59 protein-coding genes and 2 pseudogenes (1 of these 61 only partly in view) are annotated in these 55500 nt (G+C 64.3%); 39 read left to right on the top strand and 22 right to left on the bottom strand.

All coding sequences use genetic code 11. The features are described from left to right. The 4 genes from CG471_RS11310 to CG471_RS11295 form a co-directional block, all read right to left on the bottom strand. Positions 1-307 carry the start of an efflux RND transporter periplasmic adaptor subunit gene (locus tag CG471_RS11310; protein WP_037512039.1) on the bottom strand. It extends 1184 nt beyond the left edge of the window, so 307 of the gene's 1491 nt are visible here — the first part of the coding sequence; it begins with the start codon at positions 305-307; the stop codon falls past the left edge of the window. Beyond that, entirely contained in the window at positions 304-1566 is a 1263-nt protein-coding gene (locus tag CG471_RS11305) for a TolC family protein (RefSeq protein ID WP_029548875.1), read from the bottom strand. Before CG471_RS11305 ends, CG471_RS11310 begins: the two co-directional genes overlap by 4 nt. A 63-nt stretch (positions 1567-1629) precedes the next feature. Beyond that, entirely contained in the window at positions 1630-1887 is a 258-nt protein-coding gene (locus CG471_RS11300; RefSeq protein WP_007683334.1) for a hypothetical protein, read from the bottom strand. Positions 1888-1964: 77 nt separating this feature from the next. Then, entirely contained in the window at positions 1965-2327 is a 363-nt protein-coding gene (locus tag CG471_RS11295; RefSeq protein WP_007406428.1) for a hypothetical protein, read from the bottom strand. Positions 2328-2570: 243 nt separating this feature from the next. Here CG471_RS11295 and CG471_RS11290 point away from each other — a divergent pair, with 243 nt between their 5' ends. The 20 genes from CG471_RS11290 (at position 2571) to hutC (ending at position 19859) form a co-directional block, all read left to right on the top strand. Further along, positions 2571-2927 carry a hypothetical protein gene (locus CG471_RS11290; protein WP_004212653.1) on the top strand — a complete coding sequence of 119 codons (357 nt, stop codon included), beginning with the start codon at positions 2571-2573 and terminating at the stop codon, positions 2925-2927. A gap of 140 nt (positions 2928-3067) precedes the next feature. Next, positions 3068-3547, top strand: a complete 480-nt coding sequence (locus CG471_RS11285; protein WP_037512042.1) for a heavy metal-responsive transcriptional regulator — start codon at positions 3068-3070, stop codon at positions 3545-3547. Further along, entirely contained in the window at positions 3544-3765 is a 222-nt protein-coding gene (locus CG471_RS11280) for a hypothetical protein (RefSeq protein WP_037512045.1), read from the top strand. The genes CG471_RS11285 and CG471_RS11280 overlap by 4 nt, the downstream gene beginning before the upstream one ends. Before the next feature lie 58 nt (positions 3766-3823). Beyond that, positions 3824-4144 (top strand): hypothetical protein, encoded by a 321-nt coding sequence (locus CG471_RS11275; protein WP_037512048.1) that lies wholly within the window; start codon positions 3824-3826, stop codon positions 4142-4144. A gap of 23 nt (positions 4145-4167) precedes the next feature. Continuing rightward, positions 4168-6093, top strand: a complete 1926-nt coding sequence (locus CG471_RS11270; protein WP_037512074.1) for a 2Fe-2S iron-sulfur cluster-binding protein — start codon at positions 4168-4170, stop codon at positions 6091-6093. Then, positions 6093-6821 (top strand): hypothetical protein, encoded by a 729-nt coding sequence (locus CG471_RS11265; protein ID WP_007406424.1) that lies wholly within the window; start codon positions 6093-6095, stop codon positions 6819-6821. The genes CG471_RS11270 and CG471_RS11265 overlap by 1 nt, the downstream gene beginning before the upstream one ends. Then, entirely contained in the window at positions 6818-7540 is a 723-nt protein-coding gene (locus CG471_RS11260) for a hypothetical protein (RefSeq protein ID WP_007406380.1), read from the top strand. The genes CG471_RS11265 and CG471_RS11260 overlap by 4 nt, the downstream gene beginning before the upstream one ends. Beyond that, a complete protein-coding gene (locus CG471_RS11255; RefSeq protein WP_007406411.1) occupies positions 7527-7970 on the top strand; it encodes a DUF1622 domain-containing protein in 444 nt (147 codons plus the stop codon). Before CG471_RS11260 ends, CG471_RS11255 begins: the two co-directional genes overlap by 14 nt. A 14-nt stretch (positions 7971-7984) precedes the next feature. After that, on the top strand, positions 7985-8425 hold the full coding sequence (locus CG471_RS11250; RefSeq protein WP_015449267.1) for a four-helix bundle copper-binding protein: 441 nt from the start codon (positions 7985-7987) through the stop codon (positions 8423-8425). Between the two features lie 332 nt (positions 8426-8757). After that, a complete protein-coding gene (locus tag CG471_RS11245) occupies positions 8758-9981 on the top strand; it encodes a glycoside hydrolase family 130 protein (protein ID WP_016743863.1) in 1224 nt (407 codons plus the stop codon). A 228-nt stretch (positions 9982-10209) separates the two neighbouring features. Then, positions 10210-10500 carry a hypothetical protein gene (locus CG471_RS11240; protein ID WP_007406388.1) on the top strand — a complete coding sequence of 97 codons (291 nt, stop codon included), beginning with the start codon at positions 10210-10212 and terminating at the stop codon, positions 10498-10500. Between the two features lie 318 nt (positions 10501-10818). Next, positions 10819-11220, top strand: coding sequence for a hypothetical protein (locus CG471_RS30600; protein WP_015449265.1), 402 nt, complete (start codon positions 10819-10821; stop codon positions 11218-11220). 147 nt (positions 11221-11367) lie between these two features. Beyond that, positions 11368-11697 carry a hypothetical protein gene (locus CG471_RS11230; RefSeq protein WP_004212674.1) on the top strand — a complete coding sequence of 110 codons (330 nt, stop codon included), beginning with the start codon at positions 11368-11370 and terminating at the stop codon, positions 11695-11697. 252 nt (positions 11698-11949) lie between these two features. After that, on the top strand, positions 11950-13470 hold the full coding sequence (locus CG471_RS11225; RefSeq protein ID WP_015449264.1) for an aldehyde dehydrogenase family protein: 1521 nt from the start codon (positions 11950-11952) through the stop codon (positions 13468-13470). A 26-nt stretch (positions 13471-13496) separates the two neighbouring features. Then, on the top strand, positions 13497-14522 hold the full coding sequence (gene adhP / locus CG471_RS11220; RefSeq protein ID WP_004212676.1) for an alcohol dehydrogenase AdhP: 1026 nt from the start codon (positions 13497-13499) through the stop codon (positions 14520-14522). 25 nt (positions 14523-14547) lie between these two features. After that, positions 14548-16254: a copper resistance system multicopper oxidase gene (locus tag CG471_RS11215; RefSeq protein ID WP_015449263.1), complete on the top strand. Its 1707-nt coding sequence runs from the start codon at positions 14548-14550 to the stop codon at positions 16252-16254. Beyond that, entirely contained in the window at positions 16251-17237 is a 987-nt protein-coding gene (locus tag CG471_RS11210; protein ID WP_180275672.1) for a copper resistance protein B, read from the top strand. The genes CG471_RS11215 and CG471_RS11210 overlap by 4 nt, the downstream gene beginning before the upstream one ends. After that, positions 17231-18472: an MFS transporter gene (locus CG471_RS11205; RefSeq protein WP_015449261.1), complete on the top strand. Its 1242-nt coding sequence runs from the start codon at positions 17231-17233 to the stop codon at positions 18470-18472. Before CG471_RS11210 ends, CG471_RS11205 begins: the two co-directional genes overlap by 7 nt. Before the next feature lie 68 nt (positions 18473-18540). Continuing rightward, entirely contained in the window at positions 18541-18978 is a 438-nt protein-coding gene (locus CG471_RS11200; RefSeq protein WP_004213035.1) for a DUF411 domain-containing protein, read from the top strand. Between the two features lie 191 nt (positions 18979-19169). After that, positions 19170-19859, top strand: a complete 690-nt coding sequence (gene hutC / locus CG471_RS11195; RefSeq protein WP_230588639.1) for a histidine utilization repressor — start codon at positions 19170-19172, stop codon at positions 19857-19859. A gap of 3 nt (positions 19860-19862) precedes the next feature. On the opposite strand, the gene CG471_RS11190 is transcribed toward hutC, so the two are convergent. From CG471_RS11190 to CG471_RS11175, 4 genes are all read right to left on the bottom strand, one after another. Beyond that, a complete protein-coding gene (locus tag CG471_RS11190; protein ID WP_004213137.1) occupies positions 19863-20597 on the bottom strand; it encodes a PepSY domain-containing protein in 735 nt (244 codons plus the stop codon). Further along, entirely contained in the window at positions 20594-21298 is a 705-nt protein-coding gene (locus CG471_RS11185; protein WP_004213138.1) for a PepSY domain-containing protein, read from the bottom strand. Before CG471_RS11185 ends, CG471_RS11190 begins: the two co-directional genes overlap by 4 nt. 10 nt (positions 21299-21308) lie before the next feature. After that, positions 21309-24011: a TonB-dependent receptor domain-containing protein gene (locus CG471_RS11180; protein WP_004213139.1), complete on the bottom strand. Its 2703-nt coding sequence runs from the start codon at positions 24009-24011 to the stop codon at positions 21309-21311. A 738-nt stretch (positions 24012-24749) separates the two neighbouring features. Continuing rightward, positions 24750-25316: a TetR family transcriptional regulator gene (locus CG471_RS11175; RefSeq protein WP_015449258.1), complete on the bottom strand. Its 567-nt coding sequence runs from the start codon at positions 25314-25316 to the stop codon at positions 24750-24752. Positions 25317-25385: 69 nt separating this feature from the next. On the opposite strand from CG471_RS11175, the gene CG471_RS11170 reads away from it, so the two are divergent. Beyond that, complete coding sequence (locus CG471_RS11170; RefSeq protein WP_037512051.1) at positions 25386-26216, top strand: SDR family oxidoreductase; 831 nt, start codon at positions 25386-25388, stop codon at positions 26214-26216. Between the two features lie 622 nt (positions 26217-26838). Then, positions 26839-27129, top strand: a pseudogene (locus tag CG471_RS31770) (CorA family divalent cation transporter); the annotation flags it as partial. Positions 27130-27191: 62 nt separating this feature from the next. Here CG471_RS31770 and CG471_RS11160 read toward each other — a convergent pair. From CG471_RS11160 to CG471_RS11120, 9 genes are all read right to left on the bottom strand, one after another. Next, positions 27192-27599, bottom strand: a complete 408-nt coding sequence (locus CG471_RS11160) for a response regulator (RefSeq protein WP_007683354.1) — start codon at positions 27597-27599, stop codon at positions 27192-27194. Between the two features lie 81 nt (positions 27600-27680). Then, on the bottom strand, positions 27681-28304 hold the full coding sequence (locus CG471_RS11155) for a response regulator transcription factor (protein WP_007683357.1): 624 nt from the start codon (positions 28302-28304) through the stop codon (positions 27681-27683). Next, the gene (locus CG471_RS11150; RefSeq protein ID WP_037512054.1) at positions 28294-29829 is read right to left on the bottom strand and encodes a PAS domain S-box protein; all 1536 of its coding nucleotides are present in this window, start codon (positions 29827-29829) and stop codon (positions 28294-28296) included. The genes CG471_RS11155 and CG471_RS11150 overlap by 11 nt, the downstream gene beginning before the upstream one ends. Positions 29830-29888: 59 nt before the next feature. Beyond that, positions 29889-30362 (bottom strand): DUF305 domain-containing protein, encoded by a 474-nt coding sequence (locus tag CG471_RS11145; protein ID WP_004212732.1) that lies wholly within the window; start codon positions 30360-30362, stop codon positions 29889-29891. Positions 30363-30452: 90 nt separating this feature from the next. After that, complete coding sequence (locus CG471_RS11140) at positions 30453-31619, bottom strand: copper resistance protein B (RefSeq protein WP_037512056.1); 1167 nt, start codon at positions 31617-31619, stop codon at positions 30453-30455. After that, positions 31619-33544: a copper resistance system multicopper oxidase gene (locus CG471_RS11135; RefSeq protein ID WP_007683365.1), complete on the bottom strand. Its 1926-nt coding sequence runs from the start codon at positions 33542-33544 to the stop codon at positions 31619-31621. The genes CG471_RS11140 and CG471_RS11135 overlap by 1 nt, the downstream gene beginning before the upstream one ends. A gap of 66 nt (positions 33545-33610) precedes the next feature. Then, positions 33611-34177: an RNA polymerase sigma factor gene (locus CG471_RS11130; protein ID WP_007683367.1), complete on the bottom strand. Its 567-nt coding sequence runs from the start codon at positions 34175-34177 to the stop codon at positions 33611-33613. Continuing rightward, the gene (locus tag CG471_RS11125) at positions 34174-34614 is read right to left on the bottom strand and encodes a periplasmic heavy metal sensor (protein ID WP_007683368.1); all 441 of its coding nucleotides are present in this window, start codon (positions 34612-34614) and stop codon (positions 34174-34176) included. The genes CG471_RS11130 and CG471_RS11125 overlap by 4 nt, the downstream gene beginning before the upstream one ends. After that, positions 34614-34886: a hypothetical protein gene (locus CG471_RS11120; RefSeq protein ID WP_004212738.1), complete on the bottom strand. Its 273-nt coding sequence runs from the start codon at positions 34884-34886 to the stop codon at positions 34614-34616. The genes CG471_RS11125 and CG471_RS11120 overlap by 1 nt, the downstream gene beginning before the upstream one ends. A 133-nt stretch (positions 34887-35019) precedes the next feature. On the opposite strand from CG471_RS11120, the gene copC reads away from it, so the two are divergent. The 4 genes from copC (at position 35020) to cueR (ending at position 39494) form a co-directional block, all read left to right on the top strand. Next, positions 35020-35397: a copper homeostasis periplasmic binding protein CopC gene (gene copC / locus CG471_RS11115; protein WP_007683372.1), complete on the top strand. Its 378-nt coding sequence runs from the start codon at positions 35020-35022 to the stop codon at positions 35395-35397. 4 nt (positions 35398-35401) lie between these two features. Then, positions 35402-36346: a copper homeostasis membrane protein CopD gene (copD, locus tag CG471_RS11110; RefSeq protein ID WP_020820523.1), complete on the top strand. Its 945-nt coding sequence runs from the start codon at positions 35402-35404 to the stop codon at positions 36344-36346. A 395-nt stretch (positions 36347-36741) separates the two neighbouring features. Continuing rightward, positions 36742-39099 (top strand): heavy metal translocating P-type ATPase, encoded by a 2358-nt coding sequence (locus CG471_RS11100; RefSeq protein WP_037512059.1) that lies wholly within the window; start codon positions 36742-36744, stop codon positions 39097-39099. Then, positions 39096-39494 (top strand): Cu(I)-responsive transcriptional regulator, encoded by a 399-nt coding sequence (gene cueR / locus CG471_RS11095; protein ID WP_004212744.1) that lies wholly within the window; start codon positions 39096-39098, stop codon positions 39492-39494. Before CG471_RS11100 ends, cueR begins: the two co-directional genes overlap by 4 nt. A 26-nt stretch (positions 39495-39520) precedes the next feature. On the opposite strand, the gene CG471_RS11090 is transcribed toward cueR, so the two are convergent. From CG471_RS11090 to CG471_RS11070, 4 genes are all read right to left on the bottom strand, one after another. Continuing rightward, a complete protein-coding gene (locus CG471_RS11090) occupies positions 39521-40156 on the bottom strand; it encodes a response regulator transcription factor (protein ID WP_004212746.1) in 636 nt (211 codons plus the stop codon). A gap of 562 nt (positions 40157-40718) precedes the next feature. After that, complete coding sequence (locus tag CG471_RS11080) at positions 40719-41627, bottom strand: ribose-phosphate pyrophosphokinase (RefSeq protein WP_004212748.1); 909 nt, start codon at positions 41625-41627, stop codon at positions 40719-40721. Continuing rightward, the gene (locus tag CG471_RS11075) at positions 41624-43162 is read right to left on the bottom strand and encodes a thymidine phosphorylase family protein (protein WP_004212749.1); all 1539 of its coding nucleotides are present in this window, start codon (positions 43160-43162) and stop codon (positions 41624-41626) included. Before CG471_RS11075 ends, CG471_RS11080 begins: the two co-directional genes overlap by 4 nt. Further along, positions 43159-44607, bottom strand: coding sequence for an MBL fold metallo-hydrolase RNA specificity domain-containing protein (locus tag CG471_RS11070; RefSeq protein WP_004212750.1), 1449 nt, complete (start codon positions 44605-44607; stop codon positions 43159-43161). The genes CG471_RS11075 and CG471_RS11070 overlap by 4 nt, the downstream gene beginning before the upstream one ends. 252 nt (positions 44608-44859) lie before the next feature. On the opposite strand from CG471_RS11070, the gene CG471_RS11065 reads away from it, so the two are divergent. Both CG471_RS11065 and CG471_RS11060 read left to right on the top strand, forming a co-directional pair. Beyond that, a complete protein-coding gene (locus tag CG471_RS11065) occupies positions 44860-45123 on the top strand; it encodes a DUF2933 domain-containing protein (protein WP_004212752.1) in 264 nt (87 codons plus the stop codon). Continuing rightward, the gene (locus CG471_RS11060; RefSeq protein WP_004212753.1) at positions 45120-45800 is read left to right on the top strand and encodes an isoprenylcysteine carboxylmethyltransferase family protein; all 681 of its coding nucleotides are present in this window, start codon (positions 45120-45122) and stop codon (positions 45798-45800) included. Before CG471_RS11065 ends, CG471_RS11060 begins: the two co-directional genes overlap by 4 nt. A gap of 109 nt (positions 45801-45909) precedes the next feature. On the opposite strand, the gene CG471_RS11055 is transcribed toward CG471_RS11060, so the two are convergent. Beyond that, a complete protein-coding gene (locus CG471_RS11055; protein ID WP_004212754.1) occupies positions 45910-46479 on the bottom strand; it encodes a hypothetical protein in 570 nt (189 codons plus the stop codon). Positions 46480-46700: 221 nt separating this feature from the next. On the opposite strand from CG471_RS11055, the gene CG471_RS11050 reads away from it, so the two are divergent. The 11 genes and pseudogenes from CG471_RS11050 (at position 46701) to CG471_RS11005 (ending at position 55412) form a co-directional block, all read left to right on the top strand. Further along, positions 46701-47462: a LuxR family transcriptional regulator gene (locus tag CG471_RS11050; protein WP_004212755.1), complete on the top strand. Its 762-nt coding sequence runs from the start codon at positions 46701-46703 to the stop codon at positions 47460-47462. 13 nt (positions 47463-47475) lie between these two features. Then, positions 47476-47853, top strand: a complete 378-nt coding sequence (locus CG471_RS11045; RefSeq protein WP_230588645.1) for an autoinducer binding domain-containing protein — start codon at positions 47476-47478, stop codon at positions 47851-47853. A 53-nt stretch (positions 47854-47906) separates the two neighbouring features. Further along, positions 47907-48158, top strand: a pseudogene (locus tag CG471_RS31765) (membrane-bound PQQ-dependent dehydrogenase, glucose/quinate/shikimate family); the annotation flags it as partial. Between the two features lie 270 nt (positions 48159-48428). After that, positions 48429-49157 carry a quinate/shikimate dehydrogenase (pyrroloquinoline-quinone) domain protein gene (locus CG471_RS31240; protein ID WP_257211500.1) on the top strand — a complete coding sequence of 243 codons (729 nt, stop codon included), beginning with the start codon at positions 48429-48431 and terminating at the stop codon, positions 49155-49157. Between the two features lie 348 nt (positions 49158-49505). Continuing rightward, on the top strand, positions 49506-50264 hold the full coding sequence (locus CG471_RS11035; protein ID WP_099231906.1) for an autoinducer binding domain-containing protein: 759 nt from the start codon (positions 49506-49508) through the stop codon (positions 50262-50264). Positions 50265-50638: 374 nt separating this feature from the next. Then, the gene (locus CG471_RS11030) at positions 50639-51001 is read left to right on the top strand and encodes a hypothetical protein (RefSeq protein ID WP_004212759.1); all 363 of its coding nucleotides are present in this window, start codon (positions 50639-50641) and stop codon (positions 50999-51001) included. After that, the gene (locus tag CG471_RS11025) at positions 50998-51666 is read left to right on the top strand and encodes a lytic transglycosylase domain-containing protein (protein WP_004212760.1); all 669 of its coding nucleotides are present in this window, start codon (positions 50998-51000) and stop codon (positions 51664-51666) included. The genes CG471_RS11030 and CG471_RS11025 overlap by 4 nt, the downstream gene beginning before the upstream one ends. Next, positions 51663-52004: a TrbC/VirB2 family protein gene (locus CG471_RS11020; protein ID WP_004212761.1), complete on the top strand. Its 342-nt coding sequence runs from the start codon at positions 51663-51665 to the stop codon at positions 52002-52004. Before CG471_RS11025 ends, CG471_RS11020 begins: the two co-directional genes overlap by 4 nt. Before the next feature lie 7 nt (positions 52005-52011). Further along, positions 52012-52350 carry a type IV secretion system protein VirB3 gene (locus CG471_RS11015; protein ID WP_004212763.1) on the top strand — a complete coding sequence of 113 codons (339 nt, stop codon included), beginning with the start codon at positions 52012-52014 and terminating at the stop codon, positions 52348-52350. After that, the gene (locus CG471_RS11010) at positions 52343-54754 is read left to right on the top strand and encodes a VirB4 family type IV secretion/conjugal transfer ATPase (protein ID WP_037512064.1); all 2412 of its coding nucleotides are present in this window, start codon (positions 52343-52345) and stop codon (positions 54752-54754) included. The genes CG471_RS11015 and CG471_RS11010 overlap by 8 nt, the downstream gene beginning before the upstream one ends. 4 nt (positions 54755-54758) lie before the next feature. Beyond that, positions 54759-55412: a type IV secretion system protein gene (locus CG471_RS11005; RefSeq protein WP_099231905.1), complete on the top strand. Its 654-nt coding sequence runs from the start codon at positions 54759-54761 to the stop codon at positions 55410-55412. Positions 55413-55500 lie beyond the last annotated feature (88 nt).

The following is a 55500-nucleotide window of genomic DNA, read 5'->3' as shown; positions in this document are numbered from 1 at the left end:
CCCGCAATCCCAGGCTCTGCCGCGCGGCGGGATCGACGGCGACCGTGGGGGCCGCGCCGGCGCTTCCTCCGTCCGCGTATCGCGGCACGAGCTGCATATCCATGAAGGGCGACTTGCCGGGCTTGTCGAACTTCTGGTTGGGGAACATCGGATCGTACCAGTAAAGGACTTTGCCTGCCCCGGCGGGCGTGGTCGCCTCCGATTGCGGTGCCTGGCGATGGCCAGCCCAATAGCCTGTGCCGCCGGCCAGCAGCGCGACAGCCAGGATCGATGCGCCCCAGCGCAGCGCGGATTTATCGAGCGTCATGGCCGCTCCTCCCCATAGGTGATAGTGATGCGGACCGCGTCGCGCGCGACGTCGGCTTCGCGGTTGAGCGCCTCGACCTCGGCCTCCGCGAGCCCGAGCGTCGTGAGCAGCGCGGCGCCAAGGTCGAGCTTGCCGGCGCCATAGCTGTCGCGGTCGAGCTCGGCGCGGTGCCTGGCGAGTGGCACCAGCGTCTCGCGGGCATTGCGCAACCGGGAGAGATGCATGGCATGGTCTGCGAGATCGGCGTCGAGCTGCGCCACCAGCTCGCGGCGGATCGCCTCGCGGTCGAACCGACCCCCTTGCGCAAGGCTCTCGCTTGCAGCGATCCTGGGGTTCTGGCGCTTGCCGGCGAACAGCGGCAGGTCGATCGACACGCCGACCGAGGCCATGTCGCCGTACATGGGATCGCGCCGGCCATAGGTGACGCCGACCTTCCAGTCGGGGCGCTTGTCGGCGCGCGCGAGACGCACGTCCGCTTCGGCGACTGCGATCCGCGCGTCCTGCGCGCGCAGGGCGGGAAGCGCATCGATTTCGGCCCGCAGCCGGATCGGATCGACATCGAGCATCGGCGGGTCGCCCGTCGCCTGCGGGTCGGGGTCGCCGGTATAGCGCGCGAGCCGGGCCCGCGCCTGCGCCACCACCGCAGCCATCTCGGCGCGGCGATCGGCGATGGCGGCGCGGAGCTGGTCGGGCTCGAGCGCCTGGCTCGGGCGCGCGCTGCCCGACGCCAGGCGTGCGGTCACGGTCTTCTGCAGGTCGTCGAGGCTGGCATCGAGCAGGTCGAGCTGCCGGAGCCGGCGTTCTCCATAATAGAGATCGACCCAGGCGAGGGCGGTCTCGAGCCGCACGTTGCGGCCTTCGACCAGCTCGCCCGCCTCGGCGATACCGATATCGGCCGCGGCGCGCGCGGCGCGTGCATGGCGCTTGGCGAGATTGGGGAAGGTCTGGCTGAACCCGATCGTCGCCATAGTGAAATCGTCGCGCGTGAAGCTGCCGGCATTGGGGCCGCTCACCGGGAAGTTCTGCAGGCCCAGGTCGAGCGTCGGATCGGGCAGGCGATCGGCCGCGACCGCCGAAGAGCGGGCGCCGGCTGTCGCCGCCGCGCGCGCCTTGAGGCTTGGCGCGTTGGCGGCAGCGAGCCTCACTGCCTGCTCGTAGGTGAGCGGGCCGGCCGACACCGGCACGGCCCAGGCGCTCGCAAGCGTCGCACCGATAGAGAGCAACAGGCGTCGCACAGCGCGCCTCGGCATCATGATCATGGATATCATCCCCTCATGACAGAGGCGGCGCGCCAAGATGTGACGCGCCGCTCCGGAGCGGGTTTAGCCCTTGTCCGACCTGACTGCGCCGCGCATGCAGTCGGCGGCGCTTGCCTGCATCATCGCGCAATCGCAGCTGGCCATGTCCCGGCTGTCGGGCACCCATATGCGGACACGCGCAGGGCCAGTCGCCCGCGGACCATATTGCGGCGCCGACCGCCATTCCCAATGGCCTTGCGGCGTGCGGCTCGCGTCGGTTGCAAGCGCAGGCGCGGCGAGACTGAGGGCCGCCACAAGGGCGGCCGGAAGCAGTTTGATCATCACGAAAACCTTTGACTGAAAAGAAGGAAACCGGGCGCGCACGCATCGATCGATGCGCGCAGCCCGTGCTCGTTCAATCAGGCAAGGCTGGTGGGAGGATCCGGCTCGGGCGCAACCGCCTTGCCGGTCAATATCGTGTCGGTCGTCCAGAAGCTGGGCGCGTCGTAGAGACGCGCAGGCGCAACGCCGCCTGCCAGGTCCGCTGCGACCAGCGGGATCACGCACCCCATCGCGGCGATGCAATCGAGCGTCAGGCCCTTGCAGGGCTTTTCGCTGGGCGCAGGCTGCTGCTTGGCCATCATCGCCATGCAGTCCGCATCCATGCCCTTGGCCAGCGGCGCGCCTGCCGCCTGCGGCACGCTGTGCGCGGCCGCCATCTGGGCTCCGAAGAGACCGGACAGCGCTCCGATGACGAGCAGGAGGGCGAGCAGGCGTTTCACGGGCCTCGATATCTAGCGGGTTTCGCGGGCGCAGCCAACCAAAGTCTCGCGCCGCGCGGATTTTGAAGTGCTGACGGCTGATTCCGTCAACTCCGCGTCAATAAAGATCCGGCCCGGGGAAGAAGATCGGCTGCGGCCTCTACGTATATCGAGGCTGGACCCGGGACCGTAGTCCCAAGCCTGAAGAGACGCTCTTCCCCTCGGCAAAGTCCGGGCGGTGGCTTACCATCCAAGGAGGTGAATATGGTCAGAAAAACTCTCATGGTCGCGCTTGCCGGCATTTCGATGCTTGCTGCCGTCCCCGCTATGGCCCAGGGCATCGGGCACAGCCTGTTCATGCGCGGCTCGATCGTCGACACGGGCAGCAACGGCACGGTCGTCTGCATCGGCAAGGCCGATGGCGCCGAGGTCGGCCAGAAGCTCGAGGTCTATCGCGTCGTGACCCATCCGGGTCCGTCCAAGGGCGTGGCGCCGACCTATCACCGCCAGCTCGTCGGCCATGTGACGATCGACCATATCTTTGACGATCACTTCGCGCACGTGTCCGTCGCCGACGGCACGCCTGCCAGGCACGACATCGTCGAGCTTCGCAAGAACTGACAAGCCGGTGGCCCGGCGGCACGGGCTGCCCTGCGACGCGTCGGGGCAGCGGGCCGCCGGCGACGAGGAGACCGTTCGGGGTCAAAGCGAAACCGCTTGACCCTGGACCATGGTCCAACCGGCATGATCGAGCGGATGACATGGGCAATTTCAAGATCGGCGAACTGGCCACCGCGGCAGGCGTGGGCCGCGATACGATCCGCTATTATGAGCGGATGGGCTTGCTGCGCGAGCCCGCGCGCACGGCAGCGGGCTACAGGCTCTACGACGCGACCGACCTCGAGCGCGTCAATTTCATCCGCTCGGCGCAGGAGCTTGGTTTCACACTCGAACAGGCCCGGCAGCTGCTGGCGCTCAGGGCGTCGGACACCGCGCATGCCCAGGCCGTGCTCGATATCACGCTTGCCAAGATCGCTGACGCCGAAGCCCGGCTCGAGCGCCTGTCGGATATCCGCGACATGCTGCGGATGCTCGCCGACGAATGCCCGGGCGAAGTGCCCGTCTCCGATTGCCCGATCCTCGCCTTCCTGACGGCGCGGCGGAAAGACCAGCAGCATAACAAGAAACATCAGGCAGCGCAGGACGAACGATCACCACGAGCGAAAGGGGTTTTGTCATGAAGAAAATACGTTTGATCGCCATCCTCACGCCGGCGCTGCTTCTGGGCGCCTGTGTGACCACGCGGCCGACCTCGGCGCAGGTGGAGAGTTGCCGGGCGATGGAGGGCAATATGGGGCTCCAGACGCCGCATGACCATCGCGAGATGAAGGGGCAGGGGCGCAACCCGATGAACCTCTCGCACGACCAGTGTCTCCGGATCCTGCGCAACGCGCAATGATCCGATCCGGGCGCCAGGGATGGCGCCCGGACACAGTTTTCAAGCCAAGGAGCAAGCCATGATCGACCATGCGAAAAAAGCCCTTCCGCTTGTCAGCGGAAGCCTGTTGCTGGCGCTCGCGCTTTCGGGCTGCGACCGCAAGACCGACCAGACGGTGCCGCCTGCGGCGAACAGCGTCGCCGCCACCCCTGTCCTGACCGACAGCGGCAACGCTGCAGACGCGGCGCCGATGGACGCGATGGGCAACCAGGCCGAGATGGAGCGGCATCACCGTCAGGCGATGGATCATGACGCGATGCGCGCCGGGGCCGGCAACCAGGCCGCGCCGGCACCCGATGCCGCGCCGAGCAACGCGGCGATGCCGATGAAGGATATGTAGGCTCGCACACGAAGGGGATGAGGATGTCCAGGCGGATCAGCCTTCGACGCTTGAGCCTCGGCTGCGCAATCGCTCTCAGCCTGTCCGTGAGCGCGGGCGCGCAGGAGGGCGAGGATCATGCCGCGCATCATGGCGCCGGCATGGGGGCGGCGGCCATGCCGGCCGGCGGGGGGATGTCCGCACCGGCAGAGCCGGGGTCCTCGGACATGGCGAAGATGATGAACCCCATGATGGATCGCATGATCAATGGGGAAGGGGAGAATGAGCACGGTCATGAATCGCGCCGGACCGGCTTCATCTCGCAACTGCTCGCCCTTCCCGCGCTCGACGAAGCGGCAAGGCAGCGGGTCGCCGCGCAGGCCGGGGATCGGGTAAGCACGGGTCTGGCGATGATCAACGCCGCCTCGGCCGACGGCGCGCGCGCAACCACGGTCTCGGCACGGCTCGATGCGGCGCGCCGCATGCGCGAGGGGACCGACCTGTTCCGGTCCGGCACCGCCGCGCAGGGCGCGATCGGCGGCTTGCAGCCACCCCGGGAGGTCGGGCTTGCCTGGTTGCGCGATCAACTCGATATCGACCAGGCCGCGCCCGGCCATGCCGATCACTGGTTCGGCATCTCGCCCTCGCACCTCCTTCTCATGCTGTTCCTGGGGCTGGTGAGCGCCACGCTGATCGCGCTGCAGATCTTCCGCCTGCGGCGGATCGCGGCGATCGCCGGCGGCGTCGCCCCCGGCAAGGCGCCGGCAAAGCCGGAACCGACGGCTGCTCCTCCCGCTATCAGGGTTGCGCCCGCGCCTGCACCCGTTGCCAACAGCGCCGGGCTCGCGCCGAGCAATGCGGCCGCGCCTGCCGGGGCTTCGCTGCGCAAGCCCAAAAGCTGGGCGGGGCAGCTGCGCGTGGTCCAGATCGTGCGCGAGACGCCGAGCGTGCTGACCTTCCGGCTCGCGGACCCGGCCGCCGACCGGCTGCCGTTCGACTTCCTGCCAGGCCAGTTCCTGCAGGTCGAGGTAGAGCCCGAAGCGGGCAAGACCGCGCGCCGTTCCTACACGATCGCCTCTTCGCCGACCCAGCGGGCCTATGTCGAGCTGACGGTCAAGCGCGAGGAACAGGGCGTGGTCTCGCGACACCTGCACGACAAGGTCGTCGCCGATGATCTGCTGAAGGTCAGCGGACCGTTCGGCGCCTTCACCTTCACGGGAACGGATGCGCAGAGCATCGTGCTGATCGCGGGCGGGGTCGGCATCACGCCAATGATGTCGGTGCTGCGCTATCTCACCGACACCGCGTGGAAGGGTGATATCTTCTTCTTCTACGGCGCACGGTCGACCGAGGAATTCGTGTTCCGCGACGAGCTCGAGCGGCTCGAGCGCCGCTTTGTCAACCTCCATGTCGTCGCCGCGATGCAGCGCGCCCCCGGCACCGTCTGGATGGGCCCCGAAGGACCGATCACCCGTGAGATGATCCTGGCCGCGGTGCCGGAGATCGCGAGCCGGCGAATCCATATGTGCGGCCCGCCGGCGATGATGGGTGCGATGCGCGGCATACTGGCGGAGCTCGGCGTCCCCGAAGCGCAGCTGCACACCGAGGCGTTCGGTCCGGCCTCGCTGCCGGCCGACCACGAGGATCTCGAGGTCAAGCCCGCGCCCCCGCCAGCGGATAAGCCGGCCCCGAGCGCCGAGGTGGCGCCGAGCACGGTGACCTTCTCCGTGTCGGGGGTGTCGGCGGCCTTGCCCGCGGACGAGACCGTGCTGGAGGCGGCCGAGGGCGCGGGCGTCGAGATCCCCTATGCATGCCGTGCGGGCACATGCGGCGCCTGCGTGGTCAAGCTGCTGCAGGGCGAAGTGACGATGGAGGTCGAATCCGGCCTTGCGCCCGCCGACAAGGCGCAAGGCTATGTGCTCGCGTGCCAGGCGAAGGGGACGGGCACGCCGCTCGTGGTCGAAGCCTGATGCGCGAACGCAGCGACATTGCCGTGGGCCTGCTGGTCGCGTTCCTGCTGCTGTTCCCGTTCGGCTATCTCGTGCATGTGTCGCCCCGCTTTCCGGGTAGCCTGGCCGGCGGGATCATCGGGATCGCAGCGCTCGTGCTGATGCTGCTGACGCTTCCTTATGTCGCGGCCAAACACATCGCCTGGGTCGACAAGGCGCTCTCCCGGGTCGTCAGCAAGCCAACCCTGCTCGCCATCCACATCTATGCCGGCGTGCTGGCGCCGATCCTGGGTCTGGTCCACGCCGCGCACAAGCTCGAAAGCCCGGTCGGCCTGCTTCTGACCGTCCTCCTGCTGATGACGGTCATCACCGGCTTCATCGGCCGCTACCTGCTTGCCCAGCTTGGTCGGGCGCTGCGCGGACGCAGGTCAGAACTGGCCTCGCTTCGCGCCGCCTTCCTCGAGGAGCCGGCGGCGCCGACGCAGGCCGATACCGCAGCCCCGCCGCTGTCGGGCTGGAAGCGCTATCTGTTCGTCGCCGGGGATGCGTCCGCGGGCCAGCGCCCCCAGGACAAGGCGGGGATCGCCGCAGCGCTGGCCGATACCGAATTCGCGATCCGTGCCGAAGAGGCAACCAACACCCTGTTCGCGCGGTGGCGGTTCCTGCACATCCTGCTGGGCTGTCTCATCTTCGCGCTGCTCGCGCTCCACGTCGGCGCGGCGATCTATTACGGGCTGCGCTGGCTATGAGCTGGCAGCGTCTTTCCTACGCCGTCTTCATCGCAGCCCTGCTGGTGATGGTCGCCGCGGTCGCGATCCGGATGCGATCGGACGCGCCGAGGGATGCCGGCCTGGTGGCGCAGCTCGTCTCGCCCGGCCCGCTCTCGAGCGCGCACCAGTCCTTTGCCGGCCAATGCACGGCCTGCCACACGCCGGGCAAGGGCGTCGAAACCCGGACCTGTCTCACCTGCCATGCGGGCACCGATTTCGGGACGAAGCAGTCGACGCAGTTCCACGCGAAAGCGACGCAGTGCACCTCCTGCCACGTCGAACATGAGGGAGAGCGCGGCATCATCCGCATGGATCACGCCGCGTTGCTCGACATGGCGAAGTGGCGGCAGCCTTTGGCGGGCATGTCGACAAACACTCGAAGCCTGACCCCCGAGACCGCGCTCAATTGCGCGAGCTGCCATGCGTTCCGCGATCCGCACCAGGGCCTGTTCGGCACCGACTGCGCGAGCTGCCACAAGACCGACAGCTGGAAGATCGCCAATTACCGCCATCCATCGGTCAATTCGACGCAGTGCGCCGAGTGCCACAAGGCGCCGCCGAGTCACTTCATGGAGCATTTCAGCATGGTCTCGCAGCGCGCAGCCGGATCGAAGGCGCGCGTCGACCAATGCTATGCCTGTCACGCCACCGACAGCTTCAACAATATCCGCAAGCGAGGCTGGTATGATCACCATTGAGGCCGACTGGCTGAGCGCCTTCTTCCGGCTCGCGGTGATCGGCCTGGAACTGGCGGGCACGCTGACCATCCTGGTCGGCGCGGGGCTCGCAACCTTTCTGTTTGCGCGGCGGGCGAGGGCGGGCGACCGAACCGAGGCCTATAGCGCGTTCCGCTCGGCGCTCGGCCGCAGCATCCTGCTCGGCCTGGAATTTCTGGTCGCCGGCGACATCGTCAAGTCGCTGGTGATCAACCCAACGCTCGACGATCTCATCGTTCTGGCCGGGCTGGTGCTGGTGCGGACCTTCCTGAGCATCTCGCTCGGGGTCGAGATCAACGGCCACTGGCCCTGGGAGGAAACCCGGATGGCGCGGGAGAAGGCGCGTGCGGCGTCGGATGGGTCGCCTGCGACGGCTGAGGCCGCCGGATGCGGCACAGCGCTCAAGGGATAGCAGATGGGAGGTGCATGATGATCGAGAGACGCGAATTGCTGATGGCCGGCGCCGGCCTTGCCGCCGCCGGAACGCTGGCTGTGCCGGCGGCGGCGCAGCAGCATCGAATGGAAGGGATGGCGATGTCGATGACGGACTGCATCGACGATTGCGTGGCTTCGCACCGCATGTGCCTGGAAACCGCCGCTTGGCTGACGAAGCAAGGCGGCGCGTCAGCTACGGCGTCGCTGATCGCCATGCTGAACGACTGTGCGGAACTGTGCCAGGCGACCGCCAACTCGATGCTGCGGGAATCTGCCCTGCACCGCATCGTCTGCCGCGCCTGCGCCGACGCTTGCGAGCGCTGCGCCGAGGAATGCGGACGCCATAGCGCGGACCAGCGGATCGCGCGTTGCTCGGCCACCTGCAAGAAATGCGCGGCGAGCTGCCGAACGATGGCGGACATGTCGAGCTGAGCGGCGCGCTTCGCACGTGCCCCACATAGTCACGTTCAGGCCAGAGCCCCCGGTCACAGCTTGTGTGTCCGACAACTACGCCAGGACAGCGATCATGGCACGTGGCACAAAGTCCGAGTATCCGGCAACGGCGGAAATCATCGCACCCGCCATCGCCGGAGCCTTCCGTGCCGCCACCCGATAGTCGGGTAATGCCGAGCACCATCTTTACGATTGCGTGAACGCTCCACGGTCGATCTGTATTGGAGAAGTCAGTGTCAACCGCCGAATTTGTCAACCGGCTACCCGAATTGCTCCGCCCCAATCCAGCAAGGGTAGTGATCAGACCCTATATGCCGTCGACGGAAACCTATAAATATGCGGTACCGGATCAGCCACGTGCGCAGCGCATCGCCGACCGCGTCCTGGCGCTCGACCCAGCATCGCTCCACGATGAGTTGCAACGCATTCTTGATGATTTCTCGGGAAGGCATCGTGAGGTTCCGTCCCTGTTTTTGCGGCGGTTCCACGAGGTTGATGGCATCATCGTCTGTGATTGCGAGGTCACCCATGAACAGGCGCTCTTGATCGGTGCCCATTTTTGCAACGAATATTCCTATGAGGCAGCAGCGCTTTTCAATCCGAGCATCGTCCTGCATCCTGATCAGTCTGCTGTACCTGAAAACTCTCTCCGATTCATTCTTTCCCTGCGAGGCGTGGGCGAGGGGCATATCTCCTCCGTCACCTTTCGCACCGGGTTTTGCGCCGCGGACGGAACCATAGCAATCAATCCTCCGAGCCCCATGCCGCTCGTGCTGGAGACTGAAAACATCTCCGGCGAGGACGGGCCGGACGCGGGCATTCGGATCAAGTGCGATGGCAGCCACGATCTCTCGGAGATCGTGATCTTTCCGACAACCCCCAGCCAGCGTGGTGGCATCGAAGACCTTCGCTTGGTCCGCTTCCTGGACGACGATGGCCGAGCCACCTATTTCGGTACATATACGGCATTTAGCGGCCAGTCCGTCCGGCAGGAGTTGTTGTCCACGCCGGACTTCCGGACATTCGAACTCAGACCGCTGCGTGGGGATGCCACCGGTAGCAAGGGCATGGCGCTTTTCCCCCGACGCATTGCCGGGCACTTTGCCATGCTTGGGCGCGAGGATAACGAAAATATCTGGTTCCTGACGTCCGCGGACATTCACGACTGGAGTGGCGGAGCGAAAGCCATCGAACCTCGCTGGCCTTGGGAGTTTGTCCAGATCGGTAATTGCGGATCGCCGATCGAGATCGACGAAGGCTGGCTGGTCGTAACTCATGGAGTCGGCGCCGTTCGGAACTATTGCATCGGGGCGTGCCTGCTGGACCGTGACGATCCCTCGAAGCTGCTGGCGCGGACGAAGCTACCGCTTTTGCGGTCGGACATGGATGAGCGCGAAGGTTATGTGCCAAACGTAGCCTACAGCTGCGGCGCGATGGTACATAATCGGGTGCTGGTACTGCCTTATGCCATTGCTGACAGCTTCACCACTTTTGCCACTATTCCTCTCGAGCGTCTGCTGGCCGCCATGGATTAGTCACTGTTGCCGACCTGTCCTGCTCTCGAGTCCGAACCATAGTTACACATCGGCACAACAACGATGCCAGTGCGATAATTTATGGCCATCTCAGAGACGGACTTCGCACATTACGTATACAGCAAGGCGGAAGGTGACACCATTTCACGGGCAAGCTCCGGAAGGGGCGACAATCGACCGGGCATATGCTCGATCGAACGGGAAACCCAGACTTGAAGGAATGGATACTTGCGCAAGAAGACGGCAATGATCGCTTCGCTCGCAGCTCTCGGCTTCCTCGCCGTCAGTGCCGGACCGGTGCTGGCGGACGGGATGCCGCCGGGCATGCCCGATCTTGAGGAGACCCTCAAGGCCAGGCCGGCGCCTGCCCAGCCCGATCCTGCCCACATGCAGGGCATGGCTCACGGTAAGGAGCAGATGCACGGCCAGATGATGCAGGGCCATCGAATGGCGATGCGGGATTCGCAGGACCAGGACGGCGCCTCCGGCATGTCACACAGGTCGGACGGTGGTTGCTGACCCTGCCATCATTCCATCAGACGACAAGGTTGACGGACAAGATCATGGCCGCTTTCAACCGAAGCCTTGGTCCGCCGTTCCCACGGCGGGCCAATCGCTTTTCTGGCCGGTCTCAGGACGAGAAAACCAGGCCGGGTCACATTTTTGATCGATCCCGGATCATCATTTTACGCGCCTGCTCCAGCAGGCACACGGCCGATCGGATTTCGATTCGTAACTTACGTATACAGACAGCGTCTCGCTAGCAGCATTGAAGCTTCGGAATTGCCGGGATCGGAACGTCGATCGGGCAACAGGAAGAACACTCGGAGACCCTCAATGCGACAGACGACATTTCTCGCGGCGCCCGTCAGCCTCTTCGCGACGCTAACCTTCGCCGCCGGCACCGCTCTCGCCCAGTCGACGCCCGCGCCCGCGCAGGCTGCGCCGGCCCATGCCCACCAGCAGGGCATGGATCATGGCGGGCAGCAGATGCACGATCAGATGATGAAGGATCATCAGGCCGGCGCGCAGAAGCAGCAGGGGCAACCGGCCCAGCAGGATCAACAGGGCATGTCGGGGATGGCCGGCATGTCCGGCGGCTCGCCTGCATCGAACGGCTCGGGCATGGCCGGTAAGGCGAAGAGTGGCTGCTGCAAGATGCCGATGAAGAAGGCCAAGCCGGCGGCGAAGAAGAAGACCGCCAAGCCCATGGCCGACAAGCCGATGAGCGACATGTGAGGTTTCCAGCCCCGAGAACAGACCCCAGGGGCTGAGGGCCCGCCGTTCCCCCGCGGCGGGCCAGTTCTTTGACGATGCCCAGCGTCGCCCCGTGCTCCCAGCTTTCAAAACCGGGTCCGAGCGTCTGACTTGACAGAGGAAACAGCGATGCGAAAACATCTTGGCGTCGGTGCTGCTGTTGGCTTTCTGCTCTTTGGCAGCACGCCGCTCCTCGCACAGGGTATCGGCCATAGCTTGTTCATGCGCGGCAAGATCGTCCGTATGGATGCGGGCGGCACAGTGGCCTGCCTGGGTAAGGCCGATGGCGCGCACATCGGGCAGATACTCGAAGTCTATCACGCAACGCCGCGCCACCGCCGTCTTGTCGGTCATGTCGAAGTCGACCAGATTTTCGACGACCATTATGCTCATTTCCGCGTGAGGGACGGGACGCTTCAGAAAGGCGATTGGGTGAGCCTAAAGCGCGTCCGGGCGTAACGCCAGAATTGGAATGCCAAGCGCCGCCCTCGCCAAAAGAAGACTCGGCCGAGTAACGCCTGTCTCGGCATAATTCCGATCAGGCGTGCGCGAATACGTTCAGGAGTCGATGAATAGTCATCGGCTCTGTTGGCGTGTCTGACCCTCAAGCCCGCGACCCCGATACCAGACTACCTTCTGCGGAACTTACTTATAGGCCACCCGGGCAAAGAGATTACTCCGTCAGGCCATCGATAGAGATGGAGTCAGGTTATGTTCGAGAAGGCGATCGGGACCATTAACGCGGCGGCCTCCTTCCGACACCGCTATGATAATTTCATCGGAGGCCGCTGGAGCGCTCCTGCGGGCGGCGAGTATTTCGCCGACACGAGCCCGATCAATGGCGCCCAGATCGCAGAGTTCGCGCTGTCGACGCCGGAAGATGTCGAGCGCGCGCTCGATGCGGCGCACGCCGCCAAGGATCAATGGGCAAGGATCGCGCCCGCCGAACGCGCCAGGATTCTCAATCGCGTCGCCGACCGGCTCGAAGACAATCTGGAGTTGCTGGCACTTGCCGAGACGATCGACAATGGCAAGCCGATCCGCGAGACGCGCGCTGCCGACGTGCCGCTCGCGATCGACCATTTCCGCTACTTCGCCGGCTGCATCCGGGCGGAGGAAGGCGGCATCTCGACGATCGATGCGGACACCATCGCCTATCATTTCCGCGAGCCGCTCGGCGTCGTCGGCCAGATCATCCCGTGGAACTTCCCGCTGCTGATGGCGGCGTGGAAGATCGCCCCGGCGCTGGCGGCGGGCAACTGCACCGTCATCAAACCCGCATCCCAGACGCCGCTCACCTTGCTGATGTTCGCCGAGCTCACCGCCGACATCCTGCCGCCCGGCGTGCTCAATGTCGTTACCGGCCCGGGACGGACCGTTGGCCAGGCGATCGCCGCCAATCCGCGCATCGCCAAGGTCTCGTTCACCGGCGAGACCGTCACCGGCAAGCAGATCATGCACGCCGCGGCGGACCATCTGATCCCCCAGACGATGGAGCTTGGCGGCAAGTCGCCCAACATCTTCATGGCGGACGTGCTCGACGAGGACGATGCCTTCTTCGACAAGGCGCTCGAAGGCTTTACTTTGTTCGCCTTCAACAAGGGCGAGGTCTGTACCTGCCCGTCGCGCGCCCTGATCCATGAGTCGATCTTCGACCGCTTCATCGAGCGCGCCGTGGCGCGCGTCGCCGCGATCCGCCAGGGCGATCCGCTCGACCCGTCGGTCCAGGTCGGCGCGCAGGCGTCGGAGGACCAGCTCCACAAGATCCTGGGCTATATCGATATCGGCAAGGCCGAGGGCGCGCAGTGTCTGGTCGGTGGCGCCAGGGCGCTGCCGGGCGGTGCGCTCGACCAGGGCTATTTCGTGCAGCCGACCGTGTTCGTGGGTCAGAACCACATGCGCATCTTCCAGGAGGAGATCTTCGGTCCCGTCCTGTCGGTCACCACGTTCAAGACGGTCGAGGAGGCGATCGCACTTGCCAATGACACCGCCTACGGTCTTGGCGCGGGCGTCTGGACCCGGAGCGGCAACACCGCCTACCGGCTCGGCCGCGCGATCGAGGCCGGGCGGGTCTGGACCAACTGCTATCATCAGTACCCCGCCCATGCCGCCTTCGGCGGATACAAGGCATCGGGCTTCGGGCGTGAAAACCACCGGATGATGCTCGATCATTATCAGCAGACCAAGAATCTGCTCGTCTCCTATGACGAGCACGCGCTCGGCCTATTCTGACCCCCCGCTTAAAAGGAGAAACGGACATGGCGAAAACCATGAAGGCGGCGGTCGTCCGCGAATTTGGCAAGCCCCTGGTCATCGAGGACGCGCCGATCCCGACGGTCGGCCCCGGGCAGGTCCTGGTCAAGATTGCGGCAACCGGCGTGTGCCATACCGACCTGCACGCGGCAGAAGGGGACTGGCCGGTCAAGCCCAACCCGCCCTTCATTCCTGGCCATGAGGGCGTCGGGCATGTCGCCGCCGTTGGTGCCGGCGTCACCCATGTGAAGGAAGGCGACCGGGTCGGTGTGCCCTGGCTCTACACCGCCTGCGGGCACTGCGTGCATTGCCTGGGTGGCTGGGAGACGCTTTGCCACGAACAGCAGAACACCGGCTATTCGGTCAATGGCAGCTTTGCCGAATATGTCCTCGCCGATCCCAACTATGTTGGTCACCTTCCCGACAATGTCGACTTCCTCGACATTGCGCCGATCCTCTGCGCGGGCGTCACCGTCTACAAGGGATTGAAGGCCACCGAGGCCCGACCCGGCGAGTGGGTGGTCGTCTCCGGCATTGGCGGGCTCGGCCACATGGCGGTGCAATATGCCCGAGCCATGGGTCTCAATGTGGCCGCGGTCGACATCGACGATAGCAAGCTCGACCTCGCTACACGCCTTGGCGCCACACTGACGGTCAACGCGCGCAACGAGGACCCTTCGGCAGCGCTCAAGAAAGCCATTGGCGGCGCGCACGGGGCGCTGGTGACCGCCGTTTCGCCCAAGGCGTTCCAGCAGGCGCTCGGCATGGTCCGGCGCGGCGGCACGGTCGCGCTCAACGGCCTGCCGCCGGGCGACTTCCCGTTGTCGATCTTCGACACCGTGCTGAACGGCATTACCGTGCGCGGCTCGATCGTCGGCACGCGGCTCGATCTGCTCGAGGCACTGGCGTTCGCCGGCGAGGGCAAGGTCAAGGCCACGGTCCATGCAGACAAGCTGGAGAACATCAACGACGTCTTCTCCCGCATGCATCATGGCGACATCGAGGGCCGGATCGTCCTCGACCTCGCCTGAAGCCGACTTCGCGAAAGTACAGTTCATGTCTCCCTTACATATCCGGCCGATCGCGCGGCGCCGTTTCGTCCAGGGGCTGGCGATCGGCGGCGCGGTCGCCGGTTTCGCCCCGGCGCTTCTCGCGCGATCCGCACCAACCTTGCCCGCTGAGCTGAGCGGGACCGAGTTCGACCTCGAGATCGCCGAGCTGCCGGTCAACTTCACCGGCAAACGCCGTATCGCGACCGCCGTGAACGGCAGCGTGCCCGCGCCGGTCCTGCGCCTGCGCGAAGGCGACACGGTCACGCTGCGCGTACGCAACGGCCTCAAGGAGATGTCGAGCATCCATTGGCACGGCATCATCGTGCCGGCGGAGATGGACGGCGTGCCCGGCATCAGCTTTGCCGGCATCGCGCCGGGCGAGACCTTCACCTATCGCTTCGAGGTCCGCCAGAGCGGAACCTACTGGTATCACGCTCACACGCTCGCCGAGCAGACGGGACTCTATGGAGCGATCATCGTGGAGCCAAAACAGGTGCCGACGGCGCGGGCGCCCGATCGCGACTATTGCATCGTGCTCAGCGACTGGTCGGACGAGCCGCCGCTGCAGATCTTCCTCAATCTCAAGAAGCAGAGCAGCTACTATAATTTTGCGCAGCCGACCGCCGGCGATTTCCTCAAGGATGTCGGCACCATGGGCTTGGGCAAGGCGCTCGAGCGGCGGCGGATGTGGAACAGCTCGCGGATGAACCCGACCGACTACAGCGATGTCTCTGCCGCGACCTACACCTATCTGATGAACGGCGCGCCGCCCGCCGGCAACTGGACCGGTATCGCCGCGCCCGGCGAGCGCGTGCGCCTGCGCTTCGTCGGCGCGGGGACGGCGACGTTCTTCGACGTGCGGATCCCCGGGGTCGAGCTGACGGTCGTATCGACCGACGGGCAGCCGGTCGAGCCGGTCACGGTCGAGGAATTCCGGATCGGCCCGGGCGAGACCTACGACGTCGAGTTCACCATGCCCGAGGGCGGCGCCCGCACCATCTTCGCGCAGGCGATCGATCGGAGCGGCTATGCGCGTGGCACGATCGCACCGGCCCCGGGCATGGCGGCAGCCGTGCCGCCGCTCGATGCCCGGACCTGGCTCGAGCCGGTCGACATGATGGGCGCGATGGCGACGATGGGCGCAATGGGAGGCGACGCGCATGCCGGGCACGGCATGACCGAGATGCCGGCCAGGGCACGGCACGCCCGCACCGAATATGGCGCCAATACCGACATGCGCGTCGACTATCCGCGCACCAATCTCGACGATCCCGGCGCCGGGCTGCGCGGGCGCGGCTGGCGCGTGCTGACGCTGGCCGATCTGCGCACGCCGGGCGGCGATCCCGACCCGCGCGAGCCCGAGCGCGACATCGAGCTGCATCTGACGGGCAATATGGAACGGTTCATCTGGTCGCTCGACGGCATCAAGCTCAACGATTCCAGGCCGCTTCATTTCAAGCCAAACGAGCGGCTGCGCGTCACCTTCGTCAACGACACGATGATGGCGCATCCGATGCATCTGCACGGCATGTGGAGCGATGTCGAAGGCCCGGACGGCGCCTTCCAGGTCCGCAAGCATACGGTCGTGGTCCAGCCCGCCCAGCGGGTGAGCTTCCGCGTCACCGCCGACGCCATGGGCCGATGGGCCTTCCACTGCCATCTGCTCTATCACATGGCGGCCGGCATGTTCCGGGAGGTGGTGGTCGCATGATCCGGATTTTCCCCTCGCGCGGCATCGCTCTTGGCGCTGCCCTCTTCCTGGCGCCGGCGATCACGGCTCCCGCCCTCGCGCAGGAGGCCTCGCCCCCGTCGCCCGCCGCCACCCCTGCCCAAACGGCCACTCCCGCTCCGCACACTCCTTCCGCGCAAGGCTCTCAGGACCATGCGGGCATGGACATGCCGGGCATGGATATGACCGACACGAAGGCGTCCGGTAACGGCGCCACGATGGACATGGGCTCGATGCAGGGCGGCCAGGCCCCGCCGGACGCGCGCAACTCGGACGATTATGCCGACGGCTACCGCAACTCGACGCTGCCGGGCTATGAGATGGCCGACAAGCTCTCAATCCCCAAAATACTTGTCGATGAGCTTGAGTTCACCAGCGGCAACGAGGGTCAGGGCGTGGGCTGGACCGTGCTCGTCACCAAGGGTCAGGACAATGACAAGCTCTGGCTGCGCAGCCAGGGGCTCAAGAACTCCCGCGACCAACGTCTCGATCCGGAGAGCAGCGTCGAGGCGCTGTGGTGGCACAGCAAGAACCCGTTCTGGGGCACGCTGCTCGGGGTCAGGCAGGATCTCGGCAAGGGAGCGACCACCTGGCTGGCCGCCGGCGTCGAGGGACTGGCGCCCTATTGGTTCGACGTCCAGCTCACCGGCTATGTAGGAACCGATGGGCGTCTCGCGGCGCGCGCCAAGGCGTCCTATGAGGTCTTGTTCACCAATCGGTTGATCCTTACGCCGCAGGTGGAGACCAATATCTATTCGAAGCGGTCGAGCGATCGGCAGCTCGGCAGCGGCTTCAGCAATGTCGAGCTGAGCGGACGGTTGCGCTACGAGGTGTCGCGCAAGTTCGCGCCCTATATCGGCTTCGTCTGGGAGCGCGCATTTGACGGCACGGCCGATTTCCGTCGCCTGCGCGGGGAAGGGCCTTCCGAACACAGGCTGGTGATCGGCTTGCGCGCCTGGTGGTGATCCGCGGATGGCCACTCGAGGGGTCGACCGCGAACGCGCCGCGTGACAAGGCTGGATCGCAAGCCAACGGTCGCTGGCCGGCCTCCTTTTTCGTCTTGTTGCTCGCGGCGGCTGCGGCGTCGGCGGGACAGACGGCCATTCTCGCCTTCCTTCCGGCACTGGTCGACCCGGCTCGTGGCGCGCTATCGTCAAGCGCTCATGATTTTCATGTCGCGAGCCTGACCGCGGTCCATCCCCTGGCAGCCTTGCTGGCGGCGCCGCTCTGGGGCTGGATCGCGGACCGGGTCGACTATCGGGCGATGTTGCGCGCAGCGCTGGTCATCCTCGCCCTGGTGACCGCGCCGATCGGCCTCGTCGGGCTGCCTGAGCTTTATGCATTGCGCCTGGTGGCGGGGATGGCGTCGGCCGCCATCATACCGTTGGGCTTGCTCTGCGCGAGCTTTGCCGCAAACGAGCGCGCGGACCAGGCGCGGCGCTTCACCTGGCTGACCGCCTTCTTGTTTCTGGGCGATCTCGCCGGTCCGCTGGTGGCGGAGGTCTCGGCCGCGATCCTGCCCCGCGCTCCCCTCATGATCCTCGCTTTCGGCATCGGTGCCGTCGGGGCGGCGCTTTGCGCCGTGCGTCTGCCGCGCTGGTGTGCACCTTGCATCGATGGCGGAGACCTGCCCGCGCCGACGCTCGGCGCGACGCTGATCCTGCTTTTCGTCACGATCGTCGCGGGCGGCGGGCTGGCGGCGATGCATGTCAATCTCCTGGTGACGCGGAGCGTCATTTCGCTGAGCCGCGAAGAGATCGCCTGGATGCTCAGTCTCTGCGGATTGGGCATGCTGGCAGCACAGATCTTCCATGCGAGGCTCGATTGGCTGGTGACCATGCCGAGGCGGCTTGCGGGGCTGACGCTCGGCCTGCTGGCTGCGGCGCTCTTCCTGTTCCCTGTCGCCGCGAGCATGGCCGAACTCAGTGGGATCATCGTTGCTGCCGGCTGGAGCTCGGCAACCCTTCGATTGGTCACCAGCTTCTGGATCAGCGGTGCGGCAGCCCCTTCGGGTCTGAAGCTCGGTCTCCAGCATTCCGCCGCCAGCATCGGGCAGGCGCTCGCGCCGCTGGCGATCGCCGTCGTCGCTCCCGGGGCGCAGCACTTAGTCTTGTGGGGGATTGGTGGTCTGTCGCTGGCGCTGCTTGTGTCCTTGCCGCTCGCCTGGAGGCCGCGCGCCATCGTGAAATCTTCAGCGTGATGAGGGGTAGGGGGCATCAATGCGTATAGATCATTAGGAACCCTATCGCATGCTTCCGGGAGCCGTTCATGAAGACCCGTCTTTCTGCCGCCTTGCTGTTCCTCGCCCTGCCCGGCGCAGCGCTTGCGGCGAATGATGTCGTCGTCCACCGGGACCCGGGTTGTGGATGCTGTGAGAAGTGGGCCCAGGCGCTTCGCGCGAAGCTGGGCCGCACGGTCGTCATGCGCGACGATGCGTCGCGCGGGGCGCTTCAGCGGAGGGCCGGCATGCCGGGCACGCTGGCATCCTGCCACAGCGCGATGGTTGATGGCTATCTGATCGAGGGCCATGTCCCGGTCGCCGATATCAAGCGCCTGCTGGCAACCCGTCCCGTAGGCGTCAGAGGCATTGCGGTGGCGGGGATGCCGATCGGCTCGGAGGGCATGGAAGTGGCAGGCGCCGCCCGCCAACCCTATGCGGTGGTGTCGTTCGGCAGTTCGGGCCAGAAGGTCTTCGCGCGGCATTGATCACGCACGCCTCGGCTCTCGCTGGTGATTTCCTGTTTGAATGACTGGGACTTGCTCGCCCCCACCTGTATAGTCATTTGATGCATGCTCCCGCTCGCCCCCATAGCCGCGCATCCGCTCCCCGGACGAAAGCTGCTTCTGTGGGCGAACCCGCGGTCGACGCTGCCGGTGCGGAGAAGCAACCTCGCTATGTGGCGATCAAAGACAGCATTTTCGAGGACATCCGGGAAGGTCGCCTGAAGCCCGGCGACCAGACGCCGTCAGAGGCCGAGCTCGTCGAGACGTTCAAAGTCTCGCGCATGACCGCAAACCGGGCGTTGCGGGAACTGCAATCGGCCGGTGTCGTGGTACGGCGGGCGGGGCGGGGCAGCTTTGTCGCCGAGCCCCGGCCGATCGGGCAGCTGATCGAGATCCGCAACATCGCGGAGGAGGTGCGCGGCAGGGGCCACGCCTATCGCGCGCGCGTCATTTATAATATCGAGATACGGGCTGATGCGGAAAGGGCAGCTCTGCTGGAAGTCGGCTTGGGCACGCGCCTCTTCCATTCGCTTATCGTCCATCACGAGACCGAATTCCCAATTCAGGTCGAGGAGCGCTTTGTGCTGGCATCTGCTGCGCCACGCTACGGAGAGAGGGATTTCAGCGCCTCGACGCCGAATGAATATCTGACACGTGTTGCCCCGCTCGAGCGAGTAGAGCACCGGGTGTGCGCGGCGATGCCGGATACAGCCATGCGAACAATGCTGGGCCTCGCTGAAGGAGAACCAGTGCTAATGATGACGCGCAGAACCTGGAGTCGCGGACGTCTCGTATCGCACGCTTGGCTCACGCACCCGGGCAATCGGTTCGAGCTATCGGCGGCTTTTTCTGTTGGGACCTAGCGATCAGCCCGCGCCCAACTTGACGGCCGATTTGCGCCTGCGCCGCAACCATCGCACGTCGGCGCGACTGAAGCTCTTAAACAGCAGGTAGAAGCCCGTCCCCGACAGCCACAAAGTACCGAACGCAACGAAGACGATCAGCGGGTGATTGAAGCTGGTGCGGTTCACATAGTCCATATTGTGGAGCATCCAGAAGAAATCCCAGGTGCGCCATGTGTCGCCGCGCATGACCAGGAATCGGCCGGTGTCGGCGGAGATGTAGGCGCTGCTGTTCTCTGCGTCCGCGAAATCCAGTCGCCACATGGTGCCTTCGTGCTCGCGCGCTTCCACATTCGGTTCGGCGAGCAACGTTGCCTTGCGGATCGGTGCTTCATTCACCATCGTCGCGACGTCGCGCGCGACCTGCTCGTCGACCCGAACCGGGGCGCCGCTCGTCGCGTCGATTAGCCGCGTGCCCGTGGTGGATCGAAGCTCGTAGACGGGGCGTGTGGCAAGGGACCGCAAGGCGATGCCGAGCACGGGACCATCAAGAGCGAGCTTTGCCGGCGCAATATAGTCACCGGCAGGTAGGGCGTGCTGATGGCTGGCCTGCGCACTGTGTCCGCCGACCTTCTCCTGATCGAGCAAGGCCATCATCGAGCCGCTCAGAGCCCAAAGGAGAAACTGCACGCCCAGGATCAGGCCGACCCATTTATGGATGCGCCGAAAAAAGAGCGGGGTGAACCGGATTTTCTTCATGCCTTCTTCTTCCTGCGCCGCGGGAACGACCAAAGCAGCAGCCAAGCCCCGGCCAGCGCCATGGCAAGGGCACTCCAGGTCGCCACGCGCAGCAGCGGATTGTTGACGTCGGAGCGATCGTCATAGTCCATGATGTGCAGCATCCACGCGAAATCGAACACGCGCCACAGCGCATGGCGGCGCGAGATCAGCTCACCGGTCTGCGGAGAGAGATACAGGGTTGGCCGGTTCCAGGCATCGAATTCGACCTGCCAATAGGGAGGCTTGCGCGCCTGCATTTCCAGTGGCGCCGTCGTCAGCAGCCGGGCTGCGACGATGTCCCCGGTGCCGCTGTAGATGCGCCGAGCGGCGGCGCGGATTTGTGCCTCGCTCAAATCGGGGATGGGCTGTCCCGAACCTGCATCGAAGAGTCTTGGACCACCCGGGGTTTGCGCGCGCCAGACGGGCTGATCCATGAACCGTTGCAGGCGGATCTCGGACGCGTCGGGAGCCGATTGAACAATCCGCGCCGGCGGGACGAAGCTCGCAAGGTCGATGGGGGCGACGACCGGTGGGCGGACCAGATCGTCGCCATGGATGATGTCGATATGGACGGCCACCATATAGAAGCCGGTCAGCGTCCAGAGCAGAACCTGGACGCCGACGATCAGGGCCAGCCACTTGTGCGTCCGGCGGATGACCAAAGGCCAGCGAATTGCCATGTGCTGCCCTTCAGAACGCGGTTCGGAAGCCGGCGTAGAAGCGCCGTCCGAGTAGATCATAGGTCATCGTGTCGGTGTTGGCATCGGTGAAGCTCTGGATATAGGGCGCCTTGCGGTCGAACAGATTATCGGCCCCGATCTGGAAACGTGTCTTCTCGTCGATCGCGAAGGCAAGCTGAAGATTGTGGTAGAAGACGTTCGGCGTGCGGTAGCCGATGTCGCCGGCCGATGCGTTGAAGTCGGTCGCCTTGCCGATCCATTGTGTCGACCAGGTCGCGCTGATGCCGTCCTTTTCCGCCGTCAGCACGCCATAACCACGCCATTTCGGATAGCCGCCATTGCCGCCCCCGATAAACCCGTCGAAATAGATCGGCGCGCCGCCGGGGAAGGGGTTTACGACATATTTGTTGAGATAGGTCATGTTGAGATCCAAGGAGATCTTCACCTCGCCCACCGCACCACTGTACACCAGACCCAGATCGAGACCATTCATCTCCTCGCGGCCGGTGTTGATGGGCTGGGCGGAGAGGTAAGTGACCTCGCCGGTCAGCGCGCTGCGCGTAAAGTCGCTGCAGAACGGGTGCGACAGGTTCTGGCTCGCATAGCAGACTGCGAGCTTGGTCGAGCCGGGAATGGCCCGGATCGCGTCCTTGATCTTGATGTCGAACCAGTCTGCCGTCAGCGACAACCCTGGGATGATGCCGCGCGGCGATATCACCGTACCAACGGTCCAGGTCGTGGAGCTTTCGGGCCGAAGGCTCTGGTTACCGCCCACTGTGGTGAGGATCGTGGTGCCGAGCTGCGTATAGTTGGCCGGCACACCGGACGCCTGACAATTGGCGATCAAGGTCACGTTGCCGCTGGAGGTGTAGCGCGAGCAGGGATCGGTCGTGGTCAGATTGCCTTCCGAGACGCCGCCGAAAAGCTCCGGCACGTTGGGAATGCGAAAGCCCGTCCCATAAGTGCCGCGCAGACGGATGCTGTCATTGACTACCCAGTCGGCACTGAGCTTGTAATTCCAGTCGCTCCCGAAGAGATTATAGTTTGAGTAGCGGACTGCGCCATCGAGCGTGAGCGCCTTGGCGAAAGCTGTGTTGGCAAGCACCGGCACCGATAGCTCGAGATAGGCTTCCTTGGCGGTGCTCGAGCCCGAAATAGGATCCTGCTGATTGACGTTCGCCACGCCGAGCACCGTCAACGGGTCGGGATCGCGCCAGCCTTTTTCGCGCCGATAGACCACGCCGGTGGCGAAGGACACCGCGCCGGCTGGAAGGGAGAAGAGATCGCCGTTGAGGTCAGCCGTGACCGTGCCGAGTTCGTTGCCTCCGCGATCGCGCGAGGTGAACAGAATATAATCCAGAACCTGAGGTGTCAGGTCTCCGAACCCAAGATAGTCGCCGCAGGGGATGGCCGCGCCCGCCGTGCTGGAGCATTTGCTCCTGTCGAGCGTGTTCGCGACGCGCTCGAGATTGGCGATGTTGGTCGAGCCGTCGACGGCCGTGTTACGCCCGAAGCTGCCCGCGACTTCCCAGGCCCAGTCGTTCGCCAGCTTGCCGCGCAGCCCGAAGGTGCCTTGCCAGGTATCGGTCTCCTGGAAGAAGTGGCGCGCGCCGGGTTCGGCGAGGCGGCGCTGGGCCAGGACCAGGTTCTGGCCGGTCGGATTGGTCGGATTGCTGGCTGGTATCGAGAGATTGCGCAGCGTGCCGGGTGTCGCGATCTGATTCGACTTGCGGAACGTATAGAGGAACTCGCCGAACGCCTGGATACCGTCGGTCAGCGCATAGTCCGCGAAGAAGGCCGTGCTGACGCGCTCGACTGGGCTGACCGCATTGAGAAACGGGTTCGAGTTGAAGTTGTGCTTGGCGGGACTGTAAGGCTCGTAGAAGTTCCCGTTCCCTCCGGGTACCTGGTTGAAGTTGATCTGTTGGCCGTTGGGCAGCACCGCGCGTCCGCCGATCGTCGAGGCGCTGTTGACGCAGCTCAGCGAGCCCGGCGTCGTTTCAGCGAGCGAGCAGGGCGCACGCGAGGCCATGTTGACGGCGCTGGTCTTCTGGTAGGTGACTGCTGCCATGAACCCGCCACGATCGTTGCGAATGCCCCAAAGTAGGTCCGCGGTGAGATCGGAGCCGTCGCCGCGCTCGGTAATGCCTTGTCGGACGCTGAGACCCAGGCCTTCATAATCGGTGCGCGTGACAAGGTTGACCACGCCGGCCATGGCATCGGCCCCGTAGATAGCGGACGCGCCATCCTTGAGGACATCGGTGCGTGCCAGCGCCACGACCGGGATCATGTTGAGATCGGGTGAGGAATTGGCGCCGGTGCCGCCCGCGACGAGGCGTCGGCCGTTGAGGAGCACGAGTGTGCGCTTGATGCCGAGGCCGCGCAGATTGACCTGAGCAGTGCCATAACCGTTGTTGGTCCAGTAGGCCGATGTCTGGTTGCCCGCGAAGCCGGCATTGGCCGGCAAACGCTGCAAGGCGGTTTCGATATTGACGATGCCGGTATTTTGGATCTGCTCGGCGGTGACCACGGTGGCCGGTCCAACCCCGGCCAGATCCTGCCGACGGATTCGTGAGCCGGTAACGACGATGTCGCTGTCATCCCCCAGGACTTGTGCTTTTGGCTGCGGTGTCGGATCGGCCTGAGCGAGAGCCGGCGCGGCGTAGCCCGCGACGATAGCGGCGCTGCCGAGCAGGGCCATCCTGATGGTCATGTGCAATCCCCCTGACGTTTTAGAACAGCCACAGACAACATCAGTTGTATATACAGGTCAACAGTATTTTTCCTGTTTTTCCAATACCTTATTCTCGTGAAATTTAGATATAGATATAGCTATAATACGCACGCCAGACGTCGAACCCTCATGACTGAAGAGATATTTTTGCGAGCGCTCATTTGCAAAGCTGCTGAGATAGGAGATAGAATATCATATGGTAATACAGCCTCGCACGCTTCGATTTGATGATCGGGACATTTGGCCGGCAAGAATGCGAAGCGGCATGATCACATGTTATTGGTGTCGGCGTGATATACCTAGGTATAGCGCTAGAGATGCTCCGGGAACATTAGTCCTTTGCTGAGCTTGCACGCGCCAGGGAAAGTAATACCGATGCGGACCGCATTTGATCCTCGTTTCCTGGATGTGTCGCGCCTTCTTCCGGATTGAGCCGCAGGTTCGCCTTTTGAGGCAGATGAAACGACTCCTGACGAAACGTCGTGCGACGAGTCCGGCGACCTGAGATCGTCGCGCAGCCACTGGGTCACTTGGCGATGATCCAATCCGGTTCGGCAGTGGCGGCGCAGTCCTCGAACGTCGATCGCATCCGCGGAGCCGACGGGCCGGCTTGTGCATGAGCCGCCCTGATTTTGCCGCTGGGCAGTACGGCAGGTTGCGAAAAATGCTTGCTGTGTCCCGGTCGGCGCGCGGGCGTGCAGCTCGCGCCTCGCACGATCACACGCGCAGCAGTCGCCCCACCGCCCGCATGATCGTCGCCCGGCGCGCCGCGTGCTCGGCAGCGTCGCGTGCAGCTCCGGTCATGCACCAGAGCTGGGTGAGGGCGGCGACAAGCCGGACGACATCCAGGGGCGTGAAGTCGGCGACGATCCGCCCCTCGGCCTGCGCCGCTGCGATCCCGTCCAGCTTCTCCCCGAGAAGGACCTCGCCGGCCGGGAGCATCAGAACATCCTGGCCACGCTCCAAATGATGCCAGGTCAGCAGCCTCCACAGGCGCGGGCGTTCGACCAGCAAGTCATAGGTGCGCCCCGCATAACCCTCAAGATCATTGGGATCGAAGCGATCGGCCTGCGCCGCGTCCATCACTTCCTGCGTCAGCGCGGCATCGAAGAGCGCCTCCTTGTCCCCGAAATAGGTGTAGAGCATCGGCTTGCTGATACCCGCCGCCTGCGCAATCCGGTCGATCCGCGCGCCCGCCAGCCCATGGGACGCGAACTCCTCGGTCGCTGCAGCCAGGAGCGTCTCGCGGCTCTGTGCGGCATTCCGCCGGGTTCGTTGCTTCATCACACCTCCAAGCATTGACGCATTCCAGGTTTCAAGTTACCTACCAGTTGGTAATATATGGAGTAACATATGTCCAATCACTGGTTTCTCACGGGCGCGTCCAGCGGTATCGGCCGCCATCTGGCCGAACTGATCCTGGCCGCTGGCGACGACCTTACCGCGACGGCCCGCAAGCCCGAAAGCCTCGATGATCTCGCGGCGAAATATCCGAGCCAGCTGCGCGTCGAAGCGCTCGACGTCACGGTCAAGGACGATATTGCTGCGGTCGTGGCCCGGGCGCAGGCGCGTCGACCCGTCGATATTCTGGTCAACAACGCCGGCGGCGGCGTGATCGGCGCCACCGAAGAGATGTCGGACGCCGAGGTCGAAGGCCAGATCGCGCTCAATCTCATGGCGCCCATCCACATCATCCGCGCCTTTGTCCCCGCCATGCGGCTGCGCGGGAGCGGCCGGATCATCCAGATCTCCAGCGCTAGTGGTCAGGGCTCGCTTCCGACGAGCAGTCTCTATCATGTGGCCAAATGGGGCCTGGAGGGCTTCAGCGAATGCCTCCGCCAGGAGCTTGAACCCTTCAACCTGTTCGTGACACTGATCGAGCCGGGCGGGGCGCGCACCAGCTTCAGCCACAATCTGCAATTCGCCAGCGAGATCGCCGCGTATCGCGATACGCCCGCCGGCCATATCCGCAAGATGTTCGAGACCGCCGGAAACGAGCTCTACACGCTCGACCCGCAAAAGATCGCGCAAGCGATCGTTGATGTCGCAACCAGCGACCATCCGCCGCTGCGCGTGACTCTGGGGGGTGACGCTTTCGGCGTTGTCCAGGCGGCGCTGCAATCGCGGCTCGCCTTTCTGCAGTCCCAGGAAGCGCTCGCGCGCTCGGTCGCTTTCGACAGTTGAGCTTTTCCGTCTTCCAGCTTTCGTCTCCGCGCGGTGCGACGCGCCTCACCGGGGCCCGGCAACCCTGTCGTCAGCGCCGTTATCCGATACTTAGGTATAGTCATCCGACACGATTGCAGAGGCGCCACACGGGCAATCGCTTGGTACCATCGCAAGAGAGGAAAACCCTCGCGGTCGCCAATCAAGGGTGCGCAGACCTTCGCAGTCGCGTGCCCTTGATGTGGCAGCGCGCCGCCCAGCCACGCGCGTCATGAACGGGAGCGGCCTTCTGCGAAACCCAACGCTCCGCCGCATTTTCTATAAGCTCTCGCTCGAATTGCTGCGCGCCGCCTTCTTCTTCCTGCGATTGGGCTTGAAGAATGACGAGTGTTTGTGCGCGCGTCTCAATAGGCGAGGCACACGGCTTCCGGTCGCCGCCGCCGTTCTTTGTCACAATGGCAAACGGCTACGGCCGGCGACCCTGATCGATCCGGCGTGCGAGCACGTCGGCAAGGATGACTTCGTGTGGATCAAAATGTCCCAGCCCAGCGAAACAGAACTTGCCGACATCGCCGGGAATTACGGCCTTCATCCGCTTGCCATGGAAGGTGCCGACAACGGCCACCAGATTTCGAAGCTCGACGATCACATGCTCAGGGTTGAGAGCGCCATCACCGGCATCCGCGACATCCTGATCTCGGTGTTCGAGGCGAGTCACCTGCTCGAACAGCAGCGCCAAGGTGCGATCACCCGTTAGCTTGCCGCCCGGGCTGCGATCCTCGCGGTGCCTACCGCGATTGCCGGAATCTACGGCATGAATTTCGAGAATATGCCCGAACTGAAGACGCAATGGGGATATTTCGTCATCCTCGGCGTCATCGCTGCGGTCTGCATTGGGCTCTACATCCGGTTCAAACGTAGCCACTGGCTTTGACGGCGCAGATTGGCTTTCCACATCGCGCCGGGCTGAGGCTGCCGGGGGCCGGCCGCCATAACTCAATGCTTTCGCAGAACCTCGGCGCGGTGCCGGTCCAACGCATCGAGCAAAGCCCTGCCGATCAAAGGCTTTGCGAGAACGTGATCGAAGCCCGCCTCGGCGGCCCGCCAGGCCAGCAGCGTGTCATGAAAGCCTGAGATCATGATGGCGCGTCCCGACCATCCGATCTCGCGAAGGTGACGCAGCATCGCGAATCCGTCGATGTCGGGCATGCGATAGTCGAGGATGACGCAGTCTGCCTCCTTCGCGCGGGGGTCGGCCAACAGCGCGTGGCCGGTCGTATATCCCCACACGGCATAGCCGCGCGATCTCAGCAGCAGCTGGAGGCCACGCCGCACGCCGGGATCGTCGTCGGAGACGAGGATGGTGTATCTGCCATCATGCTGAGTGGAACGGACCGATGGCATTGCGAGAAGCGGACACCCGTGTGACGATTGCACCATCGATCGCATATCGCGCCTCGTCCCGTCGCTACGTAGAGGTCGCAGTCACTTCGGCTTGCGGCCCATGCCCGCGGCAAAGGCGATCCGCAGGGCTTCGGACAAATTGCGGACCTCGAGCTTGGCCATCAGGCTCGCGCGATGGACCTCGACCGTTCGCGATGAACAGCCCAGGTCATAGGCGATCGTCTTATTGGGCAGGCCGTTCGCCAGCCCTTCCAGCACTTCACGCTCCCGGGGCGTCAGTGCAGCGACCCGCACGCCGGCTTCAGAGGTTTCCAGAGTGCGAAAGTCGACATCGTCGAGACGCGCGAACGCGCGGCTGACGGCGCCGAGCAGGGCGGCTTTCTCGAAGGGCTTCTCGAGAAAGTCGACCGCACCGCCTTTCATGGCCTGCACCGCAACCGACACGTCGCCATGGCCGGTCAGGACGATGACCGGCATATTGACCCCGCGTGCTGCCATGGCGGCCTGAACCTCGAGACCGTCCATCTCGGGCATGCGCACGTCGAGGATGACGCAGCCGACGGCCGCCGACTTCGCCTCCTTGAGAAACTCCACGCCCGAGGCATAGGTCACGACGTCGTAGCCCGCGGTCTTGAGCGCAAAGCTCGCCGCCTTGCGGATGCTCTCCTCGTCGTCGACCAGATGGATGACGCGTCTATCCCCCATGTTCCTCCTCCGCCCGCGCATGGATCAAGGTAAAATGAAAGCGCGCGCCGCCGCGGACGGGGCGCTCCATCCAGATACGGCCCCCATGCGCTTCGATGATGGTCCGGCAGATCGAAAGGCCGAGGCCCATGCCGTCGGCCTTTGTCGACTTGAACGCCGTGAAGAGCTGCTCCCGGACCTCGTCGGCGATGCCGGGGCCGGTATCCGCCACGGTCACCTCGATCAGCCCGTCAGGGCGCAACCTGGTCGCCACCTTGAGGTCGCGAACCGGACACTCCGCCATCGCCTCGATGGCATTGCGCATCAGGTTGACCAGCACCTGCTGGATCTGCACCCTGTCGACGAGGACCGGCGTCGCGGCGGGATCGACTGCAAAGAAGCTGCGGATGCCGCGCTCGCGGGCGTCGACCAGCGCGAGCTGGCTCGCCTCGGCGATGACCCGCGGCAGCTCGTGGAGGCTCTTGTCGACCTCGCCGCGGGCGACGAAATCGCGCAGGCGCCGGACGATATGGCCGGCCCGCAGCGTTTCCTGTGCCGCATCATCCATCACCGACCGTAGCGACACGAAGGGTTCGTCGTCCCGCTCGTCGAGCATGTCGCGGATCGTCTCGAGATAGAGCGCGACCGCGGCAAGCGGCTGGTTGAGCTCATGCGCGAGGGTCGAGGCCATCGTGCCCATCGCGCTCAGCCGGGAGACATGGACCAGCTCTGCCTGCAGTTCCTTGAGCCTGAGCTCATCCTGCTCCTTGGCGGTGAGATCCCGGATGAAGCCGGTGAACAACCGCTGCCCGTCTTCACCGGCCTCGCCAACCGACAGCTGCATCGGGAAGGTCGAGCCGTCGCGGCGCTGGCCGACCACGACGCGGCCGAGGCCGATGATCCGGCGCTCGCCGGTCTGGAGATAATGCGCGATATATTCGTCGTGCCGGTCGCGATCGGGCTGGGGCATCAGGCAGGAGACGTTGCGGCCGACGAGCTCGGTTTCCGAATAGCCGAACAGGCGTTGGGCGGCCGCGCTGAACGACGTGATGGCGCCGGTCTCGTCGATGATGATCATCGCATCGGGGACGGTCGCCAGGATCGACTGGAGATGCTGCTCGCGGGTCTCGATTGACGCCCGGACCGCCGCCTCGTCGGTGACATCGCGACTGATGCAGGCAAAGCCTCGATGTGCGTCGCCTTCGAACAGGGCGCTGATCGTCAGGCGCGCGAGATATTCCGCGCCGTTCTCGCAGACCCGCCACGCTTCGCGCTCCAGCGTGCCTTCGTGAAGGGCGGCCGCCAGGTCTGCGCACGGGCGGCCGGCCGCAATCTCGTCGGGCGGGTAGAACAGGTCATGGGGCTGTCCCAGGACGCGATCGAGGGGCCAGCATTCGGCACGCTCGCCTTCTTCATTATAGCTCAGCACGATCCCGGCAGGATCGAGCAGCGTCAGGACGTGGCCGCCAGCCTGTCGCAGGAACAGCGGCGCAAGCCGCGCTACGTCGCTGGCAATCTCGTCCGGCCCGCGCCTCGTGTCGACCATCGTCCCGGCTCACGGGCCTGGCCGGGCGCACGGATCCGGGCGTAGCCCGACCGTGCCACTCACCGCCGCGCGAGTATGGCCTTCATCTCGTCGATTTCCTGCCGCTGCGAGCGCTTGATCGCTTCGCAAAGCCGGATGACTTCCGGATCGCTGAGCTTTGCTTCCTGGCACATCAGGATCGCCCCGGAATGATGCGGGATCATCGAGCGCAGAAAGGCCGTGTCGCCGATCGTGGTCTGGGTGCGGATGAGCGCAAAGCTGCCGAAGAAGGCGACCAGCGACGCGGCGATCAGCGCGATGTTGGCGGCTTTCGACGCGAACATGTGCCGCATGGCGACGATCATCAGCACCACCATCGGCGCGACCATCATCAGCGTCATGTAGAGCATGTTGAGGTTGTTGTAGAAGCTGTCGAGCCCGTCGATCATGACGAACATCACCAGATACATGATGACGCCGCTGATGACGGTCTGAACGGCAAGGCTCCAATAGGCGCCCATCTTCCGGGTGTTCATGTGGGACGAATGGTCCATGGCGTATCTCCTTCGCTCGGCGCCGGCCGACCTTGGTATGAGTGTAACGCCCCGCTCTCCTGTTCGCCCCCGCCATCAGCCGTCCTGATGCTAAAACCAGAAGCGAACGCCGGCGACGAAGCTGGTCGCATGGACGTCCTCGCCGGCAAGCCTCGACAGCCGCGCCGTGTCGCCGGCTTTGCGCAGATAAGAGACGCCGATATAGGGTGCGAACTGGCGGCTGAACTCATAGCGCAGGCGCGCGCCGAGCTCTATGTTGACCAGCCCCGAACCGATGTCGTTCTCCGGAATATCCTGCGCGGCGAAATTGACCTCGGCGCGCGGCTGCAAGATCAGGCGCTGGGTAATGCGCTGGTCGTAATAGCCCTCGACCCGGCCCAGAACATCGCCCTTGGTCGAGAGGAACAGCGCGCCTTCGACTTCGAACATGCCGGGAGCCAGGCCCTCGACGCCGACCGTCGCGTAAGTGCGGTCGGGCCCGCGGCCGAAGTCCTGGCGGATACCGCCCTGAAGATTGAAATAGGGGTCGATGGCCCGGCTATAGAGCACCTGCACCTCCGCGCTGTCGATGCCGCGGCCGAACTCGCCTTCGCCCTCGCTCTTGAGCCAGAGCCGGTTGATATCGCCGCCGTAAAAGCCTTCGCCATCCCAGCGATAGCCATCGCGACCGCTATGCGCTTGATACTCGAACAGGTTGAGCAGCACCTGCCCGAAATTGTTGCCGCCGCTGTCCTTCATCATGATGTCGCGTGAGCGCGCCATCTCGGCGCCGGGAAAATCACGATCGGCGAAGTGGTCGCTGGGGGGAGGCGGCGGGGGCGCATTGCCGGCCGGAAGCGCCGTGCCGGTCATTTGCATGCCGGGCATGGCGGGCGTTCCCGGCGTCGCTGTCTGGCCATGCTGCGCATGGTCCATCCCGGGCATGTCGGGCATCGCGCCGTCCTGATGCTGGGAGTGGTCCATGCCCGGCATGTCCGGCATCGCGGGAGACGCGGGTTGCGGCTGACCGGCCGCATCTCCCTGCGGCGCAGGACTGGCCTGGTGCTGCGAATGGTCCATCGCCGAGGTGGCGTCTGGCGCTGGTGTCTGAGCGCGCGGCCTGGCGGCGGCCTTGTCCTTCTTCTTCTCCTGCGCCGGCGGCACCTCGCCCGGCGGCGCCATGCCGGGCATGCCGTGCATTGAATGATCCTGGGCAAAGGCGGGCGCGGCAGCGAAAAGGGCGATCGCGCTCACCAGCGGCGTGAGGATGCGGGTCATTACGCGTCTCCCTTCGGACGGACGCTCACGACCCGCATCATCCCGGCATGCATGTGGTAGAGGAGATGACAGTGGAAGGCCCAGTCGCCGACCGCGTCGGCGGTGAAGTCCCAGGTCACCTTGCCGCCGGGCTGGACGATTACCGTATGCTTGCGTGGCGCATGATCGCCATGCCCCGTCACCAGCTCGAAAAAATGCCCGTGAATATGGATCGGATGCCCCATCATCGTGTCGTTGATGAGATTGACGCGCACCCGCTCGCCTTCGATGAAGGGGATCGGCTCGTGATGGTCCGACATTTTTTCGCCGTCGAACGACCACATGAACCGCTCCATGTTGCCGGTGAGGTGAATGTCGATGCTGCGGCTCGGCGCGCGCACGTCCGGATTGCGATCGAGCGCCATCAGGTCCCTGTAGACGAGCACCTTGTGGCCGACGTCGGCGAGGCCCTGGCCGGGCTCGCCGGTGCGGTCGACGGGCATCGGCGAGATGGTCTGGACGCTCGGGTCGCGCTTCACCTGCGGCGCGTTCGAGAAGTCTCGCATCTTCATCGACCCCATCGCGTGCCCGCCATGGTCCATGCCCGCCATCTGGCCATCGGCGCCCATCGCGCCGTGGTCCATCCCGCTCATCGCGGAATGATCCATCCCCGAATGATCCATGCCTGCCATGGCGCTATTGTCCATGGTCGCCATCGCTGCCGCCGCGCCGGTCGCGAGGCGCGCGGACGCGTTCTTCTCGGCCGTCGGATCGACGCCCCGCATAGCGCCGCCCGACATGTCCATGCCTTCCATGCCCGGCATCGAGGACATGTCCATGCCCATGTCCTTCATGTCGGCGAGCGGCCGTTTGCGTAAGGGGGGAACCTCGCCGGCCATGCCGGCGCGCGGCGCGAGCGTGGCACGCGCCATGCCCGAGCGGTCGATCGCCTCGCCGACAAGGGTGTAGGCCTTGTCATCGCCTGGGCTGACAACGACGTCGTAGGTCTCGGCAACACCAACCTGGAACTCGTCGACGGTGACCGGCACCACATTCTGCCCGTCGGCCTGGACGATGGTCAGCGGCAGGCCGGGGATGCGGACGTTGAAGGTGGTCATCGCCGACGCATTGATGACCCGCAGCCGCACCCGTTCGCCCGGGGTGAAGAGCGCGGTCCAGTTGTCCATCGGACCATGGCCGTTGACGAGATAGGTGTAGGTGGATCCGGTCACATCGGAGATGTCGGCCGGGTCCATCCGCATCTGGCCCCAGTCGAGCCGGTCCTTGAGCGGCTGATCCTTGCCCGACAGGAGCCCGGCCAGGGTCTGGCGCTGGAAATTGAAATGGCCGGGGTTGACCTTGAGGCGCCGGAAGATCGCCTGCGGCGAGAGCGCGCTGTGATCGGCGAGCACGATGACATGCTCGCGGTCATAGGCGACCGGATCGGCACCGGCGGGATCGATGATGATCGGGCCGTAATGGCCTTCCTGTTCCTGCAGGCCTGAATGGCTGTGGTACCAGTAGGTGCCGCTTTGCACGACGGAGAACTGGTAGAGGTAGTTCGAGCCCGGCTTGATGCCCGGAAAAGACACGCCCGGCACACCGTCCATATTGGCCGGCAGGATCAGCCCGTGCCAGTGGATCGAGCTGTCCTCCTCCAGCTGATTGATGACGTTGAGCCGCACGCGCTGGCCCTCGCGCAGCCGGATCAGCGGGGCGGGGACCGTGCCGTTGAGGCCGATTGCCCGGAACTTGCGCCCGTCGATGGTCATCGACTGCCGGGCGATGGTGAGCGTGATGTCTTCGCCCGACACGGTCGGCAGCGTCGGTCGCATCCCCGGCGAGATCGTCTGCGCCCAGGCCGGCAGCCAGGCTGACAATGCTGCGCCGCCGCCGGCGAGGGCCGCGCCGCGGAGGAACTGGCGGCGGTCGAGAGCAGAAATCATTCGGTTGTCTCAGCTTTAAGAAAGAGGGCGTACCTATTGGGAATACGCAGCATGGCCTCATCCCCCTCAAACTTTCTTTAATATTTCCGAAAGGCGTGCCCTAGCTCGATAGAGGCGCGTTTCGACCGCCTTCTGGCTGATCCCGAGAATTTCGGCGGTTTCAGCTTCCGATTTCTCGTCGATCGTACGCAAAATAAGCGTGTCCTTGAGGGAAGACGGCAGGGCAGCAATCGCTTTCATTGCTTGCGCGAGCTGCTGTTCGGCCCCGATCGCCTGATCGGGCAGCGGTGCGTCGTCGGCGACGCCGTCCGCCTCGCCGAGCGGTAGGGCTAGGGCAAAGAAATTTCGAACCGCTCGCCGACGCCGCCAGTCATGGCATTTGTTGATGACAATCCGGGACATCCAGACCTGGAAGGGTCGGGTTACGTCATAGCGGTTGAGTGCGGCAAAGGCCGCGACGAAGCTCGCCTGGGTGACATCCAATGCCTCATCCATAGATCCGACATGGCTGCGCACGAGCCGGTGAACCCAACCTTGATGCCGGCGGACCAGCTCGCCATAGGCCGCTTGCCGGCCTCCAAGCGCCAGAGCCGCGAGCTCCCCGTCCGAGCAGTCGGGGAGGCACGCGGTCATTCGGATTTGGCCGTCAGCGCTTTCACCACGGCGTCGTCGAATTTGTCCGTCTGATCCGGGCGCAGCACGGCCCGCATCGCGAAGATATGCTCAAGTGTTTCTTTCTGCAGCGCGCCCATGGCCTGGTGCGAGCGATCCACCGCAGTTGCGACTTGCGGGCCATAGCCATGCTCCGCTTCGATCGCTTCCGCGAGACGCGCATTGTCGGCGCGCAATTCGGCCTCCAGCGCTTGACGCCGGATCGCGTAGTTCTTCTCGATTGTCTCGAGTCGGCTGTGTTGCGCTGAATTCAGCTTCAGATCGCGATGGAGCAGCTCGTGCAGCTCATTTTCGACCGGGCGCACTGGAACCACATAGACGCGGCCAATGACAACGCCAGCGATCGCCGCGGCGAAGGTCACCAGGACGAGGAGCAGGAGCCGGCGGCGGTCGCGCATCACTGCGAGCTCAGCAGCGTCGAGGGCGCAAGCGCGAGCCGAGCATCGAAGGGCGATAGCGGTTTGGCATCAGCAGACCGTGTCGGAACTGCCGAGCCGGCAATTCCGATGAACAGCGCGGTTGCGGCCGCGATGCCGAACGTCATAGCGCCAAGGCTTGGTATGGCCCGGATGCGCGCTATTTCCGCCATGACCCGGCTTTCCAGGCCGCCGAGCCTGGGATCGAGAGGCGCATCGCGCAACCGCGAGAGCAGGTGGTCAAGTTCATCCATGGTGCTTCTCCGTCTTCATCCTTCAATACGCACGATGGTCCAGGAACCCTTGCTGTAGATTGAAAAGAATAATTGCGAGGGGTGGGGGCTCGGGCTGCGTATTGTCTCATGGGATCTACAGGAGAATGTTCCAATGCGTTTCTTTTCGCCTCTCGCAGTTATCGCCGCCGTCGGCCTGAGTGTTTCTGCTCCGGCCTACGCGCATCCCAAGCTTGTGTCCTCGACGCCCGCCGCGAACGCCAGCGTCTCGGCGCCTTCGCGTATCACGCTCACCTTCAGTGAAGGTCTGATGCCGAAGCTGTCGGGCGCCGAGATCGTGATGACCGGCATGCCCGGCATGCCCAACCACCGCATGGCGGTAACCGGCTTCAAGACGTCCGTCGAAGGCGACAAGACGCTCGTGCTGACGCTCGCCAAGCCGCTCATGGCGGGCAGCTATCAGGTCGCCTGGCACGTCGTCTCGACCGACACGCACCGCATCCAGGGCAATCTCGCCTTTACCGTCAAGTGACGCCATGAACGACGTGGCACTCGTCGCCGTCCGCTGGGCGCTCTACGTCGATCTCGGCCTGTTGTTCGGCCTGCCGCTGTTCGCGCTCTATGCGCCCGGCGGCGGCCGGATGGTACAGCGGCATCTGCCGATGGTAGCAATGGTGGCCGGTCTCGCCTGTCTCGCCCTCCTGCTGTCGGCGCTGGGGTTCGCGTTGCAGGCAGCGGCCATGACCGGGCTGCCGCTCACCCAGCCTGATCTTTCCATGGTCGCAGAGCTGTTCAACGGCACGTCCATGGGAACGGCGCTGAAGGCGCGCCTCGTCGCGCTCCTCGTTCTTCTGCTCTCCATCCCCTTCTATCGCCGGCAATCCCGTCCTGCCTTCATCGCCTCCACTCTGGCAGGCGCGGTCGCACTCGCGACCCTCGCCTGGAGCGGGCATGGCGCGGCCGGCGAAGGCGAGGCGGGCTGGCTGCAACTGGGGGCCGATCTCATCCATCTGCTCGCCGCGGGCGCCTGGGTCGGCGCGCTTGCCGCATTCCTTGCGCTGGTTCTTACCAGGCTCGCAACCGATGATCTCGCCACTGAAGACATGGACCGGGTCATGCTCGCCGAGGAAGCGCTGCGGGGCTTCTCCCTCGTCGGCACGATCATCGTCGCCCTGCTGATCCTGACCGGGACGGTGAACGGCTGGTTCCTGGTCGGCCCGGGCAACATCGCGTCTCTCGGGCAGTCGACCTACGGCCTGCTGCTCATCGCCAAGCTGCTGCTCTTCGCCGGCATGCTGGGCCTGGCCGCGCTCAACCGTTATCGCCTGACCCCGGCACTTGCGCAGGCGATCGAGGAAGAGGACGCGCCACGGGCGCAGGCGCTGCTGCGCGCGAGCCTCGTCGTCGAAGGCGGTCTTGCGATCGTCATTCTCGGGCTGGTCGCCTGGCTGGGGACACTGTCGCCACCCATGTCGATGTAGTTTATCGTTTCGAACGCCTCGCGTTGGGAGAAGCCAATGCAATCGTACACCCCGCCGCGCGGGACTGGATCGACGAAAGACTATGATCGCGCGATCCGCCTGTGGGCGCGGGAGAAGCGGTGGCGTGCCGCCATGCTTGCCATGCTGCGCCCGGATTGGCGCCTGGTAATCGCCGATTATGGCCGCCAGCACGGGTCTCATGCGGCTCGCCTTCCGCCTGACCGTGCAGCGGGCTCGATGGCATCGACGATACCCAGCCCAATGCCGACGGCGTGCTCCCCGGCCTGATGGCGGCCAAGCGAACGGGCCCGCCGATTTGGCCACTTAGGCGATTACGTATTGACCCTGACACGGTGTCAGACCCTAGATCGTCAGGCGTCGAAAGGAGCGAGGCGATGAACGAGACACATGGAGCGGCGCATGGCGGCGGTTGCTGCGGCGGCCACGGCACCGCTAAAGCGGCGACCGGCGTCAAGGACCCGGTCTGCGGCATGACCGTCGACCCGGCGACCACGGCGCATCACGCCGAGCATAGCGGTGAAAGCTATCATTTCTGCAGCGCGGGCTGCCGGACCAAATTCATCGCCGATCCCGAGCGCTATCTCGGCCCGCCGACGCCGCCGGTCGCGGCGCCCGAAGGCACGATCTGGACCTGCCCGATGCATCCCGAGATCCGCCAGGACCATCCCGGGTCCTGTCCGATCTGCGGCATGGCGCTCGAACCCGCGACCGTGACCGCCGACAGCGGCCCCAGCCACGAGCTAGTCGATTTCACGCGGCGCTTCTGGGTCGGCCTCGTGCTGGCTCTCCCGGTGCTGATCCTCGAGATGGGCGCGCATGTCTTTCCCGCGATCCATCGCCTCGTGCCGATGTCTATCTCGGTATGGATCCAGTTCGTGCTGGCGACACCCGTCGTGCTGTGGGCGGGCTGGCCGTTCTTCGAGCGTGGCTGGGCCTCGCTCAAGACCCGCAACTTCAACATGTTCACCCTGATCGCGATGGGGACCGGGGTCGCCTGGATCTACAGCGTCATCGCGACGCTCGCGCCTCAGCTGTTCCCGCCGGCCTTCCGCGGCGAGGACGGCATGGTTGCCGTCTATTTCGAGGCGGCCGCGGTGATCACCGTCCTCGTGCTGCTCGGCCAGATGCTCGAACTGCGCGCGCGGGAACGCACCTCGGGCGCGATCAAGGCGCTGCTCAACCTTGCACCAAAGACCGCGCGCCGGATCGGTTCTGATGGGAACGAAGAGGAAATCAGCCTTGATCTGGTTGCGGTGGGCGACCGCCTGCGGGTGCGGCCGGGCGAGAAGGTGCCGGTCGACGGCGTAGTCGAGGACGGCCGCTCCTCGCTCGACGAGTCGATGGTCACCGGCGAATCCATGCCCGTCACCAAGGCAAAGGCCGACACAGTGATCGGCGGCACGCTCAACCAGACCGGTGCGCTGGTGATCGTCGCCGACAAGGTCGGCCGCGATACCATGCTCGCACGCATCGTCCAGATGGTCGCTGAGGCGCAGCGCTCGCGCGCGCCGATCCAGCGCATGGCCGATCAGGTGTCGGGCTGGTTTGTGCCCGTGGTCATCGCGGTCGCGGCCGTCGCGTTCATCGCCTGGGGCATCTGGGGTCCCGAGCCGCGCTTCGCCTATGGGCTGGTGGCGGCGGTCGCCGTGCTGATCATCGCCTGTCCCTGCGCACTGGGGCTGGCAACGCCGATGTCGATCATGGTCGGGGTCGGCCGCGGCGCCGGGCTCGGTGTCCTCATCAAAAATGCCGAAGCACTCGAGCATATGGAGAAGGTCGACACTCTCTTCGTCGACAAGACAGGCACGCTGACCGAAGGCCGGCCTGCCGTCACCCAGGTCGTGCCGGCGCCCGGCTTCGACGAAGCCGAGCTGCTGCGTCTTGCCGCCTCGGTCGAGCGGGCGTCCGAGCATCCGCTCGCGTTGGCAATCGTCGAGGCCGCGAAGGATCGCGGCATCGTCACGAGCGACGTCATCGACTTCGACTCGCCGACCGGGCGCGGCGCGCTCGGCACGGTCGAAGGGCGGCGCATCGTCCTCGGCAATGCGCAGTTCCTTGCCGACAAAGGGGTTGCGACCGATGCGCTCGCCAGCCAGGCCGACGCGCTGCGCCGGGATGGCGCCACCGCGATCTTCATCGGGGTCGACGGCACAGTCGGCGGCGCCTTCGCGATCGCCGATCCGGTGAAGGCCACGACACCAGAAGCGCTCGCCGCGCTCAAGGCGGAGGGCATTCGCGTGGTCATGCTGACCGGCGACAACCGCACGACCGCGGAAGCGGTCGCCCGACGCCTGGGCATCGACGAGGTCGAAGCCGAGGTGCTGCCCGATCAGAAGAGCGCCGTGGTCGCCAGGTTCAAGCGCGAGGGGCGGGTCGTCGCCATGGCCGGCGACGGTGTCAACGACGCCCCCGCGTTGGCCGCCGCCGACGTCGGCATCGCCATGGGTTCCGGCACCGACGTCGCGATCGAGAGCGCTGGCGTCACGCTGCTCAAGGGCGACCTGACTGGCATCGTCCGGGCGCGGCGGCTCAGCCAAGCGACCATGTCGAACATCCGCCAGAATCTCGTCTTCGCCTTCATCTACAATGTCGCGGGCGTGCCCGTAGCGGCGGGTGCGCTCTATCCGCTGTTCGGTATTCTGCTCTCGCCCATTATCGCGGCGGCGGCGATGGCGCTCTCTTCGGTGAGCGTGGTCACCAACGCGCTGCGCCTCAACCGGAAAGCACTGTGAACATCGGCGAGACGTCACGGCAGAGCGGCGTCTCTGAGCGGATGATCCGCCATTATGAAAAGATCGGCCTCATCCCGGCGCCGGCGCGTCGGGGTGCTGGCTATCGTGACTATGGCGAGCGCGACCTCCATCGCCTCCGGTTTATCGCCAATGCCCGCGATCTCGGCTTCCCGATCGAGGAGATCCGCACGTTGCTCAGCCTTTGGGCCAATACCGGCCGTGCCAGCGCGGAGGTGAAGCGGCTTGCCCTTGCCCGCGCCGATGAGTTTCAGCGCAAAGCCGAGGCGTTGACGGCGCTGCGCGACACGCTAATCGACCTGGCCGAGCGCTGCCAAGGCGACGAGCGGCCGGATTGTCCGATCATCGCCGAACTGGCCGCGGCCCGATCCGCATAGCATCCGGCATCGCACGGCCGAGAATTTTAGGGGTGCCCGTTTTCGGTCGATTCGTGCAGGTCGACGGCGAAAGCGATCCGCAACAGGTCGGGCAGGCTTTGCGCGTTGAGTTTGATCATCAGACTGGCCCGATGCAGCTCGACCGTGTGCGACGTGACGCCGAGTTCATCTGCGATAAGGCTATTTGGATAGCCTCGCGAAATTCCTCTCAGAACGGCCCGTTCGCGCTGCGTCAGTCTCGCGGCTTTCGAAAGAGCGTCGGCCTGTTCGGAGGCACGACGGGCTATACTCTCAAGCCAGCTGAAGCCGCGGTCGATCGCGCCGAGCAATGCGGCCTTCTCGACCGGTTTGGCGAGAAAGTCGGCAGCGCCCGCCTTCATCGCCTGTACGGCGAGCGTAGGATCGCCATTGCCCGTCAGCACCACGACGGGCATGTCGATACCGCGTCGCGTCAGCTCCGCCTGAACCTGCAGGCCGTCCATGTCGGGCATGTGCATGTCGAGAACCACGCAGCCTTTCTCGGCGTCCTCTGCGCTCAACAGAAACTCCGGCCCCGAAGCGTAGGCTTCTACGGCAAACCCTGCGGTCCGCAACGTGAAACTTAGTGCTTTTCGTATTGTCTCTTCGTCATCGACGATATGCACGACGCGCTTGTTCCCCATAGCCCCCGAGATCGATCAATACGCAGTGCCGCGAGGGCAGCGCTTCAAGGGATACTTCTCTGCACGTTGGACTATGGTCCCAGGTCAAGAGTAAAAATTTGGCGAGGCAAAACGGCGAAGGACAGCGAAACTGTGAGGGTTCGGCTACTCCGCTCACACCAATGCCGCGGTCGCTGCGGCTCATTGCCGGGTCTCTGCTCCGGACGATGCATGCGAGTTGCCCGCGCCGCCGTCGGCGCGATCGAGCCATCGCTACGCTTCCATCACATCGTCGACCGGCAGCGGGTTACTGGCGCCCGGCGGGCGAGGGGGGCGGGTTGGCCCTTGACGGCTGCGCGATCGGACGCCCAGGATAGCAGGGTGGCGCGCTTTACTTCGGGCTCAAGCTTCAGGTGCCCAGCAACGTCGAGGGGATCGATGAACGAGCGTGTGTGCGACACGACATATCCTCCTTCCCTGCCGCGATTTTCTCCGAAAGGGAGATCTCAGGAGATTGGTTCGGACTCGTTTAGGGTCAATGGATGAGGACGCGCACAGCGTTTGCCGGGCGTTCATTTCCGTCTTAGAACTGACGCGCAGCACGCCATTCAATCCGGTGGCGAACGGCCTCCGCGATCGCTGGCATGACGTCTATATCATTCGACGCATGTGCAACCGCGTTCGTGCTGACGATCCTTTCGACAAGCCCACCCAGAACCTGCGCTGCATCGCCGGCAAAAAGCGGATGCACGACCACGCAATCCGGTCGCGCGAACCCCATGCCGACCAGTTGGCGCGCCGCCTCGGTGAGGGTCCGACCGGATGAGGCGATATCGTCGACCAGCACCGGCTGGCGATCGAGAAACGCTGGGGCATTCGGAATCGAGATGGTGACGTGACGGTCGCCGGATCGGATTTTCTCGCACACGAGAAACGGAGCATCGGCATCGGCCGCCACCTGCGAGACCCACTGTTCGCTTTCCAGGTCCGGACCGATGATCAGCGGGCGAGCGACATTGCGCTTGATCCACGAGGCCAAAAACGGCGCGGCATGAACAACCTGGGTTGGGATGCGGTAGATTTCCGACAATTCATGGTAGCGATGGAGATGCGGATCGACCGTCACCAGCCAGTCGAGATGGCGAGACAGGATCGCAGCAAAGGTTCGCGACGTCACCGCCTCGCCGGCATGGAAGCGTATGTCCTGGCGCATGTAAGCGAGGTAAGGGGCGACGAGCCCGATCCTGCGAGCGCCAAGATCGCGCGCGGTGTCGGCTGCGAACAGCAGCGGCAACAGCTTGGCGTCCGGATGATCGAGACTGGACAGCAGGATGACCTCGCGGTCGCTGACGTCGTTTCCGACCCTGAGATAGGTTTCCCCGTCAGGAAACTGACGATGCTCGATCGTGCCGACCTCTGCATCGAGCGCGGCGGATAGCGGCTGTGCCAGGGCCTCGCTGCCAGGCAGCGCGAACAGGACGGGACGGTTCATAGCGCTTCAATCCCGAAGATCGGCCCGTCGCTCACGGCATAGGCCGCCGCATAGTCGAGCTCGCCCGGGCTCTCGGCATGAATGCTACACAAGGGAGCCCCGGCATCCACCATCTGGTTCAGCCGACACTGCAGTGCGACGCCAGCGGCCTTGGCCACCGGCGCGCCGGCGAGCTTCGCGACCGTCGCGAGCTTGCGATTGTCGATACTCACCAGGCGGCCGCTATAGGGAGCGATCATATCCTGCTGAAACCGGGCGACCGGTGGAGCCCGCATGCCGCCCTGCGCTTCGCAGATACGTTGGAACTTGGCCCAGGCCCCGCCGCTTTCGAGACACGCCCGCGCACGCGCATAGCCTTCGCCGGCCGGGGCCGCGTCAGCGAGCTCAAGCAGTCCTCCCGCCAGCTCGCAGGCCCGGTGGGCGAGATCCTCGGCGCCCGGCTGCCCCTGGAGGACGGCAAGGATATCCTGCGCCTCGAGCGCCGGGCCGATGCCCCGTCCGATCGGCTCCGCGCCGGGGCCGCGCATCACGCGCGTGCGAAGCCCGAAGGCTTGGGCGACCGAGCTCAGCGCGCGCTCGAGCGTATCGGCGGCATCGGTTCCGCGTACCTTGGCGGTCGGCCCGACCGGGATATCGATGACCAGATGGGTCGCACCGGCCGCGATTTTCTTGGACAGCACCGAGGCGACCATCTGCCCTACGGCATCGATATCGAGCACTCGTTCAACGCCGATGATCACATCGTCGGCCGGGCTGAGATTGACGGCGCCGCCCCAGGCGATGCAGCCGCCTTCGCGCTCGACCACCTTGCGGATGGCGGAAACGTCGAGGTCGACAGGTGCAAGCACCTCCATCGTGTCCGCCGTGCCGGCCGGCGAGGTGATCGCCCGCGACGATGTCTTGGGCATGATCAGGCCCTCCGCGGCCATGATCGAGACGATGATCGGCGTGGTGCGATTGCCCGGCAATCCACCGACGCTATGCTTGTCGACGATGACCGCTCCGGACCACTGCAATCGCTCGCCGACATCGACCATCGCCCTGGTCAGGCTGATCGTTTCGTCCGTATCGAGCGGGACCGCTGAGCATGCCGTGATGAACGCCGAGAGATGGACATCGCTATAGCGTCGCTCGGCGATGTCGGTCATGATCGCTGAAAAAGCCCCTTCACTGAGACGATTGCCATAGATGCGCCGACGCACTTCGGCGAGCGAGGCGAGAGGCTGGGCGTGCGCGATCTCGACCGGATCGCCCTCGCTGACGCCGAGCCGCCGCCATGCGGATTCGGACAGGCCGATCTCGCCGGGCGCTGGAGCCTCCGCGGAACTGTGCAGCAGCGAGACGACGATTTCCCGCCCGCCGGCGTGCAGCGCGACCTGCGCGCGCGACGCGAGACCTTCCGAGCGGCAGACGGGACAGTCTTGGCGCATGACCGCGATCAGATCACCTCCGGCAGCCGACAGGCCGAGGCGGTGTGCCCGCAGCGTCGTCGCGACAGGCTCTACTTCGGCGTCCTCGATGATCCCGGGCTTCACGCGAGCATGCCCCAGCTACCCAGCGCCGGTACGCTGCATGCCCAGCCCAGATTCTCCGAGACACGCTTCGCCAGGACCTGGGCGCCGGTCGGCTCGCCATGCGTGACATAGACATGGCGCGGGGGCTCTTGCAGCGACCCGAGCCAGCGCATGAGCTCGTCGCTGTCGGCATGCGCCGAAAGCATCGTCAGGTTGGCGACATCGGCTTCGACCGGGATATACTCGCCGTGGATCTTGATCGTCCGGGCGCCCCCGATCATGGCGGCGCCGCGGGTGCCCGCCGCCTGGAAGCCTGAGAAGAGGATGAGGTTCTTCCCATCCGGCGCGAAGCGCTTGAGATGGTGGAGCACGCGGCCGCCCGTTGCCATTCCACTGGCCGAGATGATGACCTTGGGAGCGGGGTTGGCGGTGAGTTCCTTGGATTCCTCCACTTCGCGCACATAGTGCGCGACGCTGCACGCCGCTTCGCACTCGGCGCGGGCCAGGCGATGCTCGTCCATGAAATCGCACATCAGCCCGCTCGCGTTGATCGCCATCGGGCTGTCGAGGAAGATCGGGATGTCGCGGAGGCGTCCCTGCGCGCGCAGACGCGAGAAATGATAGAGAAGCGACTGAACCCGTCCCACGGCGAAGGCCGGAATCACCACCGTCCCGCCTCTCTCGACGCATCGTTCGACATGATCTCCAAGCGTCTTTGTCGGATCGACCTGCTCGTGGCGCCGATCGCCATAGGTCGATTCCACTAGGACATAGTCGGCGCGCGCGGGCGGCTCGGGATCCTTCATCACCGCATCGCCGTAACGGCCGATGTCGCCTGAGAAGAGGATTGTCCGCCCCTTCCAGTCGATCTCGATCGACGCCGCGCCGAGGATGTGGCCGGCGCGATGGTAGCGCACCCTGATGCCGTCCGTGACTGCATGCCACGCTCCGAACTCGATCGGGCGGAAGAGCTGCAATGCCAGACGCGCGTCGGCCTGGGTGTAGAGGGGCAGCGCCGGCTGGTGCCTGGAGAAGCCGTGCTGGTTGGCGAACTCCGCATCCTTTTCCTGCAGATGGCCGCTGTCGGGAAGAAGGAGCTCGCACAGGGCCGCGGTCGCCCGCGTGGCAAGGACGGTCCCGTCCCAGCCCAGGCGCGCCATGCGCGGTAGTGCGCCCGAGTGATCGAGATGGGCGTGGGTCAGCAGCACCTGGCCGACATCCGCGACTTCGGGTGGGATCGATGCCCAATTAAGGCGGCGCAGATCCCTGGGTCCCTGAAACAGGCCGGAATCGACCACGATCTGAGTTTCACCATCGTCCACCAGATAACGCGACCCTGTGACCGTTCCCGATGCGCCGAGAAAGGCAACGCCGAGACCATCGGCCGGGCGCTTGGCCAGATCGATCCTTGCTTCACGCTCGAAGATGGTCACGCGGGAATGGTGCCGTTTCTTTCTCTTTTGCATGGACGCGGGCCTGCCTCTCACGATTATGTTCGTGAGCGCAGCATTGGTTCGCGGACGCCGCACGCCTATACGCAAAATCCGCAGCACGACTGCTGCTCCCCGACAGCTGCGTCGCCCGAACGCCGATGGCCGATCCCATCGATCGCCTTACCCATGCCTGCGCGATGCCCGGGGGACTTCGGTCTCTACTTATACCTTGCTCCTTGGACTCGAGCCTATGCTGCCCGGACGTTGACCAGAAGAGGACGGCATATGGGCGAACATGACCATCGCATGCGCAAGCGCGGCAAGATCGTTCTGATCGGCTTCCTGCTCGTCGCTAGCTTCTTCCTCCTCACCGAGTATACCGCGCACTTCCTGGGTGTGCTGCCCTATCTCATCCTGCTCGCCTGCCCGCTCATGCACCTGTTCATGCACCGCGGCCATGGTGGGCATCAGCATGGCCATGAGCCCGGTCAGGCACCCGCCGGCTTACCGGCCAATCCCAACGGCCGCATCGAAGGAGAGTCGCGATGACGCACGCCGACTATGGCTATGGTCTGTGGGGGCTCGCGCTGGTTAACGCCGCCGTTTTCATCCTCTTTGCGTTCAGCTTCTTCAAGCCGGCAACTAAACGAGACTGGCGCAGTTTGGGGGCGTTCAGCGCTTTCATCATAGCGCTCTTCGCGGAAATGTATGGCTTCCCGCTCACGATCTTCGTGCTTTCGGGGTGGCTCCAGTCGTATTTCCCCGCTGTCGACTGGTGGAGCCACGATGCTGGACATCTCCTGGAGATGATGTTCGGCTGGCGAGTTAATCCCCATTACGGTCCATTCCACATCGCCAGCTTTGTGCTGATCGGCGTGGGTTACTGGCTGATCTCGGTTGCATGGACGGCCCTTCACTTGAGTCAGCGCAAACACCAATTGGCCCTTACTGGGATTTATGCCCGGATCCGGCACCCGCAATATGTCGGCTTCATTCTCGTCATGCTCGGCTTTTTGCTACAATGGCCGACCCTTTTGACCCTTGCTATGTTTCCGGTGCTCGTCGTGATGTATATTCGGCTGGCTCGGCATGAGGAAAAGGAGGCGCTAGCCAGCTTCGGCGAGGTTTACCGCGATTATATGGCTCGCGTGCCCGGCTTCATTCCGAATCTGACAATCCATTCGCGTCGAAGAAGGCCATGGCGATCCTTTGACGGGAATGGCTGATGTAATTGCCGGCAAGGTCAATGCTGACGTTCTGACTGGCCTTATTATTCGGACATCGTTACCCGACCTCACAGCACACTACTGCAGCAACCCCGGTTCGACTGCGCAATCATCTTGGGAGGGCAAGTTCGCCTTGCACGGGCAGATTCGGTGTGGAGCTGATGCCCGGCACTAGACGCAGAGCATCGCCGATCAAGGTATAGACGGCGTGGCGCTGGCCGCCACGGTTCCGATGGTCGACGCGATAGCCCTGATAATGTCGGCGGAGCAGGCCTGCATTCACCAGTTCGGAAACGGCGCGACTGAGATTACTCTTGCCGGCTGTGCGAATGCGTGCCCGCATTTCCTCCGCGATCACGCCGCGCCTTTTCTCCAGATCGCCGGGGAGCAGTCCGTTTCTAGCGAGGTCGCTCTCGACCCGCTCGGCCAGCGTAATGCTGCGCGGACCACGCTGGGCCATCGGGGTCAATGCGTCGCATAGCCAATCGCGCAGGGAAACGAGCCCATCGTTCCGCCTGACCCAGGGACCGGCGCTTCCATCTGGCCCCGCCACCTGGGCGATCAGGTTGAGCAGCATGAAGGCATAACGGGGCCGGCTCGATACGGTCGCCAGCGTCTCGAGCACGGCCGCGACATCACAGCCAATGGAGGGTTCAAGAGGCTTGCCTGCATGAAACATAACATGATGGAATCAAGCACAAAGCAGGATCAATGTGAATCCCAAATCGGCGGCCGCAGACGGGTTGTCAGCTATGACACTTTGCCGGCGGATAAAGTGTCATAGGCGATCCATTCTAATCGTAGATTGTTGCGAATCGTTCTCAACTCATCCTGATAATCATGGCGCTCGCCGCTTAGGTCTGGACGAGCCGTCTCCTCGCGGACGAGCTTCCGTCGCCTATGGCGAACAGGATAAAAGACTGCGGCCGCCTTGATGATCTCACGCGCTTTGCGGCGGACTGTCAGCGTGCTGAAACCCTTGGCGATTTACATGGCACGATCGATGCCGCCGTGCGCGATCTTGGCTTCCGCTGGTTCACGCTGCTTCACAATATCGACCTTCGGCGCGGAGGCGAGCAAAGCCTGTTCCTCACAACCTATCCATCGGCCTGGCTCGAGGAAGTTCTCGAAGAACGCCATTATCTCGAAGATCCGATCCATGCGGCCTGCGCTCGCACCCCGTCAGGGCTCGCCTGGGACCGGATCGGCGACGTGCTGGAGCTCACGCCGCGCCAGCGAAGCATCCTCGACCGCGCCAGGGACCATGACCTTGCGTCCGGCTACAGTTTGCCAATCCGGACCCCGGGGGAACCCGAGGCGATCTTTACCGCCGCCCGATCGCGCGACGAGCCGCTCAGCGCAGAGGAGGTTCTGACCGCCCGTCTGCTCGGCTCGGTCGCTTATGATCGGGCGCGCGAGCTGCTTGGCGAAAGGGCAGGGCCATTGGCCTGCGTCCCTCTCAGCCCTCGCCAGGTCGAATGCATCGCGCTCGTCGCGCAAGGCAAAAGCGACTGGGAGATCGGCCAGATCCTCGGCCTCAGCCGCGACACCGTGCACGAATATGTTGAATCGGCCCGCAGGCGTTATGGCGTGCGACGACGCACGCAGCTGGTGCTGCGCGCGGTTCGCGATGGTCATCTCAACATGGAAGCGCTGCTCTGATCTCGCCGGCCATATGATGATCGGGCTTGGGCAAGTTCAGGATTTCTGCGCTGTCGCTGGCGCGATCAAGGACGCTACGGCCTTGTCTGACCTGATGGCCGAAATCACGAAGGCCATGGGCTTTCGGCACTATGCCCTGGTCCATCATGTCGACCTGAAGCCTGCGGTTCGCTCGGTCCACATCGTCGACTATCCGCAAGACTGGGTGGAGCGCTTCCAGGCGAGACGCCTCTATGCGAGCGACCCGATCCACCGCGCCAGCCATCGCACCAATGTGGGCTTTGCCTGGTCGGCGGTTCAGTCGATCATCTCTCTGACGGCCGCCGATCGCTCGATCCTGGCAGAAGCCTACGAGGCCTCACCTCAAGATTTGTTCGCCAGACAACGCTAAGCTGGAAATACTGAGAACATCCTAGGCGACGAGCCGAAGTCTGCCGTTCGGACATTGGCAATCCCAACATTACTGGCGAGCCGCCCGAAGGACAGACCTACACTCGCGGCACGCCGAACGTCTGGGCCTCACCAGCGGTCGATGAACAGCTCGGGCTGATCTACCTGCCGACGGGCAACAGCACGCCGGACTTCTGGGGTGGCGAGCGGACTGCGATCGAGGACGCGCGTTCGTCCTCCGTCGTTGCTCTCGATCTCAAGACGGGTCGTGAACGGTGGGCCTTCCAGACCACGCATCATGATCTTTGGGACTATGACGTCCCCGCTCAGCCTACGCTTTACGATATTCCGAACGGAAAGGGCGGCACCACGCCTGCGCTGATCCAGGTCACCAAGCGCGGCCAGATCTTCGTCCTCGATCGGCGTACCGGCCGACCGGTAGCGCCGGTCGAGGAGCGTCGCGTGCCCAAGGGTTCGATCCCCGGCGAGCGCTATTCGCCGACCCAGCCTTATTCGACTGGCATGCCTGTCATTGGTGCTGATCCTCTGAGCGAGCGCCGGATGTGGGGCGTGAGCATGTTCGACCAGCTCTGGTGTCGCGTTGCTTTCCGCAAGCTGCGCTATGAAGGTGACATGACACCGCCGTCGCTCGAAGGCACGCTGCAGTGGCCGGGCTTCTACGGCGGCATGAATTGGGGGTCGGCCAGCGTCAATCGCACCAACGACTATCTGATCGTGAATGACATCCGCCTTGCGCAAATCCTGCGTCTTGTTCCCAGAGCGGAAACCGACCGCATCCTGGGTGAGCCGAAGGTCGAAGGTGGTGCGGGACACGACGGGATCAACCCGCAAGCCGGTGCGCCCTACGGTGCGCTTCTCACCGGGTTTATGTCGCCGCTTGGCGTGCCGTGTCAGAATCCTCCGTTCGGGACCATGACCGCGATCGATCTCAAGACGCGCGCGATCGTCTGGCAAAAGCCCTTGGGCACGACCCAGGACACAGGTCCGCTTGGCATCAAGACGCATCTGCGTATCCCGATCGGAACGCCGACGCTGTCGGGCGCACTGACCACCGGATCGGGCCTGATCTTCTACACCGGGACCACCGACTATTACCTGCGGGCGATCGACGTGCGCACCGGCAAGGAGCTGCTGGCGAAGCGGATGCCCGTTGGTGGACAGGCAACGCCGATGACCTTCGTCTCTCCAAAGACGAAGAAGCAATATGTCGTTGTGACGGCGGGCGGCGCGCGGCAATCGCTTGACCGCGGTGACCTTGTCATCGCCTACAAGCTGCCGGACTGAGGCACTTGAAGGTCTGCGGCGGCAAAAGCCATTGCCGCCGCAGACCTAACATATTGATTTATTTAACATAATTCTTATTATCGAACCGGTTGAGGGTCAACGGCTGGGGATGGTGAAACCTGCCGGGATCTCCAAGGCTGGTGGCCCAACGCAGGCTTCCAGCGCGGTGGCTGAGCCAGCAGAAAAATACGCCGCGTGTTGCTTGTTTGTTTCAGAAAGGGAGAGCCTATTTCCGGATCGCCTGACTGACACCACAATATCTCAGGCAGCACGCATCTGATCGCAAATATCAGTAAACTCACCGATTTTGGGCTAGACGTCGTCTATCCGTCCGTCGAGCCTGAATTCATGCAGGGCACGCGCGACATCGGCCGCTTGGCGACTATCGGCGCCTTCGAGCAGAGTTCAAAACTGGCGACAACGCTCGACCAACTTTCAAACCTCGTGGACGCAATTGTCAGGGACTTTGGTTTCCGCTGGTTTGCCCTCCTGCATAATGTCGATCTGGTACAACGCAGCAAGAATGCGCTGATGCTGACGACATATCCTGTCAAATGGCTCGACGAAGTGATCGAGACCAGGCTCTACCTCGATGATCCGGTCCACGCTGCCGTGGGCAAAACGCCGTCCGGGCTGAACTGGAACCAGATCGGGGAATTCATCGATCCCAGCACCCGCCAGATTGCTACATTGGCAAAGGGGCGCGATCACGGGCTGCGCCAGGGCTTCACTATGCCGATCCGCATGGCTGATGAGCCCGACGCGCTTTTCTCTGTTGCACGCGCAAACGATGACGAAATTTCGGGAGAGGATGCTCTTGCCGCCCGCTTGATCGGCACGATCGCTTTTGATCGCGGTCGCGCGATCCTCGGAGAGGAGCGTCTGAGCTATGAACCGGTGCCGCTCAGCCCCCGACAGATCGACTGCATCGCGCTCGTCGAACAGGGTAAAAGCGATTGGGAGGCAGCCCAGATACTCGGGCTCAGCCGCGACACTGTGCATGAATATGTCGAGGGCGCACGGCGGCGCTATGGTGTGCGGCGGCGGACCCAGCTTGTGCTGCGCGCGGTGCGAGACGGGCATCTCAATATCGACGCAATGCTGTAACCAGTAGCGTCGCAACCCGAACACTACCCCCTCGTCATCACCGAGAAGCCGCGAGCGATGCTCGACTGATCGAGCAGTAACTGTCCTCTATCATCGCGTCCCCCACATCTGAATGATTACGCCGACGAAGGCCCCTCACCCTCGTCGGAATGCTCAATTCTGCTGTCGATAAAGTCAGGTCCAACTGGGCATGCGTCGTGCGCGGCCTTGTGGCTTTCCTACAGTCCGTCGGATGAACCAGAGCCAGGTGCCACCTCGTTCCCCCTAAGTGGGGGGATTGCGTCAAACGGCGCTAAACGGCTCAAAAGTAGCGCGACTTTCATTCAAATAAGCCGCTGTCCTTGCCCTGCACTGACAGCGGCATGGAGGCAAGCATGCTGCATAGGCGTCACGCCATCATCGCATCCGCCATGGCACTGTGCATGCCCGCAACACCAGCGCAGGCCAATGATCTGGGCTGCCAGGTGTTGCTTTGCCTCTCAAACCCCGGCGGGGCGACGCAATATGGTGCTTGCGTCCCGCCAATGGTGAAGCTCTGGGAACGACTTGCCCTGGGCGGTTCATTCCCCGGCTGCTCTGGCGGGGGCGTTGCCAAGACCAAGGTCTATGATCGCAACTCGGCGACGCGACGCCGCGTGGTCATGACCTTCGCCGACGGCCGCCAGACGACCTACTCGCTCGCCAATATAGAGCGCTTGCCCCAAGCCGCCATCGAACCGGGAACGACGCCCCGATGATGCTCGAGCTTGCAGCCGTGGTCGCGCTCGCGCGGCAATGCGCGCCCACGGTCGCGGCAGAAACTCTCGTCTCGCTGGTTTACACCGAAAGTCATTTCGATCCCTATGCCATCGGCGTGAACGCCAAGGGCGTCGCGGCGCCGAAGGTGTCCGATCGCGCGTCGGCCATCGCGTCCGCCCGGTCGCTGATCGCGCGCGGCTACAATATCGATCTCGGCCTTGGCCAGATCAACAGCGCGAATCTCAAGCCGTTGAACCTGTCGATCGAGGACGCTTTCGAACCGTGCCGAAACCTCGCCGCATCGGCACGCGTGCTCGCCGAGAATTACACCAGTGTGGCGAAGTCCAGCCGCTCCACCGAGGATGCGATCGCCACGGCCATGTCCATGTATAATACCGGCAACCGCTGGAAGGGTTTTGCCAATGGCTATGTCGGCAAGGTCTACGCCTCGTCGAGCAGCATCATACCGCAAATCCGGCAACGTGCAGGCATTGCCATGGCAGACGCGCCGATAGCGAAAGCGGCACAGAGCCCGGCTCCTACCCCCTCGCCAGTAGCGGATCCACCCGATCAAAGCTGGAACACCTCGGCCGTCGCGCAAACTGCGACGCTGATGGTGTTCGGCTCGTCTCAAACCGCCCCATTGAAAGGACAGCCCGAATGATCGCCACACCGCCCTTGCCTGCTGCTGCGCACTCCGCGTCTGCGCGATCATTCTCCCAGTATTTCACGCTGCTTTTAGCGGCGGTTCTCGTCTCGCTTGTGCTGACAGACCCGGCCTATGCGCAGGCCGCCGACGGCATCACCTCCATGGCGGACAACATCAAGACCTGGCTGACCGGCACGTTTGCGAAGACGATCGCGGTGATCGCGGTGGTCATCGTGGGCTTCATGTTCTTCACTGGCCGCGCCAGCCTCGGTCTTCTCGTCACCGTCATCGTCGGCATCTTCATCGTGTTCAGCGCGCAGTGGATCGTCGACACCATCACCGGCGGTGCGTGAGGCCATCATGGTCAACGACGACAAGCTGCGTGAAGAAACGCTCTTCCTGGCAGTGACGCGGCCGACGATGTGGATGGGCGTTCCGATCGAAGCGTCGCTGCCTATCGCACTCGCATCCTGCCTGACCCTCATCATAAGCGGCAATCCGCTCTACGCTTTGGCACTCGCAGGCGCGTTTCTTGCGATCGCCCGCCTGATCGTCCGCCACGACGCCAATGCCTTCCGGCTGCTGTGGCTTTGGACGATGACGAAGGCGCGATGCCGCAACCGCGGTTGGTGGGGTGGCAGTTCCTACTCTCCCCTCCCCACTCAGGGCGCACGCCGAAAGGGCTTTCTGCATGGCTAGTCGTGCCTTCTCGCGCGATGCGGCGCGTACTCCGTGGCGCATCCTCAAGAACGAGGCGGATCCTGCGCGCTATCTGCCTTATGCGCGGCACGTCGATGCGCAGGTGATCGCGCTCGACGGGCGCGACCTGATGATGATGTTCAGGCTGGACGGCATCGCCTTCGAGACAGCCGATCCCGCTCAGCTGAACGACTGGCATGAGAAGCTCAACGGGACGTTGCGCAACATCGCCGACGATCGTCTCGCGATCTGGACGCATATCGTGCGCCGCCCGGTCACCGACTATCCCGAGGGCGAGTTTCGCTCTACGTTCGCCGCCGATCTCGATGCCAAATATCGCGCGCGGGTCACCGCTAAGCGCATGTTCGTCAACGAGCTCTATCTGACGCTGGTGATGCGCCCGTCCGTTGGCTCGGCCGACCGCACAGGGGTCTTGCTGCGTCGCCTGTCCAGTGCCCGCAAAGAGGGAACCGAGGTCGACGAGGACGAGCTCGTTCGTTTCGAGGACAAGGCGCGCGATATAGAGAAGCTGCTCGCGCGTTGCAGGCCACAGCGACTGGGTTTGTACGAACATCGCGGCCTCATGTTCTCGCAGCCGCTCGAGGTGCTGGAACTCGTCATGATGGGGCGCGCGACGCGCGTCCCGCTTGTTCGTGGTCATCTGGGATCGGCGATCTACGGCGAAAGGGTGATCTTCGGCCGCGAGACGGTCGAGGTTCGCGCCCATGCCGATAGCCGCTTCGTCGGCCTGTTCGGTATCCGCGAATATCCGGCCATGACGCGACCGGGGCAGGTCAACGCGCTTCTCTCGCAGGATTTCGCGTTCGTCGTCACCCAGTCCTTCGCGTTCATGGGCAAGGCGCGTGCGTCCGAGCGACTGCGCAGGCGCCAGAACCAGATGGCATCGACCGAAGATGCGGCAGCGAGCCAGGCGCTCGAGCTCGCCGATGCCGCCGATGATCTGCAGAGCAATCGGTTCGTGCTGGGCGAGCATCACTTCTCGCTCGCCGTGTTCAGCGAAGACCAGAAGCGGCTCGCCGAAAATCTCTCGACGGCGCGCGCCGCGCTGGCCGATGCCGGCCTGGTTTCAGCACGCGAGGGACCAGCGCTGGAGGCCGCCTTCTGGTCGCAGTTGCCGGGAAATTTTGCCTGGCGCGCCCGACCTGCCGCCATCACGTCGCGCAACTTCGCCGCCCTGTCACCCTTCCACACCTTCCCTGCCGGTCGGGCCGATGGCAATCATTGGGGCGCTGCGATCGCACTGATGAAGACCGCAGCCCAGTCGCCCTATTATTTCAATTTCCACGTCAACGATCTCGGCCACACGCTGATCATCGGCCCGTCGGGTGGCGGTAAGACCGTGGTGCAGAATTTCCTGATGGCGCAGCTCGAGAAGACCGGCGCCCAGCAGATCTTTATCGACAAGGACCGGGGCGCGGAAATCTATGTACGCGCATCGGGCGGCACCTATCTTGCCCTGCGCAATGGCGTGCCGACCGGCTTCGCGCCCCTGCGTGCGCTCGATCAGTCACCGGGCAACATCACGTTCCTTGGTCGACTGATACGCCAACTGGTCACGCCCGTTGGTGGCCAGCTCGGTGTCATGCAGGAGCGCATGATCGACGATGGCATCCTATCGATCGGCCGATTGCCCCCCGAAGAGCGATCGATCCTCGCCTTGCGGCAATTGCTGGGGCAGCGCGATCCCGAGGGCATCGGCGCGCGTCTCGAGAAATGGGCGCGCGGCGGCGCGTTGGGCTGGGTGTTCGACAATAACGCAGACGAACTGACGCTCGAAGCGCGGTTCATCGGCTTCGACATGACTGATTTCCTCGACAATGCCGAGATCCGCACGCCGCTCATGATGTATATGTTCCACCGCATCGACGCGCTGCTCGACGGCCGCAGACTGGTGATCGACATCGACGAATTCTGGAAAGCGCTCGGCGATGAAGCCTTCCGCGCGTTCGCGCAGGATGGTCTGAAAACCTACCGTAAGCAGAACGCCTTTCTGGTGTTCGGCACGCAAAGCCCGGCCGACGCGCTGCGCTCCGACATTTCCCACAGCATCATGGAACAGGTCGCGACCAAGATCCTGCTGCCCAACCCCTATGGCCGGGAGTCCGACTATATCGATGGCCTCGGCCTCACCCGCGCCGAGTTCAAGCTGATCCGCAGCGATCTGATCCCCGAGAGCCGGCGCTTCCTCATCAAACAAGGCCATGACTCGATCGTCGTCGAGCTTGATCTCGCCGGTCTTGGTGACGAGCTTGCGGTGCTCTCCGGCACCACGGCGACGGTTGGAATTCTTGACGCAGTGCGCCGCGAACATGGTGACGATCCGGCGCGTTGGTTGCCCATTTTTCACGAGCAGCGGGCGACCGCGAACAGAAGGAAAGGATAGAAAGATGAGAGCTTTTTCGATCCTCGCGATTGGCGGTTTGCTGGCGCTGAGCACCCCGGCCAGCGCTCAGGGCATCCCCGTCTACGATTCCAACACCTTCCTCCAGACCCTTTCGACCGTGAAGAACACGCTCGCGATGATCGAGCAGGGCAAGGCGCAGATCGCGCAGGCGACCGATATGTTCGACAGCGTCAACAAGCTGACCAACGTCAACAAGATTGCCAGTTCGCTCAGCACCGACGCTGTCCGGCATCTTCTGCCGAGCGAGGCTCGCGACATTCAGCGATTGATGTCGTCGGATATGAGCGGCTTGGGCAGTCTTGCCAGCTCGGCCAACCGCATCCGTTCGGCCAACCGGGTCGATCTCCCCGATTTACGGCCGGATGCGACCGCTTACGAGCGCTCCGGCCGTGACACCATTTTGCGCAATGGGGATCTGGCATCGCGGGATGCGGCTATTGCCGAGGCAGCCTATGGTGTGACCGCTCAGCGTACGGCCGGTCTGGAGGAGCTGCGCACTTCGCTCGATTCAGCGTCCGACGCCAAGGATGTGATGGATATCCAGGCCCGCGTCGGTGTCGAGAATGCGCATATCCAGAATGATTCCGTCCAGCTTCAAGGGGACTGTCAGGATTTCCGTGTGCGGCCGGGCGGTTGATCATCAGGCCGCCATGGCTCTGATGAAACGTTCGCCGAAGATCACGGCAAATTGCGCCTTCGCCATGGTCCACTCACGTGGTGGCATC

Origin of the sequence: Sphingobium sp. IP1, assembly GCF_002708645.1 — a bacterium.
Lineage (GTDB): Bacteria > Pseudomonadota > Alphaproteobacteria > Sphingomonadales > Sphingomonadaceae > Sphingobium > Sphingobium yanoikuyae.
This window is presented reverse-complemented; position numbering and strand designations above follow the sequence as displayed.

Excerpts from the sequence above, each read along its gene's own strand:
- CG471_RS11035 (WP_099231906.1), top strand. The coding sequence starts at position 49,506 with ATGCAGGGCACGCGCGACATCGGCCGCTTGGCGACTATCGGCGCCTTC.
- CG471_RS31240 (WP_257211500.1), top strand. The coding sequence starts at position 48,429 with ATGTTCGACCAGCTCTGGTGTCGCGTTGCTTTCCGCAAGCTGCGCTAT.
- CG471_RS11005 (WP_099231905.1), top strand. The coding sequence starts at position 54,759 with ATGAGAGCTTTTTCGATCCTCGCGATTGGCGGTTTGCTGGCGCTGAGC.
- CG471_RS11125 (WP_007683368.1), bottom strand. The coding sequence starts at position 34,614 with ATGCGCGACCGCCGCCGGCTCCTGCTCCTCGTCCTGGTGACCTTCGCC.
- CG471_RS11070 (WP_004212750.1), bottom strand. The coding sequence starts at position 44,607 with ATGCAAAAGAGAAAGAAACGGCACCATTCCCGCGTGACCATCTTCGAG.
- CG471_RS11020 (WP_004212761.1), top strand. The coding sequence starts at position 51,663 with ATGATCGCCACACCGCCCTTGCCTGCTGCTGCGCACTCCGCGTCTGCG.
- CG471_RS11145 (WP_004212732.1), bottom strand. The coding sequence starts at position 30,362 with ATGGACCATTCGTCCCACATGAACACCCGGAAGATGGGCGCCTATTGG.
- CG471_RS11135 (WP_007683365.1), bottom strand. The coding sequence starts at position 33,544 with ATGATTTCTGCTCTCGACCGCCGCCAGTTCCTCCGCGGCGCGGCCCTC.
- CG471_RS11215 (WP_015449263.1), top strand. The coding sequence starts at position 14,548 with ATGTCTCCCTTACATATCCGGCCGATCGCGCGGCGCCGTTTCGTCCAG.
- CG471_RS11090 (WP_004212746.1), bottom strand. The coding sequence starts at position 40,156 with ATGGGGAACAAGCGCGTCGTGCATATCGTCGATGACGAAGAGACAATA.
- CG471_RS11130 (WP_007683367.1), bottom strand. The coding sequence starts at position 34,177 with ATGACCGCGTGCCTCCCCGACTGCTCGGACGGGGAGCTCGCGGCTCTG.
- CG471_RS11155 (WP_007683357.1), bottom strand. The coding sequence starts at position 28,304 with ATGGGGGATAGACGCGTCATCCATCTGGTCGACGACGAGGAGAGCATC.
- CG471_RS11120 (WP_004212738.1), bottom strand. The coding sequence starts at position 34,886 with ATGGATGAACTTGACCACCTGCTCTCGCGGTTGCGCGATGCGCCTCTC.
- CG471_RS11225 (WP_015449264.1), top strand. The coding sequence starts at position 11,950 with ATGTTCGAGAAGGCGATCGGGACCATTAACGCGGCGGCCTCCTTCCGA.
- CG471_RS11175 (WP_015449258.1), bottom strand. The coding sequence starts at position 25,316 with ATGAAGCAACGAACCCGGCGGAATGCCGCACAGAGCCGCGAGACGCTC.
- CG471_RS11285 (WP_037512042.1), top strand. The coding sequence starts at position 3,068 with ATGGGCAATTTCAAGATCGGCGAACTGGCCACCGCGGCAGGCGTGGGC.
- CG471_RS11025 (WP_004212760.1), top strand. The coding sequence starts at position 50,998 with ATGATGCTCGAGCTTGCAGCCGTGGTCGCGCTCGCGCGGCAATGCGCG.
- CG471_RS11045 (WP_230588645.1), top strand. The coding sequence starts at position 47,476 with ATGATGATCGGGCTTGGGCAAGTTCAGGATTTCTGCGCTGTCGCTGGC.
- CG471_RS11050 (WP_004212755.1), top strand. The coding sequence starts at position 46,701 with ATGGCGAACAGGATAAAAGACTGCGGCCGCCTTGATGATCTCACGCGC.
- CG471_RS11065 (WP_004212752.1), top strand. The coding sequence starts at position 44,860 with ATGGGCGAACATGACCATCGCATGCGCAAGCGCGGCAAGATCGTTCTG.
- CG471_RS11200 (WP_004213035.1), top strand. The coding sequence starts at position 18,541 with ATGAAGACCCGTCTTTCTGCCGCCTTGCTGTTCCTCGCCCTGCCCGGC.
- adhP (WP_004212676.1), top strand. The coding sequence starts at position 13,497 with ATGGCGAAAACCATGAAGGCGGCGGTCGTCCGCGAATTTGGCAAGCCC.
- CG471_RS11080 (WP_004212748.1), bottom strand. The coding sequence starts at position 41,627 with ATGAACCGTCCCGTCCTGTTCGCGCTGCCTGGCAGCGAGGCCCTGGCA.
- CG471_RS11060 (WP_004212753.1), top strand. The coding sequence starts at position 45,120 with ATGACGCACGCCGACTATGGCTATGGTCTGTGGGGGCTCGCGCTGGTT.
- CG471_RS30600 (WP_015449265.1), top strand. The coding sequence starts at position 10,819 with ATGCGACAGACGACATTTCTCGCGGCGCCCGTCAGCCTCTTCGCGACG.
- CG471_RS11270 (WP_037512074.1), top strand. The coding sequence starts at position 4,168 with ATGTCCAGGCGGATCAGCCTTCGACGCTTGAGCCTCGGCTGCGCAATC.
- CG471_RS11255 (WP_007406411.1), top strand. The coding sequence starts at position 7,527 with ATGATCACCATTGAGGCCGACTGGCTGAGCGCCTTCTTCCGGCTCGCG.
- CG471_RS11010 (WP_037512064.1), top strand. The coding sequence starts at position 52,343 with ATGGCTAGTCGTGCCTTCTCGCGCGATGCGGCGCGTACTCCGTGGCGC.
- CG471_RS11290 (WP_004212653.1), top strand. The coding sequence starts at position 2,571 with ATGGTCAGAAAAACTCTCATGGTCGCGCTTGCCGGCATTTCGATGCTT.
- CG471_RS11245 (WP_016743863.1), top strand. The coding sequence starts at position 8,758 with ATGCCGTCGACGGAAACCTATAAATATGCGGTACCGGATCAGCCACGT.
- CG471_RS11275 (WP_037512048.1), top strand. The coding sequence starts at position 3,824 with ATGATCGACCATGCGAAAAAAGCCCTTCCGCTTGTCAGCGGAAGCCTG.
- CG471_RS11265 (WP_007406424.1), top strand. The coding sequence starts at position 6,093 with ATGCGCGAACGCAGCGACATTGCCGTGGGCCTGCTGGTCGCGTTCCTG.
- CG471_RS11160 (WP_007683354.1), bottom strand. The coding sequence starts at position 27,599 with ATGCCATCGGTCCGTTCCACTCAGCATGATGGCAGATACACCATCCTC.
- CG471_RS11150 (WP_037512054.1), bottom strand. The coding sequence starts at position 29,829 with ATGGTCGACACGAGGCGCGGGCCGGACGAGATTGCCAGCGACGTAGCG.
- CG471_RS11185 (WP_004213138.1), bottom strand. The coding sequence starts at position 21,298 with ATGGCAATTCGCTGGCCTTTGGTCATCCGCCGGACGCACAAGTGGCTG.
- CG471_RS11170 (WP_037512051.1), top strand. The coding sequence starts at position 25,386 with ATGTCCAATCACTGGTTTCTCACGGGCGCGTCCAGCGGTATCGGCCGC.
- copD (WP_020820523.1), top strand. The coding sequence starts at position 35,402 with ATGAACGACGTGGCACTCGTCGCCGTCCGCTGGGCGCTCTACGTCGAT.
- CG471_RS11230 (WP_004212674.1), top strand. The coding sequence starts at position 11,368 with ATGCGAAAACATCTTGGCGTCGGTGCTGCTGTTGGCTTTCTGCTCTTT.
- CG471_RS11030 (WP_004212759.1), top strand. The coding sequence starts at position 50,639 with ATGCTGCATAGGCGTCACGCCATCATCGCATCCGCCATGGCACTGTGC.
- CG471_RS11015 (WP_004212763.1), top strand. The coding sequence starts at position 52,012 with ATGGTCAACGACGACAAGCTGCGTGAAGAAACGCTCTTCCTGGCAGTG.
- CG471_RS11300 (WP_007683334.1), bottom strand. The coding sequence starts at position 1,887 with ATGATCAAACTGCTTCCGGCCGCCCTTGTGGCGGCCCTCAGTCTCGCC.
- CG471_RS11055 (WP_004212754.1), bottom strand. The coding sequence starts at position 46,479 with ATGTTTCATGCAGGCAAGCCTCTTGAACCCTCCATTGGCTGTGATGTC.
- CG471_RS11180 (WP_004213139.1), bottom strand. The coding sequence starts at position 24,011 with ATGACCATCAGGATGGCCCTGCTCGGCAGCGCCGCTATCGTCGCGGGC.
- CG471_RS11210 (WP_180275672.1), top strand. The coding sequence starts at position 16,251 with ATGATCCGGATTTTCCCCTCGCGCGGCATCGCTCTTGGCGCTGCCCTC.
- CG471_RS11190 (WP_004213137.1), bottom strand. The coding sequence starts at position 20,597 with ATGAAGAAAATCCGGTTCACCCCGCTCTTTTTTCGGCGCATCCATAAA.
- CG471_RS11250 (WP_015449267.1), top strand. The coding sequence starts at position 7,985 with ATGATGATCGAGAGACGCGAATTGCTGATGGCCGGCGCCGGCCTTGCC.
- CG471_RS11280 (WP_037512045.1), top strand. The coding sequence starts at position 3,544 with ATGAAGAAAATACGTTTGATCGCCATCCTCACGCCGGCGCTGCTTCTG.
- CG471_RS11305 (WP_029548875.1), bottom strand. The coding sequence starts at position 1,566 with ATGATCATGATGCCGAGGCGCGCTGTGCGACGCCTGTTGCTCTCTATC.
- copC (WP_007683372.1), top strand. The coding sequence starts at position 35,020 with ATGCGTTTCTTTTCGCCTCTCGCAGTTATCGCCGCCGTCGGCCTGAGT.
- CG471_RS11100 (WP_037512059.1), top strand. The coding sequence starts at position 36,742 with ATGAACGAGACACATGGAGCGGCGCATGGCGGCGGTTGCTGCGGCGGC.
- CG471_RS11140 (WP_037512056.1), bottom strand. The coding sequence starts at position 31,619 with ATGACCCGCATCCTCACGCCGCTGGTGAGCGCGATCGCCCTTTTCGCT.
- CG471_RS11260 (WP_007406380.1), top strand. The coding sequence starts at position 6,818 with ATGAGCTGGCAGCGTCTTTCCTACGCCGTCTTCATCGCAGCCCTGCTG.